Origin of the sequence: Panacagrimonas sp. (genome assembly GCF_965216805.1) — a bacterium.
In the GTDB taxonomy this organism is placed as follows: Bacteria; Pseudomonadota; Gammaproteobacteria; order Nevskiales; family Nevskiaceae; genus Panacagrimonas.
Map to the genome: position 1 here is coordinate 1,134,790 of NZ_CBDCGN010000002.1, position 57,036 is coordinate 1,191,825.

At 64.7% G+C, this 57,036-nt stretch carries 49 protein-coding genes (2 of these 49 cut by a window edge); 25 read left to right on the top strand and 24 right to left on the bottom strand.

The features are described 5' to 3' along the window. The 10 genes from ACOOHP_RS05385 to serA all read right to left on the bottom strand — a co-directional run. Positions 1 to 1,040 carry the 5' portion of an efflux RND transporter periplasmic adaptor subunit gene (locus ACOOHP_RS05385; protein WP_420465430.1) on the bottom strand. Its footprint begins 421 nt before the window's first position, so the window shows 1,040 of its 1,461 coding nt (coding positions 1–1,040); its start codon is at positions 1,038 to 1,040; its stop codon lies off the left edge, out of view. A gap of 35 nt (positions 1,041 to 1,075) precedes the next feature. Continuing rightward, positions 1,076 to 2,353, bottom strand: a complete 1,278-nt coding sequence (locus ACOOHP_RS05390) for a TolC family protein (RefSeq protein ID WP_420465431.1) — start codon at positions 2,351 to 2,353, stop codon at positions 1,076 to 1,078. An 88-nt stretch (positions 2,354 to 2,441) separates the two neighbouring features. Then, positions 2,442 to 2,846 (bottom strand): hypothetical protein, encoded by a 405-nt coding sequence (locus ACOOHP_RS05395; RefSeq protein ID WP_420465432.1) that lies wholly within the window; start codon positions 2,844 to 2,846, stop codon positions 2,442 to 2,444. A 741-nt stretch (positions 2,847 to 3,587) separates the two neighbouring features. Next, positions 3,588 to 5,507 (bottom strand): tyrosine-type recombinase/integrase, encoded by a 1,920-nt coding sequence (locus tag ACOOHP_RS05400; protein WP_420465433.1) that lies wholly within the window; start codon positions 5,505 to 5,507, stop codon positions 3,588 to 3,590. Then, on the bottom strand, positions 5,497 to 6,927 hold the full coding sequence (locus ACOOHP_RS05405) for a hypothetical protein (RefSeq protein WP_420465434.1): 1,431 nt from the start codon (positions 6,925 to 6,927) through the stop codon (positions 5,497 to 5,499). The genes ACOOHP_RS05400 and ACOOHP_RS05405 overlap by 11 nt, the downstream gene beginning before the upstream one ends. 118 nt (positions 6,928 to 7,045) lie before the next feature. Next, positions 7,046 to 8,128 carry a tyrosine-type recombinase/integrase gene (locus ACOOHP_RS05410; RefSeq protein WP_420465435.1) on the bottom strand — a complete coding sequence of 361 codons (1,083 nt, stop codon included), beginning with the start codon at positions 8,126 to 8,128 and terminating at the stop codon, positions 7,046 to 7,048. Positions 8,129 to 8,436: 308 nt separating this feature from the next. Then, entirely contained in the window at positions 8,437 to 8,775 is a 339-nt protein-coding gene (locus tag ACOOHP_RS05415; RefSeq protein WP_420465436.1) for a BON domain-containing protein, read from the bottom strand. A 234-nt stretch (positions 8,776 to 9,009) separates the two neighbouring features. After that, a complete protein-coding gene (locus ACOOHP_RS05420) occupies positions 9,010 to 9,240 on the bottom strand; it encodes a CsbD family protein (protein WP_420465437.1) in 231 nt (76 codons plus the stop codon). 392 nt (positions 9,241 to 9,632) lie between these two features. Then, a complete protein-coding gene (locus ACOOHP_RS05425) occupies positions 9,633 to 10,409 on the bottom strand; it encodes a thioesterase family protein (protein ID WP_420465438.1) in 777 nt (258 codons plus the stop codon). 25 nt (positions 10,410 to 10,434) lie between these two features. After that, positions 10,435 to 11,670, bottom strand: coding sequence for a phosphoglycerate dehydrogenase (serA, locus tag ACOOHP_RS05430; protein ID WP_420465439.1), 1,236 nt, complete (start codon positions 11,668 to 11,670; stop codon positions 10,435 to 10,437). Between the two features lie 276 nt (positions 11,671 to 11,946). Between serA and ACOOHP_RS05435 the strand changes: the two genes are divergently transcribed. Then, positions 11,947 to 12,162 (top strand): hypothetical protein, encoded by a 216-nt coding sequence (locus ACOOHP_RS05435; protein ID WP_420465440.1) that lies wholly within the window; start codon positions 11,947 to 11,949, stop codon positions 12,160 to 12,162. 128 nt (positions 12,163 to 12,290) lie between these two features. Here the strand turns inward: ACOOHP_RS05435 and ACOOHP_RS05440 are convergent, their stop codons facing one another. The 3 genes from ACOOHP_RS05440 to mutS all read right to left on the bottom strand — a co-directional run bounded on the left by ACOOHP_RS05440 (position 12,291) and on the right by mutS (position 18,559). Continuing rightward, a complete protein-coding gene (locus ACOOHP_RS05440) occupies positions 12,291 to 14,432 on the bottom strand; it encodes a DUF1302 domain-containing protein (protein WP_420465441.1) in 2,142 nt (713 codons plus the stop codon). A gap of 63 nt (positions 14,433 to 14,495) precedes the next feature. Beyond that, positions 14,496 to 15,857, bottom strand: coding sequence for a DUF1329 domain-containing protein (locus tag ACOOHP_RS05445; RefSeq protein WP_420465442.1), 1,362 nt, complete (start codon positions 15,855 to 15,857; stop codon positions 14,496 to 14,498). A 134-nt stretch (positions 15,858 to 15,991) separates the two neighbouring features. Next, complete coding sequence (gene mutS / locus ACOOHP_RS05450) at positions 15,992 to 18,559, bottom strand: DNA mismatch repair protein MutS (RefSeq protein WP_420465443.1); 2,568 nt, start codon at positions 18,557 to 18,559, stop codon at positions 15,992 to 15,994. A 111-nt stretch (positions 18,560 to 18,670) separates the two neighbouring features. Between mutS and ACOOHP_RS05455 the strand changes: the two genes are divergently transcribed. After that, a complete protein-coding gene (locus ACOOHP_RS05455) occupies positions 18,671 to 23,491 on the top strand; it encodes an NAD-glutamate dehydrogenase (RefSeq protein WP_420465444.1) in 4,821 nt (1,606 codons plus the stop codon). A 135-nt stretch (positions 23,492 to 23,626) separates the two neighbouring features. After that, a complete protein-coding gene (cysS, locus tag ACOOHP_RS05460; RefSeq protein WP_420465445.1) occupies positions 23,627 to 25,000 on the top strand; it encodes a cysteine--tRNA ligase in 1,374 nt (457 codons plus the stop codon). 38 nt (positions 25,001 to 25,038) lie between these two features. On the opposite strand, the gene ACOOHP_RS05465 is transcribed toward cysS, so the two are convergent. Further along, positions 25,039 to 25,566, bottom strand: coding sequence for a DUF4864 domain-containing protein (locus ACOOHP_RS05465; protein ID WP_420465446.1), 528 nt, complete (start codon positions 25,564 to 25,566; stop codon positions 25,039 to 25,041). A gap of 127 nt (positions 25,567 to 25,693) precedes the next feature. On the opposite strand from ACOOHP_RS05465, the gene ACOOHP_RS05470 reads away from it, so the two are divergent. After that, a complete protein-coding gene (locus ACOOHP_RS05470; RefSeq protein ID WP_420465447.1) occupies positions 25,694 to 26,476 on the top strand; it encodes a M48 family metallopeptidase in 783 nt (260 codons plus the stop codon). A gap of 31 nt (positions 26,477 to 26,507) precedes the next feature. Here ACOOHP_RS05470 and ACOOHP_RS05475 read toward each other — a convergent pair whose 3' ends face one another. The 5 genes from ACOOHP_RS05475 to ACOOHP_RS05495 form a co-directional block, all read right to left on the bottom strand. Beyond that, entirely contained in the window at positions 26,508 to 27,503 is a 996-nt protein-coding gene (locus ACOOHP_RS05475) for an ABC transporter ATP-binding protein (protein WP_420466948.1), read from the bottom strand. Further along, complete coding sequence (locus ACOOHP_RS05480) at positions 27,503 to 27,997, bottom strand: Dps family protein (protein WP_420465448.1); 495 nt, start codon at positions 27,995 to 27,997, stop codon at positions 27,503 to 27,505. The genes ACOOHP_RS05475 and ACOOHP_RS05480 overlap by 1 nt, the downstream gene beginning before the upstream one ends. 147 nt (positions 27,998 to 28,144) lie before the next feature. Continuing rightward, positions 28,145 to 29,113: an SDR family oxidoreductase gene (locus ACOOHP_RS05485; RefSeq protein ID WP_420465449.1), complete on the bottom strand. Its 969-nt coding sequence runs from the start codon at positions 29,111 to 29,113 to the stop codon at positions 28,145 to 28,147. A gap of 2 nt (positions 29,114 to 29,115) precedes the next feature. Beyond that, the gene (locus tag ACOOHP_RS05490; protein ID WP_420465450.1) at positions 29,116 to 29,967 is read right to left on the bottom strand and encodes a lysophospholipid acyltransferase family protein; all 852 of its coding nucleotides are present in this window, start codon (positions 29,965 to 29,967) and stop codon (positions 29,116 to 29,118) included. A 246-nt stretch (positions 29,968 to 30,213) separates the two neighbouring features. Next, entirely contained in the window at positions 30,214 to 30,933 is a 720-nt protein-coding gene (locus ACOOHP_RS05495; RefSeq protein WP_420465451.1) for a hypothetical protein, read from the bottom strand. Positions 30,934 to 31,190: 257 nt separating this feature from the next. On the opposite strand from ACOOHP_RS05495, the gene ACOOHP_RS05500 reads away from it, so the two are divergent. Continuing rightward, positions 31,191 to 32,237: a metal-dependent hydrolase gene (locus ACOOHP_RS05500; protein ID WP_420465452.1), complete on the top strand. Its 1,047-nt coding sequence runs from the start codon at positions 31,191 to 31,193 to the stop codon at positions 32,235 to 32,237. Here the strand turns inward: ACOOHP_RS05500 and ACOOHP_RS05505 are convergent. After that, the gene (locus ACOOHP_RS05505; RefSeq protein WP_420466949.1) at positions 32,199 to 33,173 is read right to left on the bottom strand and encodes a tRNA dihydrouridine synthase; all 975 of its coding nucleotides are present in this window, start codon (positions 33,171 to 33,173) and stop codon (positions 32,199 to 32,201) included. The genes ACOOHP_RS05500 and ACOOHP_RS05505 overlap by 39 nt on opposite strands. 174 nt (positions 33,174 to 33,347) lie before the next feature. After that, the gene (locus ACOOHP_RS05510; RefSeq protein ID WP_420465453.1) at positions 33,348 to 35,180 is read right to left on the bottom strand and encodes a sigma 54-interacting transcriptional regulator; all 1,833 of its coding nucleotides are present in this window, start codon (positions 35,178 to 35,180) and stop codon (positions 33,348 to 33,350) included. Positions 35,181 to 35,490: 310 nt separating this feature from the next. Between ACOOHP_RS05510 and ACOOHP_RS05515 the strand changes: the two genes are divergently transcribed. From ACOOHP_RS05515 to ACOOHP_RS05565, 11 genes are all read left to right on the top strand, one after another. Next, complete coding sequence (locus ACOOHP_RS05515) at positions 35,491 to 35,766, top strand: phenol hydroxylase subunit (protein WP_420465454.1); 276 nt, start codon at positions 35,491 to 35,493, stop codon at positions 35,764 to 35,766. A 55-nt stretch (positions 35,767 to 35,821) separates the two neighbouring features. Then, positions 35,822 to 36,817: an aromatic/alkene monooxygenase hydroxylase subunit beta gene (locus tag ACOOHP_RS05520; RefSeq protein WP_420465455.1), complete on the top strand. Its 996-nt coding sequence runs from the start codon at positions 35,822 to 35,824 to the stop codon at positions 36,815 to 36,817. 59 nt (positions 36,818 to 36,876) lie between these two features. Further along, positions 36,877 to 37,158, top strand: coding sequence for an MmoB/DmpM family protein (locus ACOOHP_RS05525; RefSeq protein WP_420465456.1), 282 nt, complete (start codon positions 36,877 to 36,879; stop codon positions 37,156 to 37,158). Between the two features lie 51 nt (positions 37,159 to 37,209). Further along, positions 37,210 to 38,838 (top strand): YHS domain-containing protein, encoded by a 1,629-nt coding sequence (locus ACOOHP_RS05530; RefSeq protein WP_420465457.1) that lies wholly within the window; start codon positions 37,210 to 37,212, stop codon positions 38,836 to 38,838. Between the two features lie 5 nt (positions 38,839 to 38,843). Continuing rightward, positions 38,844 to 39,278, top strand: a complete 435-nt coding sequence (locus tag ACOOHP_RS05535; protein WP_420465458.1) for a tautomerase family protein — start codon at positions 38,844 to 38,846, stop codon at positions 39,276 to 39,278. Between the two features lie 36 nt (positions 39,279 to 39,314). Next, positions 39,315 to 39,674, top strand: a complete 360-nt coding sequence (locus ACOOHP_RS05540) for a phenol hydroxylase subunit P4 (protein ID WP_420465459.1) — start codon at positions 39,315 to 39,317, stop codon at positions 39,672 to 39,674. Between the two features lie 119 nt (positions 39,675 to 39,793). Then, positions 39,794 to 40,849, top strand: a complete 1,056-nt coding sequence (locus ACOOHP_RS05545; protein WP_420465460.1) for an NADH:ubiquinone reductase (Na(+)-transporting) subunit F — start codon at positions 39,794 to 39,796, stop codon at positions 40,847 to 40,849. Positions 40,850 to 40,956: 107 nt separating this feature from the next. Then, on the top strand, positions 40,957 to 42,735 hold the full coding sequence (locus ACOOHP_RS05550; RefSeq protein WP_420465461.1) for an FAD-dependent oxidoreductase: 1,779 nt from the start codon (positions 40,957 to 40,959) through the stop codon (positions 42,733 to 42,735). Positions 42,736 to 42,760: 25 nt separating this feature from the next. After that, complete coding sequence (locus ACOOHP_RS05555; RefSeq protein ID WP_420465462.1) at positions 42,761 to 43,234, top strand: nuclear transport factor 2 family protein; 474 nt, start codon at positions 42,761 to 42,763, stop codon at positions 43,232 to 43,234. A gap of 4 nt (positions 43,235 to 43,238) precedes the next feature. Next, a complete protein-coding gene (locus ACOOHP_RS05560; protein ID WP_420465463.1) occupies positions 43,239 to 44,678 on the top strand; it encodes an aldehyde dehydrogenase family protein in 1,440 nt (479 codons plus the stop codon). Positions 44,679 to 44,734: 56 nt separating this feature from the next. Further along, the gene (locus tag ACOOHP_RS05565) at positions 44,735 to 45,532 is read left to right on the top strand and encodes a class I SAM-dependent methyltransferase (RefSeq protein WP_420465464.1); all 798 of its coding nucleotides are present in this window, start codon (positions 44,735 to 44,737) and stop codon (positions 45,530 to 45,532) included. Between the two features lie 22 nt (positions 45,533 to 45,554). Here ACOOHP_RS05565 and ACOOHP_RS05570 read toward each other — a convergent pair whose 3' ends face one another. Together ACOOHP_RS05570 and ACOOHP_RS05575 are read right to left on the bottom strand one after the other, a co-directional pair. After that, the gene (locus ACOOHP_RS05570; protein WP_420465465.1) at positions 45,555 to 46,526 is read right to left on the bottom strand and encodes a PDR/VanB family oxidoreductase; all 972 of its coding nucleotides are present in this window, start codon (positions 46,524 to 46,526) and stop codon (positions 45,555 to 45,557) included. Positions 46,527 to 46,614: 88 nt separating this feature from the next. After that, positions 46,615 to 47,709: a Rieske 2Fe-2S domain-containing protein gene (locus tag ACOOHP_RS05575; protein ID WP_420465466.1), complete on the bottom strand. Its 1,095-nt coding sequence runs from the start codon at positions 47,707 to 47,709 to the stop codon at positions 46,615 to 46,617. Between the two features lie 258 nt (positions 47,710 to 47,967). Between ACOOHP_RS05575 and ACOOHP_RS05580 the strand changes: the two genes are divergently transcribed. From ACOOHP_RS05580 to ACOOHP_RS05595, 4 genes are read left to right on the top strand one after another with little or no spacing between them, the layout of a single operon-like run. Further along, a complete protein-coding gene (locus tag ACOOHP_RS05580) occupies positions 47,968 to 48,429 on the top strand; it encodes a MaoC family dehydratase (RefSeq protein WP_420465467.1) in 462 nt (153 codons plus the stop codon). 58 nt (positions 48,430 to 48,487) lie between these two features. Further along, positions 48,488 to 50,155, top strand: coding sequence for a PHA/PHB synthase family protein (locus tag ACOOHP_RS05585; protein ID WP_420465468.1), 1,668 nt, complete (start codon positions 48,488 to 48,490; stop codon positions 50,153 to 50,155). A 22-nt stretch (positions 50,156 to 50,177) separates the two neighbouring features. Continuing rightward, positions 50,178 to 51,089, top strand: coding sequence for a poly(3-hydroxyalkanoate) depolymerase (gene phaZ / locus ACOOHP_RS05590; RefSeq protein ID WP_420465469.1), 912 nt, complete (start codon positions 50,178 to 50,180; stop codon positions 51,087 to 51,089). A 35-nt stretch (positions 51,090 to 51,124) separates the two neighbouring features. Next, entirely contained in the window at positions 51,125 to 52,270 is a 1,146-nt protein-coding gene (locus tag ACOOHP_RS05595) for an alpha/beta fold hydrolase (RefSeq protein WP_420465470.1), read from the top strand. 6 nt (positions 52,271 to 52,276) lie between these two features. Here ACOOHP_RS05595 and ACOOHP_RS05600 read toward each other — a convergent pair whose 3' ends face one another. Beyond that, entirely contained in the window at positions 52,277 to 53,239 is a 963-nt protein-coding gene (locus tag ACOOHP_RS05600) for a LysR family transcriptional regulator (RefSeq protein WP_420465471.1), read from the bottom strand. A 153-nt stretch (positions 53,240 to 53,392) separates the two neighbouring features. Here ACOOHP_RS05600 and ACOOHP_RS05605 point away from each other — a divergent pair, with 153 nt between their 5' ends. From ACOOHP_RS05605 to dmpH, 5 genes are all read left to right on the top strand, one after another. Further along, entirely contained in the window at positions 53,393 to 53,758 is a 366-nt protein-coding gene (locus ACOOHP_RS05605; RefSeq protein WP_420465472.1) for a 2Fe-2S iron-sulfur cluster-binding protein, read from the top strand. Next, the gene (locus ACOOHP_RS05610; protein WP_420465473.1) at positions 53,755 to 54,186 is read left to right on the top strand and encodes a GlcG/HbpS family heme-binding protein; all 432 of its coding nucleotides are present in this window, start codon (positions 53,755 to 53,757) and stop codon (positions 54,184 to 54,186) included. Before ACOOHP_RS05605 ends, ACOOHP_RS05610 begins: the two co-directional genes overlap by 4 nt. 15 nt (positions 54,187 to 54,201) lie before the next feature. Continuing rightward, positions 54,202 to 55,662 (top strand): 2-hydroxymuconic semialdehyde dehydrogenase, encoded by a 1,461-nt coding sequence (locus ACOOHP_RS05615; protein WP_420465474.1) that lies wholly within the window; start codon positions 54,202 to 54,204, stop codon positions 55,660 to 55,662. A 130-nt stretch (positions 55,663 to 55,792) separates the two neighbouring features. Next, positions 55,793 to 56,638: a 2-oxopent-4-enoate hydratase gene (gene dmpE, locus ACOOHP_RS05620; RefSeq protein ID WP_420465475.1), complete on the top strand. Its 846-nt coding sequence runs from the start codon at positions 55,793 to 55,795 to the stop codon at positions 56,636 to 56,638. Between the two features lie 2 nt (positions 56,639 to 56,640). Beyond that, positions 56,641 to 57,036 carry the 5' portion of a 2-oxo-3-hexenedioate decarboxylase gene (gene dmpH, locus ACOOHP_RS05625; RefSeq protein WP_420465476.1) on the top strand. The gene runs 390 nt beyond the window's last position, so 396 of the gene's 786 nt are visible here — the first part of the coding sequence; its start codon is at positions 56,641 to 56,643; its stop codon lies off the right edge, out of view.

Genomic DNA, 57,036 nt, shown 5'->3' on the forward strand with positions numbered 1-57,036 from the left:
CGCAGCGCACCGTCGGCGTTGTCGAACACCAGCCGCGCCTTCAATGTGCGCGTCATCGCGTCGAGCTGCGGGTACAGATAATCCACGCGGCCCTCGAACACTTTTCCGGGCAGCGACTTGAGTCGCGCTTCGGCGCTGCGGCCTTCTCTCACCCAGCCGGCCTGCACCTCGGGAACCTCCACCAGCAGCCAGACCTGGGACAGATCGGCGAGCTTCATCAGCGGCATGCCGGGCGCGATCTGCGCGCCCTCGCGCGCCATCAGCTCCATCACGAATCCCGAGGCCGGCGCGAACACGCCGGTTTGGCTGCTCGCACCCGTGCCGCCGCCGAGCAGTCGCAGGCGCTGCTGGCTGGCCTGCACGAGCGACGCATCGCCGCTGGATTCGGCCAGCTTCAATTCCTGCCGCGCGGCAAACAGTTCTGGCGAGTAGAGCGCGGCAAGGCGCTGCCCCTTATTCACCACATCGCCTTCGGCACGAACATCGAGCCGCTCGATCCAGCCCGCCGCGCGCGATTCCACGGTGACGATGCGCCGCTCATCCAGCGCCACGCTGCCGACCGCATCCACGCGCTGCCAGAACGTGCCGCTCTTGGCCGGCGCCACGCGCAGGCCCAGGTTCTGAGCTATTCGCGGGTCGATCTGCACCACGGCGCCTCCGCCCGCACCGCCTTCCTCGTCCGCGTACTTGGGCACCAACTGCATGTCCATGAAGGGCGATTTGCCGGGCTTGTCGAAATGCTGGTCCGGGCGCATCGGGTCGTACCAGTACATTGGCTCCTTGTCGGCGCTGGCCATCGCCTTGACGCCAGCGGGTGCCTCGGTGCGCTGGGTCAGCTTCATGCCGCAGATCGGGCAGGCGCCTTTCTCGTCCTGCCGCACCTGCGGGTGCATCGAGCAGGTGTAGTAGGTCTTGCCCTCGGCGCTCACCTTCTTTTCGAGCTGATGCTTGTGCGGCGCATCGGACTGCGCCAGCCACCAGCCGCCCGCGCCGAAGACGGCGACGGTTGCAGCCAGGGCCACGATGGATTGGGTTTTCATGCTCACTCTCCAGCTAGGAATTCGGTGGGTTTCGATCAGGGCGCGAAATAGCGCAGTTGCACCTGGTGCTTCGCTGCGTCGGCTTGCAGATCGAGCTTGTGCATGGCGATGTCGAGCGCACGTCGGCGCGCGTCGAGCACGTCGCGCAGAGCGCCAGATCCCGCGCCATAGGCAGCCAGTGCGGCGTTCACCCGCGATTCGGCCTGAGGCAGCAGCAGGGTGTCGTAGCGCGACAGGCGCTCCTGCAGAAGCTGCCAGTCCTCTGCATTCATGCGGATCTCGCTGCGGTGCTCGCGCAGGGCGTCGTCGAGTCGAAATTCCTGCGAGGCCTGCATGCCCTGCGCGGCGTCGAGCTGACGATCCTGCCGCCTGCCGGTGAAAACCGGCAGCGGAATCTCCACCTGCACCTGCGCGTAATCGGCGAATTCCGGGCGATGCCCGTAGCCCACGGTCAAGGCCCAATCCGGTCGATAGTCCTGAAGGGCAAGCTGCACGTCGGTTTCGGCCGTGGCGACTTTCCTCGCTTCGGCCAGGAAGTGCGGATGCGTGAGCAGAGCCGCGGACAGGGCCGCGACATCCGGCGCAAACTCCGGCGGCAGTTCCGGGCAGATCAGGCCGAAGGCCGCTTCGCCAATCCAGCGCGCCAGGCCATTGCGATAGTGGCGCGACTGCTGCGCGTAGCCGGCCACCTGGTCGCGCAGGGACTCCGCCTCCACTTTCGCCGCCAGCACTTCGGCCTGGCTCCCACGGCCCGAGGTGTAGGCGATCTCCATCGCCTGAAACTGTCGCTCCGCCTCCGCGAGGCTGCGTCTGGCGAGCCGTCGCGATTCTTCGGCCTTCCACACATCGAGCCAGGCGAGGCCCGTTTCGCGCGCGATCTTGCGCTCCGTGGCCAGGCGCTCGGCATCGAAGGTCTGTGCTTCGTGCTCCGCGCGCTCGCGCTGGAGTCGGCGCTTGTCCGCGCGCGGAAAATCCTGCCGGATGCCGGCCATGATCTGCGTGTCGGATTCTTCGCGCAGCGTGAAGCGGTTAGCGCCTTCGAGCGTCAGGTCGCTGATACCCAGGCTCAGCCGTGGATCGGGCAGTTCACCGGCTGCGATGGCGCGCTGCCGCGCAGAGCGCGCCTCAGCGTCCAGCGCCTCGAGTTGAGGTTGGCGCTGCACGGCAAGCGCAGCGGCGTCGTCCAGGCTGAGCGCAACGAGTGCATCGGGCGCGTCCTGAGCGGTCGCGATGGCTGGAAGTGCAAGGGAAAGGGCCGCGAGAAATATCGGGCGGGCAAGACGGATGGCACGAACAGCCGGGGAAATCGACATGGCAGCCTCTCGATGACAGGGGAGGTGCAGCCGGATCGGCTGCACGGGTCATGAGCCGCCCCGCGCGAAGCGCGAGGGCGGGCGGCGCTTACAGCCGCAGACGTGCCGTGCTGAGGTAGGTTCGAGTCCCGCTGCCGGAGGGCGGGCCGCGTGCAGGCGGCGGCAGGCCGAGCGGTCGTGCCGCTGGTTCGATCACGTTCCAGGCCGCGACGGGCAATGACGCGAAGACCGGCAGGTCGAGCGCCGTCGCTTGCGTCAGTACGCCCGGCTGCTCCTCGTCCAGAGCGGTGCTGGCGACGACATCGCAGCAGCCGGATTCGTCTTCGATCTGCTGCGGATCCTGATCATCAGTCTCTGCCGCAGAGTGCGCCGTGTGCGCTTGCGGACAGCAACACACCGCGCGCACCACATCCAGGCCGTCCATCCGGCACGCGTAGCCCGTCGTGACCCACGACAGGCTGACGACAAGCAGGAGGCTGATGAATTGGCGCATGGGCGTTCGAAACGGACTGGGCACAGCGTAAACCCTGGAGCAGCCCTAGGGTCAAGAACTTCATGTCCGCTGCACCGCGATCCGTGTCCATTGCTCACCAGGGCGTGCTCGGGCCGTCCTGGCCACTGAATCAGCAGCAGTGTGGCTGGATGACCGCTAACCACTCGGCCGGGAGTTGTGGAGCTTCGTCCGCTTGGGGCTGGTTCTTGTCGCTCAGAAGCGGTACAGCCGAATGGCAGCGTTGCGTGCTCCACCGCAGTCCGAGTGTGGTCCTGACGCCGGAGCGCATTAGAGGTCTCTCAAAAGCTGGTACCACTATTTCTGGCCTGATGGCTGAGGCAGAGGAACTACTCGGCCGGTGTTCGATTCGTGGCTATCTCTATAGCGTTGCAGGTCGGCAAGCGCCGTGAAGAGCTTGGATGTAACCGATGCGAGCAAAGCTCGCTGCGATGCTAGCTCGGATCGACAGACCCGCAGCCGTGCTCGCGTGTACATTAACGCAGACGCCTTCCGATCACGCTGAGTTCGGACCCCCTTTCCAATTTTCTCTCTGATTAGCTCCGCAATGTCTGGATACCGCGTATGGATAGTGGAAGGCGCGATGCCAGCTTCCACGGCCACGCTGCTGATCGAAAGCCGTGCGTTCTTAGGAACTTTGGAGGCTCGCCCCTTCTCGATCCTCAGAATCGCCAGTCGAAGGTCCTTGGTGCGCGAATCTTTCCTGCTCACAGATAGCCCCCGCTACTTGCCGTCTTCACTATTCGCCGATAAGCGCAGCTCGGCCACACTGGTTCCGAGCGGTTCGAGAATCCTGTCGAAGCTATCGAGGCTGCGTCTCACGAGGTCGGCCCCGCTTGGACCACAGTCGGAAAGTCGCTCGACCTCCAGCATCTGTAGCGCAAGGCCCGTCCATACTTTTTTGTGCTCCTCGGCGACCACCGCCCCGTCGCAGTCAGCGCAATGGGTCGCGTCGTAAAGGCCTTGGCCCCCACAGGTAGGTAGGCCACTTGAGATGCACCAACTATGGCCCGTGGATCGGAGAACGACGCCTTCTGCGAGGCCCTTGGTAAGGTCGGCGAGTCGCTTGGGAGTCGCACCGCGAAACTCGGGCTTCTCGCGTTCGCCCGATATGTGACGGCCCGCCTTTCCACTGAGCGTAGTTCCCGGCGTCAACCAGTTGGCTACTACTGCTGTCTTGTGCAGCAGCATCTCGTTCGCGATTTCATCGATTAACTCTTTCTCGCGCTCGTCGTGCATCGCGTATAACTGCGTTGTCTCGATTGACCAGTGCTGAAAGTGTTGCTTGAGATACCTGAGATCGCCGGCGCACTGGTGGGTCACCGTGACCGCAAATGTTCTCCGCAGGACGTGAATGGAGAGGGGGCATGTCAGGCCCGCGCGCCGTGACATTGTCTGAATCCAATACCGCGCACCGACGCGCCCGACGACATTGCCGGCACCTCGCCCGTTTCCACGGGGCACAACGATGAATAGGTGGTCTTGCGAGTACGACAGCCGGGCAAGCGACCTGATCAAGCTCTTCCTGCCGGGAGAGTTGGCGCCCAGCGCTGCCAGCTCGGCCTGCATTGTTTTGATTTTCTGGGCGAGATGATCTCGTCTGTCCTTGCTGAGGTTCTCCAAAATTCTGATGATCTCCCCTACGCGGCGTGGCGCCATCCAGACAGCGGCTTCGGCACCTTTCTTCCGCATTTTGAATGTGCGGCCTCTTAGCCAGCCAATCACTCTGCCCTCGATCTCGGTCTCGTAGTAGCACCCCGCGCGCAGGTCCAGAAGTTCGCTGATACGCAACCCCACGAGCAGGCCTAGTTCAATGAATGCTGCGGCCATGCACTGCGTCAAGCCCGTGCCTATCTCTGCCAAAGGCATTCCCTGGCTGACCGCATAATTGGCCAGATCTTTCCGATAGCGCGCGTGTCCGGATTGGAGGCCGCGGTTATCTCGCCGCCACGCCTCGACCCGTAGGTGGAGGGGATAGAGTGAATCGAATTTGGATAGGCAGTCTTCGCAAGCAAGGAATAGCGATGTCGACTGGGTATCCGAGAGTGCCTTTGTCCGGGGGCGCCGTGGTCCCCGGTTTATGTAGTCGGACATGAAGCTGAGATCTCCGCGTTCCAGCGGAGCGAAGGTCATCGAGTCGGAGATGTGTTGTCGCATGTCCCATGCGAGCGAAAGCACCGAGAGGGCCCCGTGCAGTCCGAGCGGGCTTCTCGCCTTCAGCCCAGCCTTGCGTTTTACCTTGGAGTCCTTTAGCAGGGTCGCGTAGCTTTGGACGTGAATCGGTCGAACATCCGCGAAGCACGACAGGCCGATGCTTGCAAGGTACTTTGTCAGGTGAAGAATCTTCGGGATGGTAGAGACGACGGTGGTTGTCTCGGGCGCCCCTTGGCCGGGTCTGCCGTACCGCCAGTACGCGATCACCAACTCAAGCACAGAATCGTGCCAGCCGGAGGGGATGGAGGCGGTGCGGAGCTTCGCCTCCGGATGCCACGTGCGGCAGTGGTAGGAGAAATCGATGACGGCGTCGCCGTAACGAGATAGGACGTCAAAGGTGCCGCTCTCGTCTGGACAGAACGTCACGGGCATTCCATGGCGGCTGTCGCGAGGCGCAGATAGGAGTTTTTCAAGTGCTTCAGCGTGCATCGTAAGTCTCGCTCAGCAGAAGATCGTCGTCGCGCATGCGGACCCAGAACGGGTGCGGGTTGTGTCGAGCACGGTCCCTAGCGGATATCGCCTTTGGTCCGAAGATCGATGGAATGACTTCGTCCATCACCCTGATCGCAAACCTCGTCATCCCAGAGATGGGCATGTGGCGCAGCTTTTCGGCATTGCGTTGCAGCAACCAATAGAACGAGTAAAGGCGCCATAGGTCGTCGTCATCACCTGACACGCAGTGATTCGGACACTTGAAACAATGGAGCCACCGTTGGCAATGTGTTACCCCGTCATTGGGCGCGTAGCGCCCTTTTTTGGTATCGCTGCATTTCCCCAGTGGCGTCTTCTCGGCGGAAGCTGGGGTGCCGTTGCGCAGACGGTTCTCATACGTGTGAAGTGCCGCCGCAAATTCAGTCGCGGCGTCAGGCGGCGCGGACAGGTAATGGATCGCCGCGGTCAACGGACTGTTGTTGAGAAGCTTCGCGACGACGAATGGGTCGCCTCCGGATAATTCGTAGGCTCTCGATGCAAGCGTCGCTCGTATTCTGCGCAAGTTGATTCGCAGGGGCTTTCCGTCGTCTCCCGTTATGGCATATCGCGCCGCCAGCCTCTGATGAATGCACGTGGAAACATCGGCGTTTGTTAGAGGAACCGACTGTCCGGCACGTGCGCTTGCTCGGCTTCCAAGTGGGGGGCGCAAGAATGCGTAGTGCTTGTGCTGAACGTCCACCAAGTCAACGGCGGGGGCCGTTTTGGCGAGAACTTCGCGATACAACGTGACAAGATCGGTGGGCACCGTGGCGAACTGATCAACGAGTTCGGACCATTTCGCTGAAGCCTTCACCGTCCTCAGGGCTCGCAGTTTGTACCCGACCAAGAGCCAGTAATCCTTTCGAAGCGGATGAGGGCGAATCGCATCGCGGCTGAGTTCTAGCAACGGAGTGGCATTGAAGCCTGATCGGAATGCAATCAGCAGGAAATACACGACGAGTTCCTCGAGAGGGGCTAGCACGGATGTCCCAGCGCGAATGCTCTGCAAGTCCTTGGCGAGACAGCCCAGGAGTTCTGACCGCTCCCTGCGCGAATAGGGCAGTGTTGCTCGCTGCGCGGCTTTCGTTTTCGGGAACGGGTTTGGTGGTCGGATTTCCGCAAGCGGCTTCGAGAGTCCGATCTGAGATGCGAACTTCAGGAACAGCAGAAATCTCTGAAAAACCTTTGCAGCTGTCGTGTAGTTCAGACGCTGGCGCAGATCAGCAGCCAGCCGTAGGGCTAGATCGGGGTCGATGTCATTGAAAGTCAAAGGCCTGCCAAGCGACGCTGCGGCTTCAACTAGCCATGGGAAGATTTGGCCTTGAAATGTGCGGACGAGCCCTGAAACGGACGAGGGGCTGTAGACCTTGTCGCGCAATGCTTGCGCAGCGACCAGCTGCAGGCCCCTGGTTATCGGATCGATCCCGCGTCCCAGGAATGGCTCTAGTTCGAATGTCGTCCCGCGGGACCGAGCCGAGTCGGGAACTACGATGATGTCAGCCACTGGTCGAGCCTCCGGCGAGGAGGGCTGTCAGGTCATTCTGATATTCGTCCATGATTGATTCAGCCACGGCATCGACGTAATGCAAGTACTTTTCGGTGGTCTTTACCGACGAATGGCCCAGCCGGTCGCGAATGTAGAGCAACGCATTGCCGACATTGCGCGACTTCGCTAGCGCCGCCAGCATGTGCGTCGCGTAGGTATGGCGGAGCATGTGTGGGTGGATTTGCAAGCCGGTGGCGCGGCTAGTTCCGCGATAGATCGACCAGACCGTCTTTCGGTCGAACGGTCCTCCATCCTCGGTCAAGAACAGCGCCGCCGAGCCAGACGTACTGAACGCCGCTCGCTGGGCGCGCTCGAGATTCCGGTAGGCCCAAAGCTGGGCCATCACGTCGCGATGGACGTGGATCGTTCGTTCGACGTTGCCCTTGGTTCGCATCTCGTTCGGGCGTAACGCGATCGCGAAGTACTGTCGGCGGTGCGGCAGGGTGTGCGGATCTGCGAGGTACGTGACGGGGAAGGTAACTAGCTCCTCCGTTCGAATGCCCGTGTCGAGTTGCAACTTCGCCATCAGCCGATGGCTTTTGTTCTTCAGCGCGACCAGGAACGATGAGACCTCGCCAACTGATAGCACCTTTAGTTGGCGGCGCGACGCTTTGAACTTCACGTCGGCGACGGCTTTGGTGGTCGGCGGCGTGACGGCGTGGGACAGAAAGTCGTTGCGACCCCCGATCTTCCGTTCTTCGAACCCGAAAGGCAGTTCTGCGATCCATCCGCGACGGTGGGCAAAGTCATAGAAGCGTACGATCAGGTCCAATCGGGCATTGATCGTGTCGACCTCGTGCTGCTTCTCCTCAAGCGCCCAGGTGCGGTAATCCGCTACCAGCGATGGCTGCCCCTGGATACGGGGTTCCGACCAGCTTCGCCCCTGTGCTTCTAGAAAGCTGAAGAAGTCCTTGAACGAGTAGCCGTACGCCTGCCACGTCTTTCGCGACTGGGCCCGAGCCCGGTGCAAACAGCAATGGACCAGAAACTGGAATACCGGTTCTAGGGGCTCGCCTGAATCGAACAGCAGCAAGGGGAAGCCCTCTCTGGCAATTCCCCCCAGGCGCAAGTCGCCTGTTGACCATACCAACTGCATGTCGCGCCTCGAATCTCTGAGAAAAAGACCAGAGTTCCAGACGTTTCAGGTAATGCAACACCCGGCATGCGACTTTCCATGTCCACGTGGACGATCTTGCGCGGGGGATCGGCTGCGGCGCTCACCGGCGCATGATAACGGCCGGTTAACTGCGGGGCTGAACGGCGAGAAGGCTGCAAAAAAAGACCCCGTCGGCCGTGCGGACGACGGGGTCGGATGGCAAATAGTGCCGAGCGCTCCCAAGTCTAGTTGGCAGCAACTTCCAGCTTGTTGTGAACGTCCTTGACTCCGGTGATATCGCGGGTGACGTTTTCCGCCAGTGCCACTGAGGCGTCGCTGCTGACAGCGCCCGACAGCGTCACCACACCGGCGCTGGTTTCCACGTCGATGCCGGCAGACTTGAGGTCTTCCTCGACGATCAGCGCCGCCTTGATCTTGGTGGTGATGGCGGCATCGGAGAGATAGTCGCCGGTCTTCTCGATGGCAGTCTTATTGGTGGCCTTGTCGTCGGCAACGCCGATGGCAGGCATTGCAGCCAAGCCGAACGTGGTTGCGGTGGCCAGAACGATCGCTTTGATTTTCATGTGAGCTCCTGTTTGGTTGGGGTAATTGGCCGGTCCTCGGATGAGCACGGATTCATTGATTTCGATTGATTTTGCCGGGATCGGAAAATCTCTAAATTGACTACAATCCGATATAAAGAGTCAGATAAACTGTGTTTCTGAATTAAATCATTCCGATTCTTTCACGGGAAATTCAGCACGTCCGGGGTTCCTGGTGTCGGCTGCGGGTGCGTTCCGCATCGGCATCCGCGGCGGTCAGTGCCCGGATCGAGGGCCTTGATCAGCGGTCTTGACCCGGTCCATCAGTGCCTGAATCTGCTCTTCGGCCTTGTCGCGTGCGATGCCGTAACGCTCCTGAATCCGGCCGGAAAGCCCTTGCAGATTGCCTTCCACCTGCAGCCAGTCGTCTTCCGTCAGCTTGGCCCATCGTTCCTTGGCCGCTCCCGCCAACTGCTTCCACTGCCCCTTCAGAGTGTCGCTGTTCATGATGGCGCTCCGATGATGCGTTGTGCGTGATCGCAAGATGTCACGACCGCATCATCGCCGTGCCGTACTGAATAGGTCGTGAATCTCGCATCTTAAAAGTCAATAAAAATTGTTTTTTCTGCCTCGATTTAATTTTCGAAAATATCCTTTTAGCCAACAAAATGAACAACCCGATTTTTTTGGCGCCTGATGTCGGAGGTGATCCCTCGACGCGGCGGTAGATCCTGCGTGCGATTCTCTGGCTGACGGTCTGAGCATGCGGATCGGCGTGCGACTACGAGATCGATCCTCGCCTATGGATGGACAGGCATTACGAAGGCGCGGCGCTGTCTCGCGGCGACCGTCACCGCGGTGATCGCCGTGAGCGGTGATCGCCGTGATAAGAGCAGGCCCTAACCGAATACCACCGTACTCTGGCGCGACAGTGCGACCGGTTGCAGATCCGGGCTCCACAGGGTGGCGGTCTGATAGGCGTAGCCGTCGCTCGCGGCGCTGACTTTGGCGTCCATCAGCCAGTAGCCGTCGGTCAGGTTCTGCGGGCGGTCATGCAGCAGCTCCAGGGTCCAGGTCATGGAGCTGGCCGGCGCCGGCCGGCGCAGCACTGAAATGGCCGGCGAGGGAATGGCGTCCGCCAGCGCGATCGCCAGGAACTCGTCCACGCGTGGCTCGTTGCGAAAGCGCAGATGGATCTGCGTGCGTGCTTCGGCGCCGCCGCAGAACGGCATCGCCCCGTGCGACCAGCGCTGTTCGACGAACTGCGTGAAGGCCGGCGACAGCCCCGGGAAGAAAGGCATCTGCTGCGATGCTTGCGGGTTGCGCGTCACGATCGGCGGCGGCGGCGTCAGCGACACCGCCGACGTGCGCGCACGTCCGAATACGGCCAAGGTCGCGCAGGCGACCTGTTCGCCGTCCAGGATCTGCGCCTCCGCCTGGATCACCGATTTGCCCTGGCGCAGCACGCGTGCACGCAGGTGCAGCTTTCCGGGCACCACCGGCCCGATGAAACTGGTCTGCACGCTGCGCAGCGGCACTTCGACAGGAACCCGGTCGCGCATCGCCTTGACCATCAGCGCGACCTGCAGTCCGCCGAACAGCGTGCGCCCCTGCGTCCAGGTCTCGGGGCACCGGACGCAGTAGCCATCACCCTCCGCCACGAGGGCGTCGATCATCTGCGCGAGCTGCATACCGGCGGCCTCAGTACAGCAGGCGCGTGCGCAAGGTGCCCGGTATGGCCGCGATCTGGTCGCGCAGCACCCGCGCGCGGTCGCCATCGGCATCCACGTCGATCACCACGTAGCCGATCTGGCCGGTGGTCTGCAGGTACTGCGCATCGATGTTGACCGCCGCGGCCGAGAACAGATTGTTGATCTGCATCAGCATGCCGGGCCGGTTTTCGTGGATGTGCAGCAGGCGGCGGCTGCCAGTGTGCTCGGGCAGGGAGACCTCGGGAAAATTCACCGCCGACAGTGTCGAGCCGTTGTCGCTGTAGCGGATCAGCTTGGCCGCCACCTCGATGCCGATGTTCTCCTGCGCCTCCAGGGTGCTGCCGCCGACATGCGGGGTCAGGATGACGTTGTCCATGCCCACCAGTTCGGACACGAAACGGTCGTCGTTGCCCTTGGGCTCGACCGGAAACACGTCCACCGCTGCGCCGGCCAGGTGACGGCTCTTGAGCGCACCGGCCAGGGCTGGAATATCCACCACCGTGCCGCGCGAGGCGTTGATGAACACCGCGCCCTTCTTCATCCGGCCCAGTTCCTGCGCACCGATCATGTTGCGCGTGGCGGTGGTTTCCGGGACGTGCAGCGAAACGATGTCGGAGCGCTCCAGCAGTTCCGACAGATTGGCTGCGGGTGCGGCGTTGCCCAGTGCGAGCTTGGTTTCCACGTCGTGATAAAGCACGCGCATGCCCAGGCCCTCGGCCAGTACCCCGACCTGAGTGCCGATATGGCCGTAGCCGACGATGCCCAGCGTCTTGCCGCGGACCTCGAAGCTCCCGGCTGCCGACTTCGACCAGCCGCCGCGGTGGCATTCCGCGTTCTTTTCGGGGATCCGACGCATCAGCAGGATCGCCTCCGCCAGCACTAGTTCGGCCACGCTGCGGGTGTTGGAGTACGGCGCGTTGAATACCGGGATGCCGCGCGCCTGCGCCGCCGCCAGTTCGACCTGGTTGGTGCCGATGCAGAAGCAACCGACCGCCATCAGCCGGCGCGAATTCTGGAACACGGGCGCGGTCAGGTGGCTGCGCGAGCGAATGCCCACGATATGGGCTTCGGCCACCCGCTCTGCGAGCTTTTCCTCGGGCAGCGATTTCTCGTGATATTCGATCTGGCTGTAGCCGGCGGCTTCGAAACTCTTGACCGCGGTCTGGCTGACGCCTTCCAGGAGAAGCACACGGATGTCGCTGCGGGGAAACGAGGTCTTGTTCATCCCAGGCACAGGTAGGGGGAAACGCGGCCGCGCAATATGCCACAGAGACCCGGGTCGACTCAGCACCTGGCCGAGTCGCAGCCGCACCACGACCGCCCCGGATCAGCTAATGTTCAGCCCGCAGGCCTATCGTGCCGGACTTCTTCGGCCAATCAAATAGGGGATTGCCGACGAGGAAAGCGAGTTTTCGCTTTTCTTGCAGGACGCCGTAACGCCTGCAGGTTTCGTGCAAGGTATTGCACCGGGTATGTCGAAGCACCATCACTGGAGAGAACCATGCGTATTCGTAACGTGCTGCTGTTGGCGGTATTGAGTCTGGGCCTGGGAATGACGGCCTGTCAGAAGAAAGAAGAGTCGCCGATGGAGAAGGCGGTGGACGCGGTTGGAGATGCCACCAACACGCGCGACAACGAAGAACTGAAGGACGCTGGCGAAGACGCGGCCGATGCAGTGGAAAACGCCGGCGAAGCGGTCGAAGAAGCGGTGGAGTAGTTCGTCGCAGGTACGCGACCCCGTTTTCGCCGCCGGGCCCGGGTGAGGTTCACCCGGGCTTTTCTTCGTCTGCCGTGCGGTGTTCGCGCGGTCGACCCCGTACGCGACCACCCGCGAGTCTGCCCCGCTCAGAACTGGTAGCCAAAGAAGACCAGCAGATTGTCGCGGTCGCGCAGGGCGTCGAGTTCGGCGCTGTCCTCGAAGTAGGTGTAGCGAATGTCCAGGCTGTACTGCGACAGATAGTCGAAGCGCACGCCGCCGATCAGTTGCAGACGGTCTTCCACGAAGTTCTGTCCCAGTCCGGGCGACACGCCGTAGACGTCGTGGAACACCGCGGTGAGAAATTCCACGTTGATGCCCCTGAACAGGCTGTCGTAGCGGGTGAGCACCACCGCGCGGTAGCCGACCGAATCGTCTTCGCCAAATCCGTGTGTGCGCTGGCGCGTCGGGTTCTGGCGCGCGGTGGGATTGCTGGCGTTGGTGGAAGCGTCGTCCGCGTCGGTGCGCACATCCAGCGGGTTGATGCCGACGCTGCCGTCACCGCCCGACGAGATGTGCGTGTTGACTTCCGCACCCTGGAACTGCAGCCGGTCCAGCCCCGGCATGTCGAACACCCGCGTCCAGCCGGTTTCGAACAGCAGCGAGATCTGCGAAGCGCGCAGGAGGTTGGCGCCGCCGATCACCCGAATCGCAGTCAGTCCGAGCTGGCCGATCTTCATGCGCTCGTAGCCGCGGACGTAGTCGTTGGCGCCGATCTCGGTGCCGCGGTAGATCGAGATGAAGTCCGGCACTGCTTCTCGGCGTCCCGGAATCGGTCCCACTCCGGTTTCGGGAAAGGCGGGCTGCAAGGCCGCGAAGGTCAGGTCGGTGGTGTGAATCTGGATCGGCAGGTTGTCGCGGTACACGTACTCGCCGGACAGCGCCCACTCGCCGACGTTGGTGTTGAACGAGGTGCCGTACATGCGGATATCTTCGGGGTACTCCACGATCAGGCGTGCGCTGCCCACGGGCACCGGCTCGCCGCCGAGCTGCCCGCAGGCCAGCGTGACCAGACCGTTGACGCAGGTGGCATCGGCGGCGATGGCGCTGACGCTGGGAATGCGCGAGTGATAGTTGGCGAAGTACAGCGCTACCTCGGTGCCGTTGTTGAACTCCGGTAGATAGGTGCGTAGCGCCAAGCCGTATTGGCCGCCGTCGTCCGGCTTGCGCCGGCGCTCTTCTTCGCCATCGCGCAGCAGCGTGCGGTCGGAACTGGAGCCCAGCAGACCCAGGGTGTCGTCCGGATTGCGGTCGGGCCGGTACAGCTGGTCGGGGTCCTCGGGTGCCTTGGCGAACGACAGCATCGCGAAGCGGCCGCCGTCGCCCAGGGTGTCCGACACCGAGAAGAAGCTGCCGACCGGGTCGACCAGGATCGGCTTCCATTGGTACTGGTAGAACAGCTCGAAACCGAGATCCTGGGTGACCTGGCCGTTGAGCGTCACCATGCCGACTGGGCGCGACAGTTCCTTGATGTCGAAGCCGGGGATGCGCAGGCGCGATTGGTCCGGCGGGTTCAGCGAGTTGAGCGAGTTGAGCAGCAGGAAAGAACTCTCGCCCCAGTTGATCACCTGATTGCCGAGCTTGATGCCGAAGTCGCGATCGAACAGCTCGAAGGATCGCGACACGAAGTAATCCAGCATCTGGAAATCGCTGCCAAGCTGATCCTCGCCGCGGTCGGAGAACGGCTCGCGAGCGGGTTGCAGGGTGGTGTCGGGGTGCAGGATGTCGTGGTCGGTGTACAACGCGTCGAAGAAATACAGTGAGCGCGCAAACACGTTCCACTGGCCCAGGCTGAAGTTGATGTCGGTGGTGATCTTGGCCGCGGCGTTGACCAGATCGTAGCGATCGAAGCTCAGGTTGCCGTTGTCGCCGTTGGGATTGAACGAGCCCGGCGCCGCCACGAAATCCAGATTGGATTGCGAAGGCGTACCCGGCGCGACGAGATTGCTGGTGGTGCAGGTGTCGCCGCTGAAGGTCGGCTGGCCGAGCAGGTCCGGACCGCGGTCCACGCACAGGCCAGGCTGCAGGTTGCTCTTGCCGATGAGGTCGTTGTCGCGGCCCTCCATGCGCATCAGCGCGCCGACCGTGAACAGGTTGTCGAAGCGCACCGGTACGCCCAGCACATCGACCTCGAAAGCCCGTGCGGGCATCGCCATTGCGCACATCGCAAGCGCGAGCGCGCAGGTTCCCGGGTGCCGCGATCCGCGGGCGCCGCTTGTTGTTGTTTTCATGTGGTTCTCCCCAAGCGCATTGCAAGCTTCGTATCGATCCGCGACCCATCGAGGCTGGTAGGCCTACTTCACGGCCATGCGTTGTACGGCGCCGGTCGTGAAGTGATCCAGCGCGTAGTCGGTGACTTCAAAGATCGGCGACTCGTTGCTCAGCTCCTGCACGAGGTAGCGGCTGGATTGCAGGTCGTACACCGTGCCGGCTACCGGCGCCACCCGGTACAGCCACGGCACCTGCCAGGAATGGGTTTCCTGTACGCGCCAGAGCTGGCCGCGACGGTCGTAGTTGTCCACTGCCAGGATGGTCCAGCTGTCCTCGTCGACGTAGAAGGTGCGGCGCGCGTAGATGTGAGAAGTGCCAGGCTTGAGTTCCGCTTCCACCACCCACACCCGATGCAGTTCGTAACGGGGCAGGTCCTGATTCAGGTGACCGGCCTTGGCGATGTCGGTGTACTTGAGCGCGGTGTCGCCGAGCTTGATCGAGTTGTAGGGCACCACCATCTCGCGCTTGCCCACCAGCTTCCAGGTGTAGCGATCGGTGGCACCGTTGAAAGCGTCCAGCTGATCGTTGGTGCGCAGTCCATCGGCGCCGGTTCCGGGATTGTCGTAGGCGACGCTGGGCGCACGGCGGATGCGGCGCTGGCCGGGGTTGTACTGCCAGGCACGGCGCGGCTCCTTGACCTGGTCCATGGTCTCGTGCACCAGCACCACGTTGCCGGCCTGGCGCTGCGGTTCGGTAGTGAGCTGCAGGAAGTAGATCAGTACGTTGTTCAGCGACTCCGGCGTGATGCCGTCCATGCTGTACTGAAAACGCACGTCCTCGCGTAACACGTAGGGCAGGAAGGCGCCGTTGGCCTGCACCGCGAGCTGCGCGTTGTAGCGCCGCAGCGAGACGCCGCGATAGCGCAGCTTGTGATTCCAGATCACCTCCACGCCCGATTGCGGAATGGGGAAGGGGATGCCGGTGATGGCGCCGCTCAGACTCTCGCCGTCGTTGTCTAGGCGCGCATTGAGCGCGTTCTTGCGGGTGGCCTGGTGGACATGCTCCGGGACCGCGACGGTGCGCCGGGTCGGGTACACCACCATCTTGTAGGTCTGGCCAAAGCGTTCCAGCAGCGCCTGCTGACCCTTGGTGAGCTGGGCGGCGTGCTGCGCCACGTTGGCGCGCGTGATCGTGTAGAGCGGCGCGTCGTCGCTGATGAGCGGGTACTGCGCCGGATCGCGTTCGCGGCCGGCGGCCGGTGGCGCGTCGGCCTGCAGGCCGCCCTCCCAGGCTGGAATGCGGCCGTCTGCGTTGGCCGCTCTTTCCGCTCCCAGCGGGGTCAGGTCGCGGTCCAGGCGTTCGGCTTCCGCTGGGCCGACTGCGCCAGCAGCTGCTGTCGCCCAGAGGTAGGTCGCGATCAGCGCGATGCGGATCGATGGCTTCATGAGGTTCTCTGTCGGTGAGACGTTGGAGGGCACCTTGGCCCCGAAGGCTGGGAGTCGAACTTCGCAGGCCGCTCGATGTCGTTTGCGGCGCAGTCTAGCGATCCGCGTCCGCTACGCCGTGTTGTCCGCGCCAGCTAGCACTGGCTCTTGAGTCGATACAGCCAGTCCAGTGCCTCGCGCGGACTCAGGCGGTCCGGATCGATCTCGTCGAGCAGCTTCAGCGCCGCCGAAGGAGGCGCTTCGAACAGCGACAGTTGCGGCGGCGCCGGCTGCGCGTTGTTCGCCGTCGGCTGCGGTTGCTGCTCCAGCTCGCGCAGATATCCACGGGCCGTGTTCACGACGCCGGCAGGCACGCCGGCCAGTGCAGCGACCTGCAGGCCGTAACTGCGGTTTGCGGGGCCGTCCTTGACCGTGTGCAGAAACACCAGCTTCTCGCCCCGGGGACCGAATTCGGCAGCGTCCAGATGTACGTTGGCCACACCGGGCACCGCCTGCGCCAGACGCGTCAGCTCGAAATAATGGGTGGCGAACAAGGTGAACGCGCCGACTTCGCGCACCAGATGTTCTGCACAGGCGCGTGCCAGCGAAAGTCCATCGTAGGTGGACGTGCCGCGACCGATCTCATCCATCAGCACCAGACTCGTGTCACTGGCGTTGTGCAGGATGTTGGCGGTCTCGGTCATCTCCACCATGAAAGTGGATTGGCCGGCGGCCAGATCGTCGCGCGAACCGATACGGGTGAAGATTCGGTCCACCGGTCCCAGGCGCGCCAGCTGCGCCGGCACGAAACAGCCGGCGTGGGCCATCAGCACGATCAACGCGGTCTGGCGCATGTAGGTGCTCTTGCCGCCCATGTTGGGACCGGTGATCACCAGCAGGCGGCGCTCGCCATCGAGCAGCAGATCGTTGGGTACGAAGGGCTCGCGCAACTGCCGCTCCACCACCGGATGCCGCCCCGCGCGGATCTCCAGGCTGGGCGTGTCGACGAACTCGGGGCGCGCCAGGTTGAGGCGCTCGGTAGCCTCGGCCAGGTTGGCCAGGCAGTCGATGTCGGCCAGCGCCTGCGCGGCCGCCTGCAATTCCGGCAGTCGCGCCACCAGATCTTCGATGAGCTGCTCGTACAGCTCTTTTTCGCGCGCCAGTGCGCGGTCGCGTGCCGACAGCACCTGATCTTCGAAACGCTTCAGGTCCTCGGTGATGTAGCGCTCGAAATGGGTCAGGGTCTGGCGTCGCGTATATTCCGGCGGCACCCGGGCAGCATGGGTCTTGCCGATCTCGATGTAGAAACCGTGCACGCGGTTGTAACCGACCTTGAGCGCGTCGATGCCGGTGCGCGCGCGTTCGCGGCTTTCCAGCTCCACCAGAAAGCCGTCGGCATGGGTGGACAGGCGACGCAACTCGTCCAGCGTGGTGTCGAAGCCGCTGCGGAACACGCCGCCGTCGCGCACCGCCACCGGCGGGCTGTCGTCCAGCGCCGCTTGCAGCGAAGCGCAGGTAGCATCGTGATGGCCCAGTTGCGCACGCCAGTGGTCGACGCGGGTTCCTTCCAGTGCCTGCAACTGGCGCTGCACGGCCGGCAGCGTGGCAAGCGTGTCGCGCAGCCCGATGAGATCGCGTGGCCGTGCCGAGCGCAGGGCCACGCGCGCCAGGATGCGTTCCAGGTCGGCAATGCCGCGCAGTTCGGCACGCAAGGCCTGGAAGCCGCCTTCGCGCAACAGCACGCTGATCGCGTCCAGCCGCTGTCCGATCTCGGCGCGGTCGCGGATCGGTCGCAGCAGGGTGCGGGTCAGCGCGCGCGAACCCATCGGCGTGACGCACTGGTCGAGCACGTCGAGCAGGGTGTGCTCGCTGGCGCCGAGCAAGGTGCGGTCGATCTCCAGGTTGCGCCGCGTGGCCGGGTCCAGTATCAGGCTGTCTTGCGGCGCCTCCACGCGCAGGCCGGTCAGGTGCACGGCTGCGGTTTTCTGGGTTTCCTGCACGTAGTTGAGCAGCGCCCCGGCCGCGGCGATGCCGGCGTCCAGCTCCTCGCAGCCGAAGCCGGCCAGGCTGGGAGTGCCGAACTGCGTGCACAGCAGACGACGCGCCGAGCCGGGATCGAAATGCCAGGGCGGCCGCATCACCGCGGTGTCGTCCGCAGACAGCGGGTCGGCGCCTTCGGCCAGCAGCAATTCGTTGGGCGCCACCCGCGACAGCTCGGCGGCGAAGTCGCGCGCGCTGTCGCTCTGGCTCAGGCAGAAACGGCCGGAAGACAGTTCCAGCCAGGCCAGTCCCCAGGCCTCGCCGATCCGGCACGCGGCCGCCAGCAGGCTGGCGCGCCGCGGGTCCAGCAGCACCTCGTCGGTCGCGGTGCCGGGCGTGACCACGCGCGCGATCTCGCGTCGCACCGGGCCTTTGTCGACACCGACGGCACCCACCTGCTCGGCGATGGCCGCCGATTGTCCCAGCCGCACCAGCCGCGCCAGGTAGGTGTCGAGCTGGTGATAGGGCACGCCGGCCATCACCACCGGTGCGCCCGCCGACTCGCCGCGCGTGGTCAGGGTGATGTTGAGCAGGCGCGCCGCCTTGCGCGCGTCGTCGTAGAACAGCTCGTAAAAATCGCCCATGCGGAACAGCAACAGGATGTCCGGCACCTGCGCCTTGAGCGCGAGGTACTGCTGCATCAGCGGAGTGTGTACGGCGGGGCTGGTAGCCGTCTTCGACATCGGGGCGGGGATCAAAGATTGCCCGTCATTCTAAAGAGTGTGCCGGCTCGCGTTCCGGCGCATTCATCCTTTGCGTGCATCATGTGGGACCACCCACAGCCCCGGAACGTCATGAGCGCAAGCCCCACGCACAACGAGCCGCTGTTGGACCGGATCATCGCAACGGCCATTGCGATGCAGGGAGAACCAGGTGCCTGCGAACTGCAGGCCTGGGTCAGACAATACTTCGAGACCGCTTCGCCGGACGCGCTGGCGGCGCGCAGCGTCGAGCAGCTGGCGCGTACTGCGCTGAACCATCTGCAACTGGGTCGTCGGCGCGGTGCGCGGCAGGTGCTGATCCAGGTTCGACCGCCGCCGCCGGGCCAGTTGCTGGCCAGCCTGCAGACCTGTGTCGACGACATGCCGTTTCTGGTCGACACCCTGGTGATGGCGGTACGCGACGCGGGGGCCGCCATCGACTGGAGCGTGCATCCGGTGTGTCGTGTGCAGCGCGACGCGCAGGGTGGGCTGACGCAGCAACTGCTCGGGGAGCAGGCGGAATCCTGGATTCATCTGGAATTCGAGGCGCTGACCGACCGTGACGCCTACGCGGCGCTGGAGCGCGCGGTGGCCGACCGTATCGACGACCTGCGCCGCGTGGTGGCCGATTACGCCCCCATGCGCGAGCGGTTGCTGGCCGCCGCCGAATCCTTGGAACAGGCGCCGCCGGTAGCTGGCGCCGATCCGTCCGAGCAGCGCGAAGCTGCGGCGTTCCTGCGCTGGCTCGACCAGGGTCATTTCACCCTGCTTGCCAGCGCGCAGACCCGGATGGAGCCGGCCGCGGACGGGCGCCCGCGCTTTGTGCCGGTGGCGGGCAGCGGCCTGGGCCTGGCGCGTGAAGGTGCGTGCTTTGCCGATATCGATGCCTTGATCGCGCCGCGCGAGCAGCTTGACAAGTACGCCGAGTCGCCACGCATCGTGGTGCTGACCAAGGCGGCGCAGCGTGCCACCGTACATCACCCCGAGTACATGGATCACGTTGCCGTCCGCCGGCTCGGCGCCGACGGGGGGGTCGACGGCATCGTGCGCCTGATCGGTCTGTTTTCGTCCGAAGCGTACGTGGAGCGCCCCTGGGACATCCCGCTGATCCGGCGCAAGGTGGAAACGGTGATGCAGCGGTCGCGCCTGCAGCCGGGCTCGCACAGCGCCAAGAACCTGCGCGAGATCCTGCACAGCCTGCCGCGCGACGAGCTGTTCCAGTCCGGCGAGAACGAGTTGTTCGATACCTGCATGGGCATCCGCGCGCTGCGCGACCGCCATCCGCTGCGGCTGTTCCTGCGCCGCGACCGCTACGGGCGCTTCTTCTCCGCGCTGGTGTATCTGCCGCGCGAGCGCTACTCGCGGGAGCTGCGCGACCGGCTGTCGCAGGAACTGCTGAATGTGTGCGGCGGCGTGTCGGTGGACCGCACGGTGGATTTTCTGCGCGGCGGGTTGACCCGACTGCACGTCACCGTGCGCACGCCGCCGGGACAGGAGCTGAGCGAGTCGGCGGCACAGATCGAACGCCGGCTGATGGCACTGGCGCGACCCTGGCGCGAGCAGTTGCTGGACGCTCTGCGCGCGATGTCCGCGCCCGATGCCGAATCTCTGGCGTTGCGCTTCGGCGAGGCGTTTGCGCCGAGCTACATCGAGCGCGTGGCGCCCGTCGAGGCCGCCGCCGACGTCTGCGCGCTGGCGCAGTTGAGCGACACCAAGCGCGTTCTGCCCAGCCTGCAGGCGCAGGCCGCCGTAGGCGAACACGGCAGGCTCAAGCTTTATGCCTGGCGGCAGCCGCTGGCCCTGGCCGACGTCCTGCCGCTGCTGGAGCACTTCGGTCTGCGCGCGATCCGCCAGGATCCCGAGGTGGTGTCGCCGCGGGAGCCGGCGGGCAGCGAGCCGGTTGCGCTGTGGATACAGGATTTCGAGGTCGGGCTGCCGCAACCGGTACGGCTCGATCGCGCGGCCGAGTTCGAGGCCAGCCTGCTCGCCGTCATGGCTGGAGCGGCCGAGGACGATGCGCTCAACCGACTGGTGCTGGCGGCGGGGCTCGACGGCCGTCAGGTGGGGTGTCTGCGCATGCTGGCGCGCTACGTCAACCAGATCGGGATGCCTTTCGGTCGCGCCGATATCGAGCAGCGGGTGGCCCAGCATCCGGCCGTCGCCGCCGCGGTGGTGCAACGTTTCGAGGCGCGCTTCGATCCGGCGCTGGCCGACGCCGAGCGGGTGGCGCTGGAAGCGGGCGCACAAGCGGAGCTGGACGCGGCGCTCGACGCGGTGGAGGACCTGGACGCCGATCGCATCCTGCGTGCGTTGGCGGCGGTCGTACGCGCCGGGCTGAGGACCAACTTCTACTGTCGCGACGAACTCGGTGCGCCGCTGTCGCGTCTGAGCCTGAAGCTCGATCCGCGGCAGATCGGCGAATTGCCGCAGCCGCGGCCGATGTTCGAGATCTGGGTCTACGCGCCGGGATTCGAAGGCGTGCACCTGCGCGGCGGCCGCGTCGCCCGCGGCGGCTTGCGCTGGTCGGATCGTCGCGAGGATTTCCGCACCGAGGTGCTGGGCCTGATGAAGGCGCAGCAGGTCAAGAACGCGGTGATCGTGCCGGTGGGCGCCAAGGGCGGCTTCGTGGTCAAGGGCGGGCCGCCGGCGACCGATCGCGAAGCCTGGATGGCGCACGGCGTGAGCTGCTACCGCGAATTCCTGCGTGGGCTGCTCGACCTGACCGACAACCGCGTCGGCGATGGCATCGCGGCGCCGCCGGGCGTGGTGCGGCACGACGACGACGACCCCTACCTGGTGGTGGCCGCCGACAAGGGCACCGCCACCTTCTCGGACATTGCCAACGGCGTCGCCGAGGACTACGGCTTCTGGCTGGGCGATGCGTTTGCCTCCGGGGGCTCGGCCGGCTACGACCACAAGAAGATGGGCATCACCGCGCGCGGCGCCTGGGAGAGCGTCAAGCGTCATTTCCGGGAACTGGGGCTGGACGTGGACAGCGATGCCTTCAGCGCCGTCGGTGTCGGCGACATGTCCGGCGATGTGTTCGGCAACGGCATGCTGTTGTCCCGTCAGATACGGCTGATCGCCGCGTTCGATCATCGCCACATCTTCATCGACCCCAATCCCGATCCGGCCGCCAGCTACGACGAGCGCGCGCGTCTGTTTGCACTGCCGCGATCATCCTGGGCCGATTACGACGCCGCACGGCTGTCGCCCGGCGGCGGGGTCTATCCGCGCAATGCCAAGCGCATCGCGCTGTCGGCGCAGGCTCGGCGCGCGCTGGCCCTGGAGCAGGACAGCCTGACCCCGGCCGAACTGATCCGCGGCGTCCTGCAGGCGCCGGTGGACCTGTTCTGGAACGGCGGCATCGGCACCTATGTGAAGGCGACTCACGAGTCCAACGAGCAGGCGCGCGACCGCGCCAACGACGCGGTCCGTATCGACGGTCGCGAACTGCGCGTGCGCGTGGTGGGCGAGGGCGGCAACCTCGGCCTGACCCAGGCCGGCCGCATCGAGTACGCGACCCGCGGCGCTGGCGGGACCGGCGGACGCATCAACACCGACGCGGTCGACAATTCCGGCGGCGTGCACTCCTCGGATCGCGAGGTCAACATCAAGATTCCGCTCAATCAGGCGATGCGCGAGCGCGGCCTGACACGCGCGGATCGCGACGAGCTGCTGGCTTCGATGACGACGGCGGTGTCGAGCGCGGTGCTGCGCGACAACGCGGTGCAGTCGGCGTGCATCAGCCTGGTCGAATCCGAGGCTGCGGCACGGCTGGACGATCATGCTGCGCTGATCCGGCGTTTCGAGCGCGAAGGGGTGCTCAATCGCGTACTGGAGGGCTTGCCCGACGACGAAGAGCTGCAGAAGCGCCGCACCGAGGGACGCGGCCTGCTGCGTCCGGAAATTGCGGTGTTGATGGCCTACAGCAAGAACGCACTGTTCGACGCCGCCACCGTACCCGAGCTGGCGGACGACCCGCATTTCCTCAGCGATCTGCTGCACTATTTTCCGTCGCCGCTGGTGCAGGCGCAGCGCGCCGCCATCGAACAGCACCGGCTGCGCCGCGAGATTGTCGCCACCGTGTGTGCCAACGACGTGGTCAACCGCATGGGCGTTTCGTTCGTGCACCGGCTGGCCGAGGACCAGGGCCTGAGCCTGACCCAGGTGCTGCGCGCCTACGCACTGGCCGGGACCCTGTTCGACGCGCCGCGCTACTGGCGCGAGATCGAGGCGATGGAAAGCCGCCTGTCCAGCGAGCTGGTGTACCGGCTGATGCTGCAGGCGGTGGCGCTGCTGCGCCACGTGGCCGCGGCGGTGGCCTCCGCACGGATGCTGGACGGCGCCGCCATCGGCATGATCGCAGCGCGCTACGAGGGGGTGGTGGGCGAGCTGGAAGCACAGCTGCCCGATATCCTGCCGCCCGCCTATCGCGAGGACTACGACCGTCACCTGGCCGGATTGCGCGACCGCGGCGTCCCGGCCGCGCTGGCCGGTTTGTTGACGCGCAGCCGCGCCCTGGGCAGCGCGCTGGACATCGCCGACCTTGCCCGGGAAGCGGCGCTGGATCGCCGCGAGGTGGCGCCGATCTACTTCGCGGTCGGCGAGGTGCTGCGGCTGCCGTGGATGCTGGCGGCCATCATCGGCCTGCGGCCGGCCACGGCCTGGCAGGCGCTGGCGCGCTCACGCCTGCGCGAAGACGCCTATCGGCTGCATCGGGCCATCTGCGCACGCGTGCTGGCCGCCGGCGACCAGCCGCCATCGCAGCGCCTGGAGGCCTGGACTGCGCAGCGCGGCCCGCGTCTGGCATTGAGTCTGGCGCGGCTGTCGGAGCTGCAGTCTGCGGCAGCGGTGGACTACGCCGGCCTGGCCGTGGCGGTGCGCGAGTTGCACGATCTGCAGGCCCTGTAGCCCGGCAGAAGCGCTGCAGCGGGTCCGGGGCGAGGGGCGGTGCCGGACTGACGCCTGCCTTGCCCCGGCCGGTCTGCCGACGACTTCGGGGGCGCCGCGGCTATCCTTGCGCGCACTTTTGCCACGCCCCCGAACATGCAGCTCCACAACACCCTGAGCGGCCGCAAGGAAGTTTTTGTCCCGATCGATCCGCAGCGCGTCACCATGTATGTGTGCGGTCCGACGGTTTATTCCTATGCCCACATCGGCAACGCCCGTCCGGCAGTGGTGTTCGACGTCCTGGCGCGGGTGCTGCGGCGTCACTACCCGGCGGTGGTGTATGTACGCAACATCACCGACATCGACGACAAGATCAACGCGGCGGCGGCCAAAGAGGGCGTGGACATCCGCGTCATCACCGATCGCTACGCCGCGATCTACCACGAGGACATGGCCGCGCTGGGCGTCGCGCCGCCGGACCATGCGCCGCGGGTGACCGAGCACCTGCCGCAGATCACCTCGATGATCGAGCGCCTCATCGGCAGCGGGCACGCATACGCGGAGCAGGGCCACGTGCTGTTCCACACGCCGAGCTTCGCCGATTACGGCCTGCTGTCGGGGCGCGACGAGCAGGCGCTGATGGCGGGCGCACGGGTGGAAGTGGCGCCCTACAAGAAGAGCGCGGGCGACTTCGTGCTGTGGAAGCCGTCTTCCGATGAGCAGCCGGGTTGGGACTCGCCCTGGGGCCGCGGTCGGCCGGGCTGGCATATCGAGTGCTCGGCTATGGCCGAGGCCCTGCTTGGCGAGACCATCGACATCCATGGTGGCGGCCACGACCTGATCTTTCCGCACCACGAGAACGAGATCGCGCAGAGCGTCTGCGCCCATGCCGGCAAGCCCTTCGCGCGCTACTGGCTGCACAACGGCTTTCTCAACGTGGAAAGCCAGAAAATGTCCAAGTCGGTGGGCAATGTGCTGCTCGTTCACGAGTTGCTCAAGACCCTGCCTGGCGAGGCGATTCGGCTGGTGCTGCTTACCGGTCACTACCGCCAGCCGGTGGACTGGAGTCAGGACATGGTGGCCGAGGCGCGACGCAAGCTGGATCGGCTGTACGGGGCGCTGCGCGAGCTGGATTCGGTGGTGCCGGCCGCTGACGTCACCGCGCCCGAGGCCTTCATGGCCGCGCTGGAGGACGACCTCAACACGCCGATGGCGCTGGCCGAGCTGTTCGAACTGGCGCGCGCCGCCAACAAGACCGGCGATGACGCCGAACGCGCGCGCATCAAGGCGCAGTTGCTCGACGCCGGCCGCCTGCTGGGGCTGCTGCAAGCCTCGCCGCAGGCATGGTTCTCCGGCGGGGGCACGGCCGACACTGCCGCAGAGTCCGAGGTCGAGGCATTGCTGGCCCGGCGTGCGGAGGCGCGCCGGAACAAGCAGTGGGCCGATTCCGACCGGCTGCGCGACGAGCTCAAATCGCGCGGTGTGCTGGTGGAGGACTCGAAGGACGGTCAGCGCTGGCGGCGCGCTTGAGCGGGCCGCCTGAGCCGGCCCGCGGACCGGTCGGCAGGTTAGGCCGGTGTTTCGTAAGGGGTGGCTTCCTGTTCCGCTGGCGAGCTGCCCGGCGCGCCCTCGGGGGCCAGCGCTTCCGGCGGTACCACGGCGTCGGCCATCCAGCAGCCCTGACACTCGGGAATGGCCTGCCGCGACAGGATGAACATGTACTCGTAGAGCGTGGCGTCCTCGCTGATCAACTGCACCGGGACCATGGCGCGATCGCCATCGATCAGCGGCGGCGCCATGCGCGCGGCCTCATGCCCGAGCATGTCGGGAAAGCCTTCGACGATCATGCGGGTGAACTGTTCGAGGTTGCCGGTCTGCTGGCGGTTGCCCGGCGAGGAGAACCGATAAAGCTCGGCGATGCCTTCGGGTGTGTTCTTCTTCAAGGCCAGCAACATGGCCTCGACCACTTGCGGGGGTTCCAAGTCCGGCTGCGGGCCGCGAGTGGCGGCATCCTCGGCCTGTACTGCGGTGAGGGTCGCCAGCATCAGCGCAGCGCCGACCGCAGCGCGGAACAAACGGGGACGGGAATTCTTCATGGGTAGGGTCTCCTGACGCATACAGTACGACCGAATGCAGGCTTTGGGTTCACGCCCAGTTCAACCGCGATTCAATTGGCTTGGTTACTATCCGGTGCGACCTTCCAAAACCGCCGGACTTTTTTCAATGCGCAGACTACTTTTGCTGGGCGCCTGTGTCGCCATCGTGGCATGTGCGACGTCGCCGCTGGGACGCAAGCAGTTCATCCTGATTTCCGACGATTCGATATCCGAACAAGGGATAGCCTCGTTCCGGCAGATGCAGAAGGAGATGCCGGCCTCCAAGGACACGGCCACGGTGCGTTACGTTCAGTGCGTGTCCAACCACATCACCCGGCAGGTGCCCAATCTTCCCAACAACGCCGAGCTGAGTATCCCGGCCGGTTGGGAAGTAGGCGTCTTCGCCAGCCAGGACGTCAACGCGTTCGCGCTGCCGGGCGGCAAGATCGGCGTGTTCGAGGGCCTGCTCAAGGTCGCCAACACGCAGGATCAGCTCGCTTCGGTCATCGGCCACGAGGTAGCGCACGTGCTCGCGCGGCATTCGGCCGAGCGCGCCTCGGCCAATATTCCGGCGCAATTGGGCGGAGCCTTGGCCTCTGCCTACGGGGTGGGGCAGTTGTACGGCATGGGCGTCAACGCACTGTTCCTGCTGCCCTACTCGCGCAGTCACGAGTCCGAAGCCGACCTCTTGGGCCTGGACTTGATGGCCATGGCCGGCTTCGATCCGCGCGCGTCGGTGACCTTGTGGCAGAACATGGCCAAGGCCAGCGGCGGACAGAAACCACCGGAAATGCTGTCGACCCATCCTTCCGACCAGACCCGCATCGGCGATCTCAACGCACGCATGAAGTCTGCGCTGGACCTCTACGTGGCGGCGCTGGGGCGCGGACAGAAGCCGAGCTGCCAGTAGTGCGCAGTGCCGCGCGTCGCTTTGCGCCCGCTCAGACCGCCGACTGCAGGGTGAAGTGGCAGGCCGAATAGCCGCCATGGACCACGCGGTTTAGGTTGGGCACCAGGCGGCCGCACTGCGCCTCTGCCATCGGGCAGCGGGTGGAGAATACGCAGCCCTGCGGCGGATTGGCGGGGCTGGGAATTTCGCCCTGCAGCGGCTGCAGGCGCTCGCTGCCGGTGTTGCCGGGCACCGCCGCCAGCAGCGCGCGCGTGTAGGGGTGGACCGGAGCGTCGAACAGCGCGGTGCGCGGGCCCTGTTCCATCACCTTGCCCAGGTACATCACCATCACCCGATGACTGATGTGGCGAACCACCGCCAGATCGTGGGCGATAAAGATCATCGACAGACCCATCTCGGTCTGCAGATCGGCCAGCAGGTTGACAATCTGCGCTTGCACCGACACGTCCAGCGCCGACACCGGCTCGTCACAGATCAGGATGCGCGGCTGCACCACCAGCGCGCGCGCGATGCCCACGCGCTGACACTGGCCGCCCGAGAATTCGTGCGGATATCGGTTGTATTGGGCGCCGGAAAGCCCCACTCGTTCGAGCATCTCGCGTACGCGCGCATCGCGCTCGCGCGGGGCGATCTCCGGACATAGCGCTTCCAGCGGCTCGGCAATGCTGCGGCCGATGGTCATGCGCGGGTCCAGGCTCGCCAGCGGGTCCTGGAACACCATCTGGATCTGCCGACGCAGCGGGCGCCAGGCGTTGTCGTCGAGCTGTGCGATCTGACGGCCGTCGTACTCGATGGCGCCCGCGGTCACGCCCTGCAGGCCGGCCAGCGCCCGCGCGAGCGTGGATTTGCCGCAGCCGGACTCACCCACGATGCCCAGGGTTTCGCCCTGCGACAGGTTGAGGTCGACGCCGTCGACCGCCTTCACCGCAGGACGCTTGCCCCACGGCGTCGTGCCTTCGCCCGGGTAATGGACTTTGAGCCGGCGTACCGCCAGCAGGGCAGGACCTGCAGGTGCCACGCGCGCCATCACTCGAGCAGCGAGCGCAGCATCCACGCTGTCTTCTCGTGAACCTGCAGGCGCTGGGTGAGCAGATCGGCGGTGGGTTCGTCATTGGCGACATCGGCCATCGGGAACACCGAGCGCGCGGTCTTGGCGCAGGCCTCGTGGCCCTTGACCAGCAGGCGCACCATCTCCATGGCCTCGGGCACGCCCTCGGTTTCGCCGATCGAGGAAAGCGTCACGTATTGCTTGTAGGTGCCTGGCGCCGGGAAGCCCAGCGCGCGGATGCGTTCGGCCACCGCATCCACCGCCAACGCCGCTTCGTTGTAGTGGGTTTCGAACATCAGGTGTAGCGTGTTGAACATCGGCCCGGTAACGTTCCAGTGAAAGTTGTGGGTCTTCAGATATAGCGTGTACTCGTCGGCGAGCAGGCGCGACAGGCCGTCGGCGATGGCCTTGCGGCTGTCCTTGTCGATGCCGATGTCGATCTTCGCGATTTTTTCCTTGGTCTTCTTGGTCATCTGCAAACTCCTGGATTGACGTCGATCAAAACCCGATGGGGATTCTGCTCGAACTTTGCGCAAATTGAATCTGCAGCCCGGGTACGGGTGGCGTCGGACTGCAATGTCGATGACGTGGACGCGGCTGCTGTGCAATCCGCAACCGCTTCACGGATTCACCTGCTTCTGCTTGCGGTAATAGCCGAAGATATCGTGGGGGCTGCGTCGCGGTTTCCAACCGAAGCGTTCGCGAAAAAGCCGGCCGTCGATGATCACCGGATACTTGAAGAACGGGATCATGTACGGCGGAAAGAATGCGTTCCAGTTGAGTGCCCGGCTCCACAGGCGCGGCAGCGCGGGGGGAATCGACGGCACCGGCAGCCGTCGGCAACCGCACTGGTCGACCGCCACCTGATACGCCACGTAATCGTCCGGCGCCACGTTGTAGATCCCCGGGAGATTGCGCTCGAAAGCCACGGCGATGGCTTCGGCCATGTCGTCCACGTGCAGGAACTGCATCACCGGCGAAAAGCCGATCAGCACCGGCACCAGCCTGCGGGACAGCAGGACTGACAGGGTGTTGCGTACGCCGGGACCCAGCACATTGCAGGGCCGCAGGATGGTGATGTTGAGCTCCGGATGCTTCCACAAGAAGATGGCGGCCAGGGACTCGACCTCCACCGCGTCCACCAGGTCCTGAGTCGCCTCGCTGGCCTTGAGCGGGGCATCCTCGTCCAGCAGCGACGGGTTGTACGGCGACGCGCCGTAGACCATGTAGGTCGAGTGGATCAGCACCTGACCGACGCCGTACTTGCGGCACAGATCCAGCAGGATCTTGGTGCCGAGCACATTGGCGTTGTAGCGCCGGCTGCGGTCGGACTCGTGGGGGAAGATACGGCCCAGGTGCAATACCGCGTCGATCCGGTGCGCGCGGAAAATATCCTCGAAGCCGCGTTTGTGGATCTCCACCTTGTAGGACGGGATGCCGGCGTCGGTGTCCACCTTGCGTCGAAAATCGACGGCGATCACCTGGTATCGCCCATGCAGGCGGCTGATGACGCGCTTGGCCAGCGACCCGGCTGCGCCGGTGACCAGTATGGTCTTGCGCGCGGGCTCCGTGGTCCTGGACCTGGCCATGCTCAGAACACCCGCTCGCGCTGCGACAGGCCGGCGTCGATCAGCGCCTGGATTCTTGCCTTCACCGTCTCCACCCGCCGCTGTGCTTCGGTCTCCGAACAGGGCTCGGGATCGAACTCGACGGGCTCGCCGAAATTCAGGATCACTCGTGCCGGCAGCGGCAGCGGGACCGGCACGATCGGCACGTAGGGCACACCGAGCAGGCGCGCCAACGGCGTGATGCTGCCCAGCGACGGCATGGTCTCCTCGCAGCCGACGATGCCCACCGGCACCACCGGCGCGCGGTGGTTCATCGCCAGATGCACAAAGCCATTGCCGAAGCGTTGCAACTGGTAGCGCAGGCGCCAGGGTTTGCCGGAACCGCGCACGCCTTCGGGAAACACGATGATGGCCTCTTCGGACTCCAGCATCTTGGCGCAGTTGTGCGGATCGCCGATCACTGCGCCCAGACCGTTGAGCAGGTTGCCCAGGAACGGCACGGTCGGGAAAAAGCGCTCGATCATGGCGCGTGCGGCACGCGGTCCATGCACATTGCTCAGCAGCGCATAGCCCACCAGCACGCCGTCCATGGGCAGCTGGCCGCTGTGATTGCCCACGATCAGCACGCGGCCGTGTGCGGGGATGTTCTCCAGCCCGTGCGCCTGCACCCGGAAATAGCGCTCGTACAGAAGCTTTATCACTCCCGCGGCCAGCTTGACCGAGCCCTCGTCGTAGCCCCAGGGGTCGTAGCCAAAGCTGCCGGTGCGCTTGTGCAGGCCGTCGATCATGGCGTCGACCTCGGCGGTGACGATCCTGCTCAGCAGGTGTTCACCGAAGCGGGATAGCCGCGGCGGGTCGAGGGCCGGTGCTTTCATGGGTGCGGCCGTGGATTCCAGATGGGTTGCGATACGGGCACGTTAGTGCAAACCCGCGGCCCGAGAAAGTCCGCCAAGGCAGCCAGGGCGGGACTCCGGCGACAGCTTGCGGCGCCCGTCCGCACCGGCAGGGTGGGCGCTTGACCCGCCGGCCGGGGCTTTTGCCGCCGGGTGGGCCTGCACTGCCCGGGCGCCTGCCGGCAGGACTTGGCCGGCTTGGGCTGGGCGACTCCGGGGGTGCGGCGCTCAGGGATGGGCGGCGAAGGGATTGAACGGAAATTTGCTCTGCTTGAGCCCGGCGATCCCGTTGTACAGCGCCGGGTGGTCCGCCCTGATCTGATCCAGAATCGTGGAGGCCGTCGGCTGTTTTACGAAGCTTTGGACGTCGGGACCGATGGTATCGAGCGACACGTGGTCGGCGCGCAGCTTGTTGTCGCCTTTTTCCGACATGAAGATATTGGTGATGACGATACCGATAGCCTCTTCGAGAGCAAGCGACTTCCGGTTGAGATTTACCGTCACCCCCGCCCGCCATTTTCCCCGCACATGTCGCATCGAGTGCACCAGTTCGTGAAGGAGGACGAACCTGGGGAGATTGAAGCGCGGATTGGTGCATTTGGTCTTGCACAGATTCGAGGGCAGCTTGCACGTAAGATCGAACGAGAGCACCGACGATGCCCCCTTGCCTGTGCCCTTGGTCAAATCCGTTGCGTATGAGCCTTCCGCCCGCGAGTCTTCGAGAACGCCCGAGCTGTCGGCGCCACTCGAGCTGGAAAACTTGATGTGTACCTCTGTGCCTTGAGCACTGCCGTAGATTTCGCTCAGCACCGCCCGACCCACATAGCTGAAATAGATCCAGTCCTTGAGGATCTTTTCCACCGAATCCACGTAGCTCCTGGGTCCGGAGATCTGAATCTTCTTCCGGTTCTTCATTTCCTGATCGAAGTAGCGCGACACATCGGTCATGGGGTCTCTCCTTGCCGGAACGGTTCGCCCTCGTGAAGACGGGGTGTGAGGACGGGTGCACCGGAAATCCGATGCAGTTCGCGCCTGGCGCAGCCAAGCGTATGAAGCCTATGCCCGCTGCAGCCGTACCGGAACGGCGAAATGCGAGCCCCCCCACATTTCCGGGAACCTTTCGTTCCTGCGACAGGAAAAAAGCGGGAGTGCGCGGCTCGCTGGACGATAATCTGCGGCGTTGCCGGAACCTGACGCTTCGATCCATGGATTCTCTTTCTCAGATGGCGCTCGGCGCCGCAGTCAGCGTGGCGGTCATGGGCCGTCGCACGCCGTTGCTGCGCGCCGCGCTGTGGGGCGCGGCCTGCGGCACGCTGCCGGACCTGGATGCGCTGATCGATCGCGGCGACGCGGTGCGCAACATGACCCTGCATCGCGGCGAAACCCATGCGCTGTTTTATCTGAGCCTGGCGGCGCCGTTGATCGCCGCTGGTATCGCGCGTCTGCATCGGGAATCCCGCCTGTTTGGGCGCTGGTGGCTCGCGACGTTCCTGGTGCTGGTGACGCATCCGCTGCTGGACAGCATGACCATCTATGGCACGCAACTGGGACTGCCGTTCACCAACCACCCTTTTGGCGTCGGCAGCATCTTCATCATCGATCCGCTGTACACCTTGCCTTTGCTGATCGGACTGGGCCTGGCGTTCGGACTGCAGCACCAGCAGGGATTGCACGGCAGCTTGCGCTGGAACCTGTGGGGACTGGGTCTGAGCAGCCTGTACTTGGTCTGGGGCGTGGGTGTGCAGGCGCACGTACGCGGCGTGGCAGAGGCCGCGTTGCGTGATCGGGGTCAGGACTTCCAACGACTGCTGATCTCGCCGACCGCATTCAACAGCGTGCTGTGGCGCGTGGTCGCAATGGATGGCGAGGATTATTTCGAGGGCTTTTATTCGCTGCTCGATCCGGCGCGCGAAGTTCATTTCGATCGCTTTGCCCGCGACGAGGACCTGGCGCAGACCCTGGCCGCACATGATCCGGTGGCGCGCCTCGTCGCCTTCAGCCACGGCTACTACGCCGTGCAGGCGGTCGGCGACACCGCGCGCATCAGCGATCTGCGCATGGGCCAGGAGCCTTACTACTACTTCACCTTCGAAGTGGCGCAGCGCGGTCCGCAAGGCTGGACGCCAGCAGCGCCAAAGCCGGTGGGTTCGCGGCCGCCGAGCGGTCCGGCGCTGCGCTGGCTGTGGCAGCGCCTGCTCGCGCGCCCCGAAGTGTCAGGCAGCCAGCGCCTTGTCCCGCAGCAGCTCGACTGAGCTGCGCTCCAGGCTTGCGCCCAGCAGGCGCTGGTCGATGCGCTCGGCGCAGGTTTCGGCACGCACTTCGGCGAAAAGAACGGCCGCCTGCGGGTAGCTGCGGGCCAGCCAGCACAGCCACTGCTTGAGTCGGCCAGGCGCGTATTTGGCCGGCAGCCGCGCACGCACGCGGTGCCAGAACAGCAGAACCTCCGGCAGCAGCGCGTGCCAGGCCATCGGGCCGTAGTCCAGGCCGGCCTGAGCGGCGCGGATCTGTCGTGCCAGATCGGGGCGCGCGATGAGGCCGCGGCCCAGCATCATCGGCGCCACGCCGCTGACTTCGCGGCAGCGGCGCCAATCGTCCACGCTCCAGATCTCGCCGTTGGCATACACCGGGACCGATACCGCGTCGCTGATCCGCGCGATCCATTCCCAGTGCGCCGGCGGGCGATAGCCGTCGACCTTGGTCCGCGCGTGCACGACCAGTTGAGCGGCACCGCCACCGGCCAGGGCACGCGCACAGTCCAGTGCCAGGTCGGTGTGTTCGTAGCCCAGGCGCATCTTGGCGGTGACCGCGATCGCAGGCGGCACCGCTGCGCGTACGGCGCACACGATGCGGTGCAGCAACTCCGGCTCCTGCAACAGCACGGCGCCGCCGCGCGAGCGGTTCACGGTCTTCGCCGGGCAGCCGAAATTGAGATCGATCACCGGCGCTCCCAGGGTGCAGGCGAACGCGGCATTGTCGGCCAGGCAGGCGGGGTCGGAGCCCAGCAATTGCACGTGCATCGGCGTTCCCGCGGCAGTGCGACCGCCCTGCTGCAGTTCCGGAGCCAGGCGCTGAAACGCGCTGGCCGGGAGCAGATGGCGGGTCACGCGCACGAACTCGGTGACGCACCAGTCGACCCCGCCAACGCGGGTGATGACGTCGCGCATCAGGTCGTCGACCAGGCCCTCCATCGGAGCCAGGGCAATCGGTGCGACAGCGGCGGAGAATGCGGTCAAGCGCGCGGGCGGGGAGCGGATAAACCGCCATTGTTGCCGATCGTCGCAACGAACGCGGGCCGATATTCGGCTCGGCGTTCATTCCTGCATCGCTTGCCGGTTGCCTGCTCGCGGGGCGACGCCGGCTGGTTATTCCTGCGACGGCCGTCGCGACTTGTGTCGATAAACCAGTTGCGCCCGGGTCATGCCCAGCAGGCGTGCGGCGGCGGCGAGATTGCCGTTGGCAGTGCGCACGGCGCTGTCCACCAGCGCGTCTTCGATGTCCTGCAGGCTGGTGGGCTCGGCATCGTCGGCGACGCCAGCGAGCAGGTGCGTGATCTTGCTGCGCACGCGCGAGATCCGGTCGGGTTCGCCGTATTCAAGGCCGCCGCGGTTGCCCCTAGCGGGCGCGGGCTTGCCCAGCGTGCCGCCGCGGTTGAGGGCCAGATGGTTGAACTCCAGGTCCTCGCCGCCGGAGAACAGGTGGACGATGTCGATGGCGCCGCGCTCGGGTGCCAGGATGACGCCGCGTTCGACCACGTTCTCCAGCTCGCGAATATTGCCCGGCCACCGATAGCCGAGCATGGCGTCGATGGCGCGGCCGGTGAAGCCGGAGACTTTGCGCGCATGCAGGCGGCAGTACTTGCGCAGGAAGTGGTTCATGAACACCGGGATGTCCTCCAGACGGTCCCGCAGCGCGGGCACCCGCACCGGAAAGACGTTCAGGCGGTAGAACAGATCTTCGCGGAACCGTCCCGCACGCACCGCTTCCTGCAGATCCAGATTGGTCGCCGCGATCACCCGCACGTCGACCTGTAGCGTTCTGGTGCCGCCGACGCGTTCGATCTCGCGTTCCTGCAGGGCACGCAGCAACTTGCCTTGCGCGGTGTTCGAAAGAATTCCGATCTCGTCCAGAAACAGAGTGCCGCCATCGGCGCGTTCGAAACGTCCGGCACGACTGCTGGCGGCCCCCGTATAGGCGCCGCGCTCGACGCCGAACAGCTCGGCCTCCACCAGGGTTTCGGGGATTGCGGCGCAATTGATCGCCACAAAGGGCTGCTCCGCGCGCGGGCTGATGCGGTGCAGCGCACGCGCCAGCACTTCCTTGCCGACGCCGCTTTCGCCCAGGAACAGCACGGAGGCACGAGTGTCGGCAACCCGGCGGATCTTGTGGCAGACCGCGTTGAAGCCGGCGGAGACGCCCACTACATCCTCGATCCCCAGCAGCGACGCCGGCGATTCGGACGCCGGTTCGGGTGTCAGCGTGGCCGCGGCGGCGCGGGTGGCCATGCCGTCGGTCAGGGGGTCTGCACGCAGGAAACGCAGGTCGCCTTCGGCGTCGGTCCACTGGTCGGCCGGTTTGCCGACGATGCGGCAGCAGTCGTAACCCTGCGCCTTGCACTGTACTTCGCGAAACAGGATGGGGCGGCCCATGAAGCGGCTGATGAAACCCGAGGCGTAACCGATCTGCATCCAGCAGGCCGGCTCCGCTCCCAGCCCGTAGATGCGGATGTGTTCCTCGGCTTCGGACGAGCCATACCACAGGTACTCTCCGTGGAACTGGCCGCTTTCCTCGTCGACGTCGGTGCGTACCGGCACCACGGTTCCCACCCCTTCGAGCATGTGCAGCTGCGGACCGACGTGGATCATGTCCACCGCGCCGCTTTTGCTGCGCAACTTGCGGGCGAGCTGCGCGTCGTTGGCGCCGGAGTTGTAGCCGATGCGGGTCAGCAGGCCGCGTGCCCGGTCGCTGCCCAGGCTTTCGATCAGCTCGCGCCGCAGTACGCCGAAGCCCGAGGCGTGCAACAGCAGCATGCGCTGATCGTCCAGCCAGATGCGGCCGTCCTGGGTGGAGAAGTGGATGCGCGAGACCAGGTCGGCGTTGTCGGGCAGCGCAAGGCCCGCGTCGCCGGCCCCGACGGGGCTGGGCTCGCTCCGGGTCTGCCGGTTGCGGTCTCGACGCGGCGGCGAAGAGGAAGGCATGCGCGCTCGCAAGCTGAAATAGGCCGAAAGGATAGACCATGGCGAGCGTGGGTCGGCCTGGAGCTTTGCTGCAACGCAGCACGATCATTTGAGCGATGCCGCGCTGCCAGCGGCCACCGCAGGTGACGAAAATCATTCATTCAACGCTGCGCCACGGTACTAACCGGGCGCCGCTATGGCTAACTATTCCAGTTAAAACAGTCGATAAGAACATAAACCTGTCGTCGCAATCACGCGGGGTGGCGATGGCACGACCGATGCTACGGTGGTGCTACAAGTTGCGAACCTACGCGACGTGCTGGAGGAACTCATGGCGGGCGAAACATCTGCTCCGCAGCCGCTTTTCGACGTCGACGATCTGCAGGCGCGTTACGTGCGCTTTCATCGCCTGACCGAGCGCGGCTTCGTGGAATTTGCGTTTGGTGTCGGCAGCCCCGAACTGATGACGGAACTGATCCTGCCGCTGGACGCCTATCGCGACTTCTGCAGGGTCAATCGCGTCGTACACCTGACCCGTGAGCAGGAGGAGGCGATGGACATCGACCAAGCCAAGTGGCGCTATGGCATCCCGGGCGTCACCGAATGAGCCGTTTGGCGTCTGGATTGACGTCTGAAGAAAAGCATTCAGGAAGGAGAACCCGATGACGGTCGAGATCAGGACCACCGGCGTCAAGCCGATCCGCAATACTTTCGAGCATCTGGCCAAACGTTTCGGCGACAAGAACGCGACGCGCTATCAGGAGATTGCGTACGACGTTCAGCCGACGACCAATTTTCACTACAAGCCGCTGTGGGATCCGAACCGCGACCTGTACGACGTGCGCCGCACCGCAGTGGTGATGAAGGATTGGTATGCGCTCAAGGACCCGCGTCAGTATTACTACGGCGCCTACACCATCACCCGCGCCAAGCAGCAGGAGGCGCTGGATCGGGTGCTCGACTTCGTCGACAAGCGTGATCTGCTGCGCACACTGCCGCTGTCGGCACGCCAGCAATTGGTGTCGGCGCTGGTGCCGCTGCGGCACTACGAGTTCGGCGCCAACATGAACAATTCGCACGTGGCCGGTTACGGCTACGGCACGGCGATCACGCAGGCGGCGATGATGAACTGCATGGACCGCCTGGGCATGGCGCAGCACCTGTCGCGGATCGGCCTGCTGGTCGACGGCAACACCGGCGATTCGCTCGCGGAAGGCAAGCGCTTGTGGCTGGACGAGCCGGCCTGGCAAGGCGTGCGCCGCGAGATGGAACGCCTGTTCGTGACCCGCGACTGGTTCGAGCTGCACGCCGCACAGAATCTGGTGGCGGATGGGCTGATCTATCCCTTGTTCTACCAGCAGTTCGATGCGGACTTCGCGCAGCAGAACGGTCCGGCGCTGTCCTCGCTCACTGACTATCTGATGCGCTGGTACGAGGAAACCGCCCGCTGGGTGGACGCTACCGTCAAAACCGCTGCCGCAGAGAGCGCCGAGAACGCGAAGTTGATTTCCGAGTGGACGTTGAAATGGCAAGGGCTGTGGTTGGCAGCGCTCAAACCCGCAGCCACGGCGGCGCTCGGTGACAAGGCCGATGCCGCGCTGGAGACGGTGATCGCTGCGTTCAATGCCCGGGCTGCGAAGCTCGGTCTGAAGCTTTAGGGCGGGCGATGTCCGCCAACAACGTGGCGGCCGCGGGCCGCCCTTGCTAAGGAAATCACATGGCCAGCACGCAACCCGTCTTCATCGCATTTCAGGACAACAACGACACCCGTCCGATCATCGAGGCCATCATGGCCGACAATCCCAACGCCAAGCTCAACGAGATGCCGGCGCTGGTGAAGATCGATTGCCCCGGCCGGCTGGTGGTGAAACGCGATTCCATTTCCGAACTGGCCGGACGCGACTTCGACCTGCGCGAGATCTACGTCAATCTGATCTCGCTCGCCGGCGAGGTGGACGAGTCGGAAGAGGAATTTGTTTTGGAGTGGAAAACCCCGTAATCCAAGCACGGGGCCGATAGGCCCCGGTTGAACGTAATCGGAGATTCGACAATGGCAGCCGACGGCAATATCAAACCCGCCAAGAAGCTCAGCCTCAAGGAAAACTACGCCATGCTCACGCGTGGCCTGGGCTGGGAGCCGACCTACGAGAAGAAGGAAGACGTCTTCCGCTTCATCGATTTCGAAGGCATCAAGATCCACGACTGGGACAAGTGGGAAGACCCGTTTCGTCTGACCATGGACGCCTACTGGAAATACCAGGGCGAAAAGGAGCGCAAGCTCTACTCGATCATCGATGCGTTCCAGCAGGGCAACGGCCAGTTCAACGTGACCGACGCGCGCTATGTGCAGGCGCTGAAGATTTTCCTTAACGGCATCGTCGAGCTGGAGTATGCCTCGCACCGAGGCTTCTGCATGCTCGGCCGCGAGTTCCCCGGTGTGGGGCCGCGTATAGCCGCGCAGATGCAGAGCATCGACGAGCTGCGTCACGCCACCACGCAGATCCACGCGATCAGCCATTACAACAAGTATTTCGAGGGGATGGACCGCTTCCCCTATCAGTTCGATCGCGTCTGGTACCTGTCGATCCCCAAGAGCTTCTTCGAGGATGCCTGCACCAGCGGGCCGTTCGAGTTCATCGTCGCGATCAGTTTCGCGTTCGAGTACGTGCTGACCAACCTCGCGTTCATGCCGTGGATGTCGGGCGCCGCCTTCAACGGCGACATGAGCACGGTGAGCTTCGGCTTTTCTGCACAGAGCGACGAAGCAAGGCACATGACCTTGGGTATCGAGGTCATCAAATTCCTGCTCGAGCAGGATCCGGCCAATGTGCCGATCGTGCAGAAGTGGATCGACAAGTGGTTCTGGCGCGGCTACCGCCTGTTGGCGCTGCTGGCCACCATGATGGATTACATCCTGCCCAAGCGCGTGATGAGCTGGGGCGAGGCCTGGACGATCTATTACGAAGAAAACGGTGGCGCGCTGTTTGCGGACCTGGCGCGCTACGGCATCAAGCCGCCCAAGTACGCCGACGTGACGATCAAGGAGAAGAACCGCGTCAGCCACGAGATGTGGAGCGTGTTCTATGCCAACCGCGACGCGGTCGGCTTCAACATGTGGTTGCCGTCCGAGGAGGAGATGAACTGGTTCTCCGAGAAGTACGGCGAGACCTTCGACAAGCACTACCGCCCACGCTACGAGTACTGGCGGCAGTTGGAGAAAGACGGCAAGCCCTTCACCTGCAAGTGCCTGCCGCAGCTCTGCCAGACCTGCCAGTGGCCCTGTCTGTACACCGAGGCCGACGACCCGACCGAGTTCGTGCATCGCGAGAGCATCTACAGGAACGAGACGTTCCACTTCTGCTCGGACGGTTGCAAGGACATCTTCGACGACGAGCCGGAGAAGTACGTGCATGCCTGGATGCCGGTGAACCAGATCTACCAGGGCAATTGTTTCCTGCCCGGCGTCGATCCGACCGCGCCGGACTTCAACCCGATGGTCGAGGCGCTCAAGTACATGGGCATCCGGCCCGGCATCGACGGCGGCCTGTTCAAGGATTCGCTCGACGCCAAGCGCTGGGAACAGTGGACCTCGCGGCCGGCGAACATTCACGAAGGTGCTTACACCGACGCCGTCCGCAGCACGGACGGGCCGATGAATGCCCCGAACAAGGCGGGCTGAGCGCCATGCCGGCCTGCAATGTCATCGTCCTCAAGGGCCATCCGCAGGAGCGCCTCAAGCGTCTCGTGCGTGACTGCTCGGAAACCCTGGCGCGGGTCATCGACGCGCCGCTGGATCGTCTCGAGGTTTGGGTGACCGAGGTCGAGCCCGCCCTGTGGGGGCTGCGCGGGATTCCGGCCGACGAGGTGCTGGGCACGGCCGCGCGCGCCGAACTGGAGATGCCTTTCATCCGCATGGTGCTGTTGCAGGGCCGGCCGGTGGAACAGCACCACCGGCTGATCCGCGAAATGACCGACGCGGTCGCCCGCGTGCTGGAGATGAAGCCGGACCGTATCCGACTGCAGATCGACGAAGTGCACCCGGACCGCTGGGGTATCGGCGGCGTGCCAGCCAGCGTCAAGCGTGCCGCCGAACTGGCGGCGCGTGCCGCCCAGGCTTAATTGCCAGGCCCAATAGATCGTCAGGAGAACCGCCCCATGCCCGTCAAGGCTGTCACCGCCGACTACCACGGCGACTTCCAGGACACCGTGGACAAGTACCACGGCCAGCAGCTCATCAGCCTGTGCTGGGAGAAGCACACCATGTTCGGCTGGCCGATGTGCCTGCCGGTGCCGCCGGACATGCCCTTCGGCGGACTGATCGAGAAAGTGATCCCTTCGATCTTCTCCGATCACCCGGACTTCGCGAGGATCGACTGGAGTGCGGTGCAGTGGAGCACCTCGAAGGGACCGTTCACGCCGGACCCTGCAAAGTCGCTCAAGGAGAACGGCATCGGCCACAAGCAGCAGATCCGCTTCCGCACGCCGGGGTTGGATGGGTACAACGGGGCGGGGTGAGCAATCGCGCCTTGCGAGTGCCAGTGGCGCTCGCTGCGATCCCGAACGCCCGGGCGCTTTGCGACCGGGGCCGGGAACACAGTTCAAGGTGTAAGCGTACGAATTCGATAGCACCAGGCATGACTTACCAACTGACCATCGAGCCCCTCGGTCAAACCATCGACGTGGAAGACGAGCAGACCATCCTGGACGCCTGTCTGCGCGCCGGCATCTGGCTGCCCCATGCCTGCTGCCACGGCCTCTGTGCGACCTGCAAGGTGCAGATCGCAGACGGCGAGGTCGAGCATGGCGAGGCTTCGCCGTTCGCGCTGATGGATTTCGAACGCGACGAAGGCAAGACGCTGGCCTGCTGCGCGACCCTGCAGTCCGACCTCACCATCGAAGCCGATATCGACGAGGAGCCCGACGCAGAAATCATTCCGGTGCGCGATTTCGCCGGCACGGTGAGTCGGGTGACCGGCCTGACCCCGACCATCAAGGGGATCTGGATCAAGCTCGAACAGGCGATTCATTTTCAGGCTGGTCAGTACGTCAATCTTTCCATTCCCAGTCTGGGCATCAGCCGTCCGTTCTCGCTCGCCAACCCGCCGGGGCAGGGCGACGAGGTGGAACTCAATGTGCGCATCGTGGCGGGTGGCAGTGGGACCGCCTACTTGCACAACGAACTGAAGGTCGGCGATCGCCTGGAGATGTCCGGTCCTTACGGACGCTTCTTCGTGCGCAAATCGGCGCAGTTGCCTTGCATCTTCATGGCGGGTGGGTCCGGCTTGTCCAGCCCGCGCAGCATGATTGCCGACCTGCTGGCCGGCGGCTGTGAGCTGCCGCTGACCCTGGTCTACGGACAGCGGCATCGCGCCGAGCTTTACTACCACGATGAGTTCACGCAGCTCGCCGCGCAGCACGCCAACTTCACCTACGTGCCTGCGTTGTCGCACGAGCCCGAAGGCAGTGATTGGCGCGGATTTCGCGGTTTCGTGCACGAGGCCGCCAAGGCACATTTCGACAACGACTTTCGGGATCACAAGGCCTACCTCTGCGGGCCGCCATTGATGATTGACGCCTGCATCACCACGCTGATGCAGGGGCGATTGTTCGAGAACGACATCTACACCGAAAAATTCCTGTCCGCCGCCGATGCTCAGCAGGTGCGCAGTCCCCTGTTCAGAAAAATCTGAAAACGCTGGGGCATCGACCGGATATCCCTAGACGGATGGGTCGGCTACCGTCGCAAACACCGTCGGCACAAGCAACGCAGTCGGCACAGACAACGCGGAGAGATCTAATGAGCAAGGCCCCGACGCTCGCTGCAGCCACGCACGATGGTGGACGTCGGCGTCTGCTCAAGGGTCTTGCGACGGTTCCGCTCGCCGGTCTTGGCGTGCCCGCGGTGGTTGCACAGGACAGCGGGCCGGACACCGAATGGGCGATGGAGGCCGATGTCGTGATCGTTGGCAGCGGCATCGCTGGCACCAGCGCCGCACTGGCGGCGGCCCAGCAGGGCGTCACCGTGCTGATGCTGGAAAAAATGCCGTTTCAGGGTGGCACCACCGCGAAGTCAGCGGGCGTTTTCTGGATTCCCGACAACCCCATCCTGCGTGCGCAGGGCGTCAAGGATGAACGTCTGGACACCCTGCGCTACATGGTGCGGCTGGCGCAGCCCACTCTTTTCCGTGCCGATCATCCCACCTTGGGGATCGCCGCGGACGACTTCGAATTGCTGGGCACCTTCGTGGATCACGCGCGCCGCGTGGTGGAAGCGCTGATGGCACAGAGCGCGCTCAGGATCATGCCGTGGCTGTACGCCGAAAACGCGGTGTGGCCCGACTACTATGGTGATATCCCGGAGAACAAGGTCGAGCGCGGCCGCTCCATCGTCTGCGACGTCAAGGCTTATCCGGAGCGGCATTTCTGGGCGGGTGGCGGTGGCGCGGGAACATCCTTGTTGTGGCAATTGCAGCAAGGTTTCGAGAACCGTCCGATCAAGGTGCTGCTGGACCACGCAGTGACGGCGGTCACGCGCAATGGCACCGGTGAGGTCACCGGTGTGGTCGTCGACAACGGTGATCCAAAACCGCTGCACGTGCGCGCTCACAAGGCGGTGATCTTCGCCAGCGGCGGCTACACCCACAACGTGGCGATGGCCGACAGCTTTCTGCGTGGCAAGATCTGGGGCGGTTGCGCGGCGCCGGGCAGCACCGGCGATTTCGTCGGCATCGCCGCCGGTCTCGGTGCCCCACTGGGCAACATGAACAACGCCTGGTGGGCGCAAGTCGCGGTGGAGGTCGCATTGAAGACGCGCAGCGTGCCGTTCAACGTGTGGTCCACGCCGGGCGACAGCGTGATCCAGGTCAATCGCTACGGCCTGCGCTTCGGCAACGAAAAGATCGCCTACAACGAGCGCGCGCAACTGCATTTCGTCTGGGATCCGGTGAAGCTGGAGTACCCCAACCTGCTCGGCTTCATGATCTGGGATGCGCGCACCGCGCAGGCCTACGCCGGCTACGACCCCATCCCTGGCAAGGACGCCAGGCAGGCGCACGTGGTGCAGGCCGCGACCTTGCCCGAACTGGTGCGGCAGCTTGAAGCGCGCCTGGTGGCTATCGCCGATCACACCGGGGGCTTGGAACTGGCGCCGGATTTTCTTGCCAACCTGAGGCAGTCGGTCCAGCGATTCAACCAGGCCGCGCGGCAAGGCAAGGACAGCGAGTTCCACCGCGGCGAGACGCCCAACGAACAAGCCTGGCAGTTCGTCGGACTGCAGCCCGTCGACAATCCCTATCCCAATCCCGCCCTGCATCCGATTGCAGACAGCGGACCCTATTACGCGGTGATCCTCGGCGCCGGCACGCTCGATACCAAGGGCGGGCCGCGCGTGAATCCCAAGGGCCAGGTGCTGGATGCGCAAGGCGCACCGATTGCGGGGCTGTATGGCGCCGGCAACTGCGTCGCCAGTCCCGCCGCTCAGGCCTACTGGGGTGGTGGCGGCACCATCGGTCCGGCCATGACCTACGGCTATCTCTGCGGCGAAGCCGCGGCGGCGGAACGACCCAAGCGCGCCTGATCGGCGCCAACCAGGAGTCTTGTCGATGAGCAATCCTTCTTCTGTCCTGACGCTCGGGCGCATGGAAGCGCATATCCGAGCGTACTTCGACGCCTGCAACAGCGGCGACCCGGAACGTATCGCCGCCTACTTCGAGCCCGACGGCATTCACTACTTTCCGCCCGGTATGTACGGCGGACCGTTTCGCGGCGGACTGGAGATCGGCCGGCGTTGGCAGGCCGCGGTGGAAAAGTTCGGCTCTTACTGGACCGTCGACCAGTTCATCGGCGATCCCGCCAGTGGCCGAGCGGTGATCGAATGGACGCATTTCAAGCGACGCGAAGGCGTGATGCTGCGTGGCGACGAGTGGTACATCTTTGGCGACACCGGCCTGATCCGCGAGATCCGCGCCTATTACGCCTCGCCGCAGGACCGTGGGCTTGCCGCGTTGGAATTGGGCGGTTTCGATTACGCTGCGCGCGGCTATCCCCTCGGCGCGCCGCCGCTGGACCCAGAGTAAGACCATGACGCCGATTCGCCACAACCTCATCGGTGGCCGCTGGGTCGAAGGCAGCTCGCAGCTCGACAACGTCAATCCGTCCGATACGCGCGAGGTCGTCAGCCGTCATTCATTGGCCGACGCCGACGAGGTGCGCGAGGCCTGCGCCGCGGCACGCGATGCGTTTTCCGGTTGGCGGCGCAGCACGACGCAACAGCGTGCGGACATCCTCGACGCTGCGGCCGCCGAGGTGCTGGCGCGCCGCGAAGAGCTGGGCCGTCTGCTCGCGAGCGAGGAAGGCAAGACCCTGCCGGAAGCCTTCGGCGAGGTCACGCGGGCCGGGCATCTGCTGCGTTTTTTTGCTGGCGAAGCGGTGCGCTTGAGCGGTGAACTCGGTGCTTCCATCCGGCCCGGCGTTCGAGTCGAAGTGACCCGCGAGCCGGTCGGCGTGGTGGCGCTGATCACGCCGTGGAATTTTCCCATCGCCATCCCCGCGTGGAAGATCGCCCCGGCCTTGGCCTTCGGCAATTGCGTGGTGTTCAAGCCATCGGAGATCGCACCTGCCAGCGCCTGGATGCTGGTGGACATTCTGCATCGTGCCGGCTTACCGCCCGGGGTGTTGAACCTGGTGGGAGGAGTCGGCGCGGAAGTGGGTCAGGCGCTGGTGGCGAGTGCCGAGATCGATGCCATCAGCTTTACCGGATCGGTCGCCACCGGCCAGGCGATTGCTGCCGCGGCGTCGCCGCGCATGCTCAAGCTGCAACTGGAGATGGGCGGCAAGAATCCGCTCCTGGTGCTCGACGATGCCGACCTGGACGTAGCGGTGAGCTGCGCGGTGAACGGCGCGTTCTTTTCTACCGGGCAGCGCTGCACGGCCTCTTCGAGATTGATCGTTACGCGCGGTATCCACGATCGGTTCGTGGATGCGATGGTCGCGCGCATGCGCGCGCTCAAGGTCGATCATGCGCTCAAGACCGGCACCGACATCGGCCCTGTGGTGGATACGCGGCAACTGGAAAAATCCGAGCAGTACCTGGCCATCGGCAAGGCTGAGGGGGCGCAACTGGTGACGGGCGGGCAGCGCTTGACGCGCGAAACGCCCGGTCATTACCTCGAACCCGCGCTGTTCACGCAGACACGCGCGGACATGCGGATCAACCGCGAGGAAATATTCGGTCCGGTAGCCAGCGTGATCGCGGCGGAGAATCTCGATCATGCCCTTGGCCTTGCCAATGACACCGAGTTCGGCTTGGCCGCCGGCGTCTGCACGCGCTCGCTGGCTGCCGCCGAGCACTTCCGTCGCGAGATCCAGGCCGGTGTGGTGATGGTCAACCTGCCGACCGCAGGTCTGGATTATCACGTTCCGTTCGGCGGCCGGAAAGCGAGCAGCCACGGTCCGCGCGAACAGGGTGCGGCAGCGCGCGATTTCTACACCCTGGGCAAGACGGCCTACGTGTCGGCTTGAGTGCGGTATACGGCCATGGGTATATCATCGGTTATCAATATTGGATTGCAAAAGCGATGACTGCCGACCCGTTTGCCGCGATGAAAGCTGCGCAGCGTGAATCCTGGGGCCTGTTTTCGCTGTTGGCGGTTTTCACCACGCCTGCGGCCGCGCACCTGGTGCGTTATGCCGGCGTACAGCCCGGGCAGCACGTGCTGGATCTGGCCTGCGGCACTGGCGTGGTGGCGCTGACGGCGCACGCGGTCGGCGCCCGGGTACGGGGCCTGGATCTGTCACCGGCGTTGCTGGAGGAGGCCAGCCGCAATGCTGCCATCGCCGATGCCGGTATCGAGTTCACCGAGGGCGACGCCGAGAATCTTCCCTACCCGGATGCCAGCTTTGATGTCGTGCTCAGCCAGTTCGGCCACATGTTCGCGCCGCGCCCGCAGATGGTGGTGGCCGAGATGCTGCGTGTGCTCAAGCCGGGCGGGCGCATTGCGTTCTCCACCTGGTCGCCGGAGCTGGTGATCGGCCGTCTGTTCGATCTGGTGGCCACGCACGTTCCGGCGCCGCCTGGAGCGGCTGCGCCCACCGCCTGGGGGCGACCGGAGGTGGTGCGGGAACGGTTGGGTGAGGCTGTGCGCGAACTGGAATTCAGCAGCGGCGACATGGTCAACCCTGCGCTGAGTCCGCGCCATTTTCGCGCCAAGATGGAACTCACGGCTGCACCGTTCATCAAGGCGGTGCAGGTGCTGTCCGATCAACCAGAACGGCTCGCGCGCTTTCGCTCAGAGATCGAAACCATCGTCACCGGATACTTTGCCGACAACTGCGTGCGGCAGACGTTTCTGATGACGCGCGCCTTGAAGCGTTGAAGGCGTCGCGCGCAGGCCCGGGCTAGAGCTCCAGCTCCAGCACTTCCGACTGCGCGCGTGACACGCAGATCATCATCTCGCGGTTGGACGCACGTTCGGCTGCGGTGAGCACGCTGTCGCGGTGATCGGGAATTCCGGAGATCACACCCGTGCGGCAGGTGGCACACAGACCTTCACGGCAGGAGTAGGGCACGCCGAGGTCGTGATCTTCCAGCACGTCGAGAATGCTTCGGCCGGGCGGCACCTCGTAGGTGGCTCCGGAACTGGCCAGTTTGATCGTGAAGGGCCTGTCGCCGGCGGTATCGACGGCGGCGGCAGTGAACCATTCGAAATGCACGCGATCCTGCGGGTGTGTGGCAGTGGCCGCTTCGACCGCTCGCATCAGCGGCTCCGGGCCGCAGGTGTAGATGTGCGCGGTTGGCGCGGTACCCGCCAGGACGGCTGCCGCGTCGAAGTAGCGGCCGTCCTGCTCGTCGTCGAAATGAAAGTGCAGCCGCGGGTCGTCGCGTTCTGGCGCCAGCGAACGCAGCTCCTCGTAGAACGCGGTGCGCTGACGATTGCGTGCGCAGTAGTACAGCCGCCAGTTGCGATGGCGCGATTCGCAGGCGCGGATCATCGACATGATGGGGGTGATACCAATGCCGCCGGCGATGAAGACGTATTCGTCGGCCTGCAGTTCCAACGGGAAGTTGTTGCGCGGCGTGCTGGTCGCCAGGGTGGAGCCGACGCGCAGGTTTTGGTGCACGTAGCGAGAACCTCCACGACTGTCCCGGGCCAGACCCACGCCCACGCAATAGCGGTCGCGCTCCACCGAATCGTTGCAGAGAGAATAGTGACGGATCAGGTTGCCCGGCAGGTACAGCTCCAGGTGAGCACCGGGAGTGAACGGCGGCAGCGCGGCGCCGTCGGACGCGCGCAGTTCAAGGACCATGACGTCGCGCGCCTCGCAGTGCAGGTCGGCAACCTTGAGTTGCAGGCGATCGGAGGTAGCCATCGAGGAGTCGGTAATCAAAGCGGTGGTGGGCGGCTGACCCGCCGTGATCGGCGGACCGCGGCGGGTTGCATGGTGGCGACAAGAAATCTCAGGCCGGCTCCCCGGTTTGTTCAGCCTGCCTGGCTTCTTCCTTGAGCGTCTTGTCGAGCAGCCACAGCATTTTTCCGGGGCCGGCGTCGTGGATGATGTCGACCATCGGATGGTTGGGCTTTTCCTTCCAGCGCTCGTGTTGGGCTTCGAGCACGTGGCGATCCTCGGCGAAGGCGTTGTCCAGGTTGTCGCGCAACAGCTCCGACAGGCCCGGAAATTCGCAGGTCTTGGATGAACCCCAGGAGTAGTAGTCCACCGAGTCCTCGTCGCAGGGCGTGACCGCCTGGCTGGTCCAGGTGTCGGCGATCATCTGGCCGCTGGGGGTACCGTCCAGCTTGCCGTCGGCCACATAGGCGCTGAAATGCAGTACCCAGGTGCAGGGCAGCGTATGCATGATGTCGAACTCGAGATCGAACAGCATGCCCGGCGGGAACAGGTGCGAAAGGAAAGTGTTGATCGGCACGCTGCGCACGTAGTACTGCGTGCGCATGGCGTTTTTGTGCATGGTGAACTTGGGCTTGATGTGGGTGTAGCGCTCGCGGGTGATCGCATCCGGTGCGCCCAGGGTGTCGCGATGAATCCAGGCCAGGTGCGTGAGGTCGGCCAGATTGGCGATCTCCAGCCGGTAATTCGCTTGCACGTGCATCTGCGAGGTCTTGACGTTCCAGTCGGGATCGCTGGGACCGACCGCGTGCGGAATCAGCGCCTCGTCGGCGCGGGCCGGATCGCCCATCCACACCCACACCCAGTTGTCCTTCTCCACCACCGGGAACGCGCGCACGCAGGCGCGATCAGGAATGGTCTCCTGACCCGGGATCTCGTTGCACTTGCCGTCCGGACCGAAGCGCAGGCCGTGATACATGCAGCGGATACTGTCGCCCTCCTTCTGACCCAGCGATAGCGCGGCCTGTCGATGCACGCAGCGATCCTCCAGGGCCACGAGCTGTCCGCTCGGCCGGCGGTACAGCACCACGCGCTCGCCGGCGATCTTGCGCGCCACCAGAGCGCCCTTGGACTGGGTCAGGGAATTGCGCTGGCTCTGGGTGAACAGGTAGTCCCAGCCCGCGTTGTACCAGGCGTTTTTCACGAACATCGTCATCCTCCATGGGTTCCGCCTGTGCCGGCGGATCTTGCCTATCGAAGCGACCATCTTGTGGTCCGGTCGGGAAGTTAAGCGGTTCTGCCGACGTTTTCACCCTCCAATGGGGAGGGCGCCTGCACGATCCGGGGACTATCATGGCGGCACTAAAGTCCGAAATGCGCTTCCGGCGGTGCCCGACAGGTACGCGACAAAAGCACCGGCGGTGGCTCGTTCGCCGGGGAGGGACAACCACAAGAGGAGAGAATCACCTTGAGCATTGCACTGACCACGGCCAATCTGGCCGAGTACATCGGCCAGGAGATCGGTGTCACCGACTGGATCGCGATCGAGCAGGCACGCATCGGCACCTTTGCGGAGTGCACCGAGGATCGCCAGTGGATCCACATCGATGTCGAGCGCGCCAAGCGCGAAAGCCCTTTCGGCGCGCCGGTGGCACACGGCATGTTGACGCTGTCGTTGCTGCCGTACTGGACGTTCCAGCTTCCGGCCGTGCCGGCCGATGCCGGCGCGGTGCTCAATTACGGGTTTGACAAGGTGCGTTTCGTGGCGCCGGTCAAGTCCGGTTCGCGTGTGCGCTCGCGCATCAAGTTGCTGACGGCTACGCCCAAGGACAAGGGTCGCGTGCTGATCGCGCTGGAGCACACGGTGGAGATCGAGAACGAGCCCAAACCGGCGCTGATGGCCGAGCTGTTGCTGATGCTGCTGCCCTGAGTGTTGCGAGCGCGGCCCCGACCGGCCAACGACGTAGCAAAGCCGAGGAGAGAGCGAAATGGCAAAGACCAAGAAGGCGGGTAGCCGCAGGCGCGCGGTGCCGACCCCGCCACCGACCCGTTCCGAGCTGTTGCGCCTGTCGCTGGTGATTCTGAACCGCCTGCGCCAGCAGCCGGGCCTGCCGATCCGGCATATCGCGGCATTCGCACGGGAGTTCCTGCACATCGTGCGTGGCAAATCGGAAGTGGCGGCGGCAGCGGGCGACCGGCGTTTCGCCGATCCGGCCTGGACCGAGAAACGCTGGAGCAACGCGCTGGTCAAGGTCTATCTTGCTGCAAGCCAGGAGGCCTATGCCCTGGTGCAGGAGCTGGAACTGCAAGGTCGCGACGCCTACGCCGCGCGTTTTCTGTCGATGATGCTGGTGGAGGCACTGGCGCCCAGTAACAACCCTTTCACCAACCCGGTGGTGATGAAGTCGGTGCGCGAGACCCGCGGACGCAGCCTGATGCGCGGGCTGCAGCATTTCCTGTCCGACCAGCTCGACAATGCCGGGCTGATCTCGATGGTGGATCGCAGCGCGTTTGAAGTCGGTCGCAACGTGGCGGCCACACCGGGCGACGTGGTGTTCCGCAACGAGGTGCTGGAGCTGTTGCAATACCGACCGCAGACCGAACAGGTCTATTCGATCCCGCTGATGGTGGTGCCACCACAGATCAACAAGTTCTACGTGCTGGACCTGTCGCCGCAGAATAGCTTCGTCAACTACGCGGTGCAGCAGGGTATGCAGGTGTTCATGGTGAGTTGGCGCAACCCCGGTCCGGAGATGCGGCATTTGTCCATGGAGCATTACGTGCGGGCGCTGGAAGAAGCGCACGAGGCGATCATGCAGATCACCGGCAGCCCCAAGGTGAGCTGGAAAGGCCTGTGCGCCGGCGGCCTCACCTCGGCCATCGCGCTGGGCCGCTATGCCCACCTCAAGCGTCTGGACACGGTCAACACGCTCACGCTCAACGTCACCCTGCTCGACGTCGCCGGCATGGAGAAGACCAATATCGGCTACTTCATTACGCCCAAGGCGCTCAAGGAGAGCTGCAAGCGTTCCGAGAAGGAAGGCGTCTTGTACGGCCACGAGATGGCCAAGATGTTCGCCTGGCTGCGTCCCAACGATCTGGTGTGGAACTACTGGGTCAATAATTACCTGATGGGCAAAAAGCCAGCGGCGTTTGACGTGTTGTACTGGAACAGCGACAGCACGCGCCTGCCGGCCACGCTGCACAAGGATTTCTGCGACATGGTGTTGAACAACGAACTCGGCAAGGGCGAACCCTATGCGCTGTCCGATGCCACGGTCGAGCTGAGCAAGGTCGACGTAGACAGCTTCGTGGTCGCCGGTCGTACCGATCACATCACGCCCTGGGATGCCTGCTACAAGTCGGTGCATCTGTTGGGCGGGGACTCGCAGTTCGTGCTGGTCAACAGCGGTCACATCCAGACCCTGGTATGCCCGCCGGGCAAGGGCAAGGCCAGCTACCAGACCGCGGAGCACCTGCCGGAGGATCCGCATGACTGGCTGGAACAGTCGACGCCCACCACCGGCAGTTGGTGGGAACTGTGGGTCAAATGGATCTCGCCGCGCTCCGGCAAGCGCAAGCCCGCCCCCGTCGCGGCGGGCAGTCAGAAGTACCCGCCGCTGGGCGCTGCGCCCGGCACCTACGTGCGCGAATGAGCGTAGCGGTCCACAATTGACGATGAACGCCCCCCAGAACATCACGCCCGCGCGCGAACTCAAGCTGCACCAGATTCGTGTGGGCCGTATGAGCCTGAGAGTCGCGCGCTGGCCCGGGCCCAAGACGCGCACGCCGATCCTGTTGTTCAACGGCATCGGCGGCAATTTCGAGTTGCTCGATCCATTCGTGCAGGCGCTGGGCGACGTCGAGGTGATCAGTTTCGACATGCCGGGCATCGGCGGCTCCAGCGCACCGCCATATCCCTATCGCATGTCCACCATCGCGCGGCTGGCGGTGCACGTGCTCAAGAAGATGGGCCACGAGCGCGCCGATGCGCTGGGTATTTCCTGGGGTGGCGCAGCGGCACAGCAGTTTGCGCACTCCGCACCCAGTCGCTGCAGGCGCCTGGTGCTGTGCGCCACCATGGCGGGTTCGCCGATCGCCTGGCCGGCATCGCCGGGCGTGTTGTGGAAGCTGCTCAGCCCTACGCGCTATCTCAAGCCCGGCTACATGGAGCAACACGCGGGCCGCTTGTACGGCGGACGGTTTCGCTGGGACAAGCAGCTGGCGCGCGACTACGCCTCGCGCATCAAGAAACCCAGCCGCGCCGGCTATCTGCTGCAGCTCAATGCGATCACCGGCTGGACCAGCGCGCTATGGCTGTGGCGGCTGCGTCAGCCGACCCTGATATTGGCGGGCAGCGACGATCCCATCTGTCCGCCGCTCAACGGCCACATCCTGGCCAAGCTGATTCCCAACTCGAGGCTGGAAGTCCTCGACGAAGGGCATCTGTTCGTCGTCGCCCAGCCGCATATCGCCGCGGCGCGAGTGCGCGCATTTCTGGACGGCGAGCACGTAGGCGCCTCACCGCAGGCAACGCAAAAGCCCTGGTCTGCGGCCATGCACGCGGACGGGCCGGGCGCCACATCTTGAACAACAAAAAAATAGAACGAAGGTCTACCCATTCAATGAAGAATTCCCCAGTTGTGGTTGAACGCTCCGGTTTCGAAAAAGCCCTGCTTGCGGTGCCCGCCTACTGGCCCGTGGAGTTCGTGCGTCAGGTCAGTCGCCGCCGTGGGGCGCTGTTCGGCGATTGGCTCAGCTACGTTCGCCAGGCCACCGCGATCACTTTTCCGGAGCCGCCGGACTGGGTCACCCCCAACACCGTGGCGTTCGAATCGCGCACGATGTGGCTGCGCGACTTTTCCGATGCCGACGCGCCGGTAGATGCGGTTCCGGTCGTCATCGATGCGCCCTACGCCGGACATCCCTCCACGGTCGCCGACTACGCGGACGGCCAGAGCCTGGTGCAGACCCTGAAGGCCGCGGGCTGCAAGCGCCTGTATGTGACCGACTGGAAAAGCGCCACGCACGATATGCGCAATTTCGGGATCGACACCTACCTGGCCGATCTCAAGGACGCCGTCGATACGGTCGGCGGGCACGCGCACCTAGTAGGCCTGTGCCAGGGTGGCTGGCTGTCGGCGATGCTGGCGGCGCGGTTTCCCGGCAGCGTGAAGTCCCTGGTTCTGGCCGGCGCACCCATCGATACTCACGCCGGCAATGGCCCCATCACCAAGATAGCGCAGCGAACGCCGTTCAGCTACTACCGCTCGCTGGTGGCGATGGGCGGCGGGCGCATGCGCGGCAAATTCATGCTGGCGGCGTGGAAGAACATGCACCCGGACGAGCACTACTGGGGCAAGTACATCGACCTGTTCGACAACATCACCAACGCGCAGTATGTCGAGCGCGCCCGCCACTTTGCGCGCTGGTACGAGCACACCGTGGACCTGCCGGGGCGCATGTATCTGGAGGCGGTCAAGCACCTGTTCAAACGCAACCGCCTGGCGAGGGGCGAGTTCATCGCGCTGGACCAACGCATCAGCCTCAAGGACATCACGGTGCCGGTGTATCTGCTGGCCGGTGCCGACGACGACATCACCACGTCCGAGCAGGTATTCAACGCCGCGCAGTTGCTGGGAACGCCGAGCGAACTTATCCGGCAGGAACTGGCGCCCGGAGGACACATCGGCCTGTTCATGGGCGCCAAGACGCTGAAGAACCAGTGGGCGCGCATCGGCGAGTGGCTGCAGACGCATGCCGCTGCGTAGACCGGCCTATGCGATCGAAGGGTCGGATTCCGCCGCCCTTGGCTTCGTCGGCCGTGCTTTGGCCGACAGGCTGCCGCGCATGTCGCGAGCGGTCTTGAGAAACGCCTGCAGCAGCGCCGATTCGTCGTCCTTGCGATGGATCATGCACAGGTCGAAGGTGGCCCGGTCCTCGCTGCGCAGCGGCACGTAGACCACGCCGGGCAGACGCAGATTGCAGGCCGAGTCCGTCACCAGGCTGATACCGAAGCCGCTGGAGACCAGAGCCACCGCCGTGACGACGTCGTCGACTTCGTGGATGACGTGCGGCGACACGCCCTTGCGGTGGAACAGGCGCAGCATCTGCTCGATGAAACTGGGGCGCGGCGTACGCGGGTACAGAATCAGTTCCTGAGTACCGATCTGAGCCAGGCCCAGCTGCGGATGCTGCGCCAGCGGATGCGCGTGATGCAGAGCGACGTTGAGGCGCTCGGTCTGGATCACCTCCCAGCTCAGGTCCGGTTCGTGGTCGAAGAAGCGGTTGAAGCCTACGGTCAGCCGGCGTTCGCGCAGGGCGCGGATCTGTCCCGTACGATCCAGGTTGTGCAGCACCACCTCCACTCGCGGAAAGCGATCGCGGAAAGCCTGGATGATGCGGGGAATCGTGTCGAACACCGCCGAGCCGAATACCCCGACGTCGAGCCGACCCAGCTGCCCGTGACCGGCCAGTCGCGCGCGATTGGCGGCCTGCTCGATCAGCAGCAGGATATTGCGAGCCTCCTCGAAGAACAGCAGGCCGGCGCTCGTCGGTTCCACGCCGCGGGGTCGGCGCACCAGCAGCGGAACGCCCAGGACTTCTTCCAGTTGCTGAATCTGACGCGTCAGCGGCGGCTGCGACACGTGCAGACGCAGCGCAGCGGCGCGGAAACTGCCCTGCTCGACCACCGCCACGAAGTAGCGCAGGTGTCGCAGTTCGACCGCAGAAAGGTTCATGGTTTGAGGCTAACGATACCGGCGCGGTATCGCAAAGGGATGGTAAAGGTATTGGACCCTGGCTGCGCGACGCCCTACCTTAGGCTCAGAAAATTGCCATTGCGCGTGCCCTGGTTCCGACCGGGGCCGCGACCGCAGCAGAGGAGCCGTTGCATGCCGTTTCAGGTCACCGTTGCCGGGACCGGACTGAGGTTTGCGTGCCGTGACGATCAGCCGGTGCTGTCCTCGGTCAGTGATGGGGGCAGCCGCTGTGTGCCGGCAGGCTGCCGCGGCGGCGGTTGCGGTATCTGCCGGGTGGAGGTGCTCGAAGGCGACTTCGAATGCGGCCGCATGAGCGACGCGCAGATCTCCGCCGAGGATCAGGCGCAGGGCGTGGTGCTGGCCTGCCAACTTTATCCTCGAAGCGACCTGCGCGTCCGCGCGCTGGGCCGCAAGGACTGCGGCAAGTCCGACCCTACGGCCGAGCTGATCCGCCGCCTGCTGCGCGGACAGCCAGATCTGATGGAGCACATGGCGTGAACGACCAGACTGTTGCAGTTTCTCAATCGGTGATCCACCACGACGCTGCACTGCGCGTGGTGCAGGCGGCGCTGGCCAAGGCGGAGTCGCTTGGCATTTCGGTTTGCGTGGCGGTCGTCGACAGCAGTGGACGGCTAGCGGGCTTCGCGCGCATGCCCAAGGCCTTCCTGATTTCCAGCGACCTTGCCATCAAGAAAGCACATGCAGCGGCTGCCGTGGGCATTGCGCCGGAGGTGGTCGAAGAGGTGCTCGGTCAGGAAGCGCCACGCGTGCGTGAAGGCCTGCTGCTGACCGGGTTCACCTTGATCCGCGGCGGACTGCCTTTGCGTGCGGGCGAAGATCTGATCGGGGCGGTCGGGGTGTCCGGTGGGCCCGAATCGCTGGACGTGGAATGTGCGCAGGCTGGCGTCGCGGCGTTGCGAGCCTAAACAAGGGAATTTTCCATGGAGCCGCAACAGTTCAAGCATTTCATCGGCGGCGAGTTCGTCGGTAGTAGCAAGACCTTCGAGAAGCGCCGGCCGAGCGACAACCTGCTCATGGGCTATATCCATGAGGGTGGGCAGGCGGAGGTCGATGCGGCGGTCGTCGCGGCTCGCGCCGCAATGAAGGGCCCCTGGGGCAAAATGACCGTCGATCAGCGCGTGGAGCTGCTCTACAAGGTGGCCGACGAGATCACGCGCCGTTTCCCTGATTTCGTGCAGGCCGAGATGAACGACACGGGTCAGCCGAAGACGATGATGGAGCACGCCTTCATTCCGCGCGGCGCCGCCAACTTCAAGATCTTCGCCGACGTGGTCAAGAACGTGCCCACCGAAAGCTTCATGACGCCGACGCCGGACGGCGCGGGCGCGCTGAACTACGCGATCCGCAAGCCCAAGGGCGTCATCGGCGTGGTCTGTCCCTGGAACGCGCCGCTGCTGCTGATGACGTGGAAGGTCGGTCCGGCGCTGGCCTGCGGCAATACGGTGGTGGTCAAGCCCTCGGAAGAAACGCCGGGTACGGCGACCCTGCTGGGCGAGGTGATGAACGCGGTCGGCGTGCCCAAGGGCGTCTACAACGTGGTGCACGGCTTCGGGCCGAACAGCGCGGGCGCGTTTTTGACCCAACACAAGGACGTGGCCGCGATCACCTTCACCGGCGAGACGCGCACCGGCGCGGCGATCATGAAGGCCGCGTCCGACGGCATCCGCGACTTGAGCTTCGAACTGGGCGGCAAGAATGCCGGCATCGTGTTCGCGGACTGCGACTTCGATGCGGCGATCGAGGGTATCGGTCGCGCTGCGTTCCTGAACTGCGGCCAAGTCTGCCTGGGGACCGAGCGCGTCTACGTGGAGCGGCCGATCTTCGACAGGTTCGTCGCGGCGATGAAGGCCAAGGCCGAGTCGCTCAAGCCCGGCGATCCTTCGGACAAGACCACCGGCCTCGGCCCGCTGATCTCGGACGAGCATCGCCGCAAGGTACTGGGCTACTACGACAAGGCCAAAGCCGAGGGTGCGACGATTGTCACCGGCGGCGGCGTGCCGCAGATGCAAGGCGAGCTGGCGAACGGCTTCTGGGTGCAGCCGACGATCTGGACCGGCCTGCCGGAAACCGCGAGCGTGGTGCGCGAGGAAATCTTCGGGCCCTGCTGTCATATCGCGCCGTTCGACAGCGAAGACGAGGTGATCTCTTACGCCAACGCCACCGAGTACGGCCTGTCAACCACGATCTGGACCACCAATCTCGCGCGCGCGCATCGTGTCGCTGCGCAAGTCGAGGTCGGCATCACCTGGATCAACAGCTGGTTCCTGCGTGATCTGCGCACACCTTTCGGCGGCAGCAAGCAGAGCGGCATCGGCCGCGAGGGCGGAGTACATTCGCTGGAGTTCTACACCGAGTTGCGCAACATCTGCGTGAAACTTTGAAATCAAAAACATTCAACGCGAAGGCGCAAAGGACAAAGATGAAGAAAATGACGCAAAGTGACTGTTGCAATTCAAATTCGTTGCGTCCTTACTTTTCCCTTTGCGCCAGTGCGTTGAGGATTTCCGTCTTATGACACCCGACCAAATCAACCACTACGGCGACGAGTTGTACAACGCGCTGATCACCCGCACCACGGTGCCGCCGCTGCTCGGCCGCGCCGAGGGCATCACGATCGAGGACGCCTACCGCATCCAGGAGCGCATGGTCTCGCACCGCCTCAAGGCCGGCGAGAAGATCGTCGGCAAGAAGATCGGTGTTACGTCCAAGGTCGTGCAGGAGATGATCGGCGTTAAGCAGCCGGATTTCGGCCAGCTCACCTCCGGCATGCACTACGAGGAAGGCGTGGACCTGCCGATAGGCGGATTGATTCAGCCCAAGGCCGAGGCGGAGGTCGCATTCGTATTGAAGCGCGATCTGAAAGGGCCGGGTATCACCGCGACAGACGTGATCCGCGCCACCGATTACGTCGTGCCCTGCTTCGAGATCGTGGATTCCCGCATCACGGACTGGAAGATCAAGATCCAGGACACGGTTGCGGACAACGCCTCCTGCGGCGTGTACATGCTCGGCAAGGCCAAGAAGAAACCCACTGAGCTGGACCTCAATCTCGCCGGCATGGTGCTGGAGATCAACGGCGAGTTGTTCAGCACCGCGGCCGGCGCGGCGGTGCAGGGCGGCCCGGTGAACGCGGTTGTGTGGCTGGCCAACACGCTCGGTGCGCTCGGCATTCCCTTTCTCGCCGGTGAGGTCATCCTGTCCGGTTCACAATCGATGCTGATTCCGGCCAAGGCTGGCGATACGTTCAAGTGTACGGTCGGCGGGCTGGGGTCATGCACCGTGCGCTTCGGTGCCGACCTTGGGCGGCCCGTGGCCGCCGCCGAGACGGCGGGCGCGGCCCGCTCTACGGGAGCTTGAACATGAGCCTCGACGCCAAGACCATCAGCGTGCTCGCCGACCGCGTGCAGCACGCGCAGGACAATGTCCACACCATCACCAAGCTGACCGACGAGCATCCCTCGATGAGCATCGAGGACGGCTATGCGGTGCAGGAAGAACTGCTGCGGCGCTGGACCGCGCGCGGCGATCGCCTGGTCGGTCGCAAGGCGGGCCTGACCTCCAAGGCCAAGATGATTCAGATGGGCGTGGACGTACCGAGCTTCGGGATGTTGCTGGCCTCCTACGCGCGACCAGAAAATGGCGCCATCGAGATGGATCAGCTTTTGCACCCGAAGATCGAAGCCGAGATCGCGTTCGTGACGAAGGACGAGCTGCAGGGCGACGTCACGATCGAGCAGGTGATGGCCGCAACCGAC

What these genes read in the sequence shown, in the direction of transcription:
- ACOOHP_RS05390 (WP_420465431.1), bottom strand. Translation starts at nt 2,353, where the DNA reads ATGTCGATTTCCCCGGCTGTTCGTGCCATCCGTCTTGCCCGCCCGATA.
- ACOOHP_RS05395 (WP_420465432.1), bottom strand. Translation starts at nt 2,846, where the DNA reads ATGCGCCAATTCATCAGCCTCCTGCTTGTCGTCAGCCTGTCGTGGGTC.
- ACOOHP_RS05400 (WP_420465433.1), bottom strand. Translation starts at nt 5,507, where the DNA reads ATGCACGCTGAAGCACTTGAAAAACTCCTATCTGCGCCTCGCGACAGC.
- ACOOHP_RS05415 (WP_420465436.1), bottom strand. Translation starts at nt 8,775, where the DNA reads ATGAAAATCAAAGCGATCGTTCTGGCCACCGCAACCACGTTCGGCTTG.
- ACOOHP_RS05420 (WP_420465437.1), bottom strand. Translation starts at nt 9,240, where the DNA reads ATGAACAGCGACACTCTGAAGGGGCAGTGGAAGCAGTTGGCGGGAGCG.
- ACOOHP_RS05425 (WP_420465438.1), bottom strand. Translation starts at nt 10,409, where the DNA reads ATGATCGACGCCCTCGTGGCGGAGGGTGATGGCTACTGCGTCCGGTGC.
- serA (WP_420465439.1), bottom strand. Translation starts at nt 11,670, where the DNA reads ATGAACAAGACCTCGTTTCCCCGCAGCGACATCCGTGTGCTTCTCCTG.
- ACOOHP_RS05435 (WP_420465440.1), top strand. Translation starts at nt 11,947, where the DNA reads ATGCGTATTCGTAACGTGCTGCTGTTGGCGGTATTGAGTCTGGGCCTG.
- ACOOHP_RS05440 (WP_420465441.1), bottom strand. Translation starts at nt 14,432, where the DNA reads ATGAAAACAACAACAAGCGGCGCCCGCGGATCGCGGCACCCGGGAACC.
- ACOOHP_RS05445 (WP_420465442.1), bottom strand. Translation starts at nt 15,857, where the DNA reads ATGAAGCCATCGATCCGCATCGCGCTGATCGCGACCTACCTCTGGGCG.
- mutS (WP_420465443.1), bottom strand. Translation starts at nt 18,559, where the DNA reads ATGTCGAAGACGGCTACCAGCCCCGCCGTACACACTCCGCTGATGCAG.
- ACOOHP_RS05455 (WP_420465444.1), top strand. Translation starts at nt 18,671, where the DNA reads ATGAGCGCAAGCCCCACGCACAACGAGCCGCTGTTGGACCGGATCATC.
- cysS (WP_420465445.1), top strand. Translation starts at nt 23,627, where the DNA reads ATGCAGCTCCACAACACCCTGAGCGGCCGCAAGGAAGTTTTTGTCCCG.
- ACOOHP_RS05465 (WP_420465446.1), bottom strand. Translation starts at nt 25,566, where the DNA reads ATGAAGAATTCCCGTCCCCGTTTGTTCCGCGCTGCGGTCGGCGCTGCG.
- ACOOHP_RS05470 (WP_420465447.1), top strand. Translation starts at nt 25,694, where the DNA reads ATGCGCAGACTACTTTTGCTGGGCGCCTGTGTCGCCATCGTGGCATGT.
- ACOOHP_RS05475 (WP_420466948.1), bottom strand. Translation starts at nt 27,503, where the DNA reads ATGGCGCGCGTGGCACCTGCAGGTCCTGCCCTGCTGGCGGTACGCCGG.
- ACOOHP_RS05480 (WP_420465448.1), bottom strand. Translation starts at nt 27,997, where the DNA reads ATGACCAAGAAGACCAAGGAAAAAATCGCGAAGATCGACATCGGCATC.
- ACOOHP_RS05485 (WP_420465449.1), bottom strand. Translation starts at nt 29,113, where the DNA reads ATGGCCAGGTCCAGGACCACGGAGCCCGCGCGCAAGACCATACTGGTC.
- ACOOHP_RS05490 (WP_420465450.1), bottom strand. Translation starts at nt 29,967, where the DNA reads ATGAAAGCACCGGCCCTCGACCCGCCGCGGCTATCCCGCTTCGGTGAA.
- ACOOHP_RS05495 (WP_420465451.1), bottom strand. Translation starts at nt 30,933, where the DNA reads ATGACCGATGTGTCGCGCTACTTCGATCAGGAAATGAAGAACCGGAAG.
- ACOOHP_RS05500 (WP_420465452.1), top strand. Translation starts at nt 31,191, where the DNA reads ATGGATTCTCTTTCTCAGATGGCGCTCGGCGCCGCAGTCAGCGTGGCG.
- ACOOHP_RS05505 (WP_420466949.1), bottom strand. Translation starts at nt 33,173, where the DNA reads ATGGAGGGCCTGGTCGACGACCTGATGCGCGACGTCATCACCCGCGTT.
- ACOOHP_RS05510 (WP_420465453.1), bottom strand. Translation starts at nt 35,180, where the DNA reads ATGCCTTCCTCTTCGCCGCCGCGTCGAGACCGCAACCGGCAGACCCGG.
- ACOOHP_RS05515 (WP_420465454.1), top strand. Translation starts at nt 35,491, where the DNA reads ATGGCGGGCGAAACATCTGCTCCGCAGCCGCTTTTCGACGTCGACGAT.
- ACOOHP_RS05520 (WP_420465455.1), top strand. Translation starts at nt 35,822, where the DNA reads ATGACGGTCGAGATCAGGACCACCGGCGTCAAGCCGATCCGCAATACT.
- ACOOHP_RS05525 (WP_420465456.1), top strand. Translation starts at nt 36,877, where the DNA reads ATGGCCAGCACGCAACCCGTCTTCATCGCATTTCAGGACAACAACGAC.
- ACOOHP_RS05530 (WP_420465457.1), top strand. Translation starts at nt 37,210, where the DNA reads ATGGCAGCCGACGGCAATATCAAACCCGCCAAGAAGCTCAGCCTCAAG.
- ACOOHP_RS05535 (WP_420465458.1), top strand. Translation starts at nt 38,844, where the DNA reads ATGCCGGCCTGCAATGTCATCGTCCTCAAGGGCCATCCGCAGGAGCGC.
- ACOOHP_RS05540 (WP_420465459.1), top strand. Translation starts at nt 39,315, where the DNA reads ATGCCCGTCAAGGCTGTCACCGCCGACTACCACGGCGACTTCCAGGAC.
- ACOOHP_RS05545 (WP_420465460.1), top strand. Translation starts at nt 39,794, where the DNA reads ATGACTTACCAACTGACCATCGAGCCCCTCGGTCAAACCATCGACGTG.
- ACOOHP_RS05550 (WP_420465461.1), top strand. Translation starts at nt 40,957, where the DNA reads ATGAGCAAGGCCCCGACGCTCGCTGCAGCCACGCACGATGGTGGACGT.
- ACOOHP_RS05555 (WP_420465462.1), top strand. Translation starts at nt 42,761, where the DNA reads ATGAGCAATCCTTCTTCTGTCCTGACGCTCGGGCGCATGGAAGCGCAT.
- ACOOHP_RS05560 (WP_420465463.1), top strand. Translation starts at nt 43,239, where the DNA reads ATGACGCCGATTCGCCACAACCTCATCGGTGGCCGCTGGGTCGAAGGC.
- ACOOHP_RS05565 (WP_420465464.1), top strand. Translation starts at nt 44,735, where the DNA reads ATGACTGCCGACCCGTTTGCCGCGATGAAAGCTGCGCAGCGTGAATCC.
- ACOOHP_RS05570 (WP_420465465.1), bottom strand. Translation starts at nt 46,526, where the DNA reads ATGGCTACCTCCGATCGCCTGCAACTCAAGGTTGCCGACCTGCACTGC.
- ACOOHP_RS05575 (WP_420465466.1), bottom strand. Translation starts at nt 47,709, where the DNA reads ATGTTCGTGAAAAACGCCTGGTACAACGCGGGCTGGGACTACCTGTTC.
- ACOOHP_RS05585 (WP_420465468.1), top strand. Translation starts at nt 48,488, where the DNA reads ATGGCAAAGACCAAGAAGGCGGGTAGCCGCAGGCGCGCGGTGCCGACC.
- phaZ (WP_420465469.1), top strand. Translation starts at nt 50,178, where the DNA reads ATGAACGCCCCCCAGAACATCACGCCCGCGCGCGAACTCAAGCTGCAC.
- ACOOHP_RS05595 (WP_420465470.1), top strand. Translation starts at nt 51,125, where the DNA reads ATGAAGAATTCCCCAGTTGTGGTTGAACGCTCCGGTTTCGAAAAAGCC.
- ACOOHP_RS05600 (WP_420465471.1), bottom strand. Translation starts at nt 53,239, where the DNA reads ATGAACCTTTCTGCGGTCGAACTGCGACACCTGCGCTACTTCGTGGCG.
- ACOOHP_RS05605 (WP_420465472.1), top strand. Translation starts at nt 53,393, where the DNA reads ATGCCGTTTCAGGTCACCGTTGCCGGGACCGGACTGAGGTTTGCGTGC.
- ACOOHP_RS05615 (WP_420465474.1), top strand. Translation starts at nt 54,202, where the DNA reads ATGGAGCCGCAACAGTTCAAGCATTTCATCGGCGGCGAGTTCGTCGGT.
- dmpE (WP_420465475.1), top strand. Translation starts at nt 55,793, where the DNA reads ATGACACCCGACCAAATCAACCACTACGGCGACGAGTTGTACAACGCG.